The following is a 57671-nucleotide window of genomic DNA, read 5'->3' as shown; positions in this document are numbered from 1 at the left end:
CCTCATTAAAGCATCGACCTCTTGATCGGTTAGCCCTGGTCTTAAGCCAGCAACACAAGTTTCGAATGAGGTAAGAACAATATCATGGAGTTTCCTTAATTCAGGTGCAGGTTCTCCAACAGCAATGACTCTTGAAATATCTGCCCAATAGCCTTGATAATTGGCACCGAAATCAATTGTTATCATTTCCCCTTTTTCAATTACTTTTTCACTTGCACGGCCATGCGGCAATGAGGCACGAAATCCTGAGACTACAATCGGAGAAAAACCCGTGGTTGTACAACCGTGCCTCCTGATAAACAATTCAAGTTCTTCCGCTACATCCAATTCAGATAGTCCGGATCGGACAAAGTTTAAGACATGGAGGAACGCTTTATCAGTAACATCTGCAGCCACCCTTAATTTCTCAATTTCATCTTTTGATTTAATCATTCGGAGTTTTTCAACAACACCGCTTGTAGGAATTAATTCTTTCGAAAGACGGTCTTTATTTCTGCTAAATAATCCAAACGATAAATGTTCTTGTTCAAAACCAAGCTTGCTAATCTTCATTTCTTTTACTTGTACAGCGACTTCTTCGAAGATTTTCCCTTTATGACCTGTATGTCCAGCGTGTAAAACAATATCATAATCCTCAGTTTGGTTTTGGGCCTGCTCAATATAGCGATAATCGGTAATAAGTTTTGCTTCAGTTTCCGAGATGAGAATAACACCATTGCTTCCTGTAAAGCCAGACATGTATAATCTGTTCCATGGATTGATAATCATCATCCCGTCCACACCTAAATCATGAAACCTTTCCCTCAGCTTTCTAATTCGCTCCATTGGTATCCACCTCACATTTTTATTTCAGGCTATATTATGCAATTTTTGTGCCATGAAAAATATCTCACGGTTCAAATTAAATAGAAGGAATTAGGATTTAGGATCGTCTCATTTTGTTATACACTTTCAAAATATTTAGACAACTGTTGTCAAAAAATTTGTACACCAATTTAGTACTGCTTCCTACTCACTTTCAAATATATAATTTTCCAGTCAATTTTAAAAAAGTTCTTTGGATTCCTTATATAACAAAGCTTGGCATACTTCTTGCAAAGTAAATATCTGAATATTTCAAAAAAAGGAGGAATGCAATTGATGAAAAAGAAAGTTGCTTTAGCGATACTGTTTTCTCTTATCATTGCTTTTGGACTGGCAGGCTGTTATGGAAAAAACAAGGATACTTCTCAACCAGCAGCATCAGATGGAAAAGAAAAAGGTCAAACGTCAAATCCTGAATCCCAAACTCTGAATTTATATGCCTCTAATGAAATTCCAACATTAAAAACAAATGGGATCATTGATGGGTTATCGGCAACCATGATGATGAATATTATGGAAGGCCTATATCGAGCTAATCCTGATCAAAAGCTTACCCCTGGAATGGCAATAGACCATGAAGTAAGTAAAGATGGCAAAACTTATACCTTCCATTTGAGAAAAGATGCAAAATGGAGTAATGGAACACCTGTAACTGCGCATGACTTTGTCTTTGCATGGCAAAGAGTACTTCACCCAGATACTCTTTCACCGCACGCATATGAATTAGATAATATAGTAAATGCAACTGAAATCCAGGACAAAGACAATGAACTTTATGGAAAGGTCGATGCCCTAGGTGTAAAAGCCCTTGATGACTACACGCTAGAAGTAAAGCTAAATAATGCCATTCCATATTTCCTTGAAACATTAACAAATGTTGTTTTCTACCCTCAAAATGAAGAGTATATTAAATCACAGAGCGACAAATATGCTTTAGAGCCAGAAAACTTAATTTATAATGGACCTTTTGTACTTGATTCATGGAAACACGAAGAAGGCTGGGTACTTAAGAAAAATTCAACCTATTGGGATGCTCAAAATGTAAAGCTTGAAAAAATTAACTATAAAGTGGTAAAGGATGTTTCTTCAGGTGTAAACCTTTATGATTCCAATGCTGTAGATGTCACAAATTTGTCGTCTGAATTTGTTGATTTATATCATAATCATCCAGACTTCCATACAACGATGAAAAGAGAAATCTATTTTATCCGCTTTAACCTAAAGAATAAGTATTTAAGCAATCCCAATATCCGAAAAGCAATTGATATGGGATGGGACAAGAAGGAAGCCGCTGAGAAAATTCTTAAAAATGGATCACTTCCCGCCTACTTTTTAATTCCTGAGAAAATGGTAACGCCTCCGGACGGAAAAGATTTCAGAAGCAAATACGGCAACTTTAATGCTGAAGGTATTGAAAAAGCTAAAGAATATTGGAAAAAAGGACTACAGGAATTGGGGACTGACAAGATTGAACTTGAATTCTTAAGCTATGATGACGGGCAGCGAAAGTCCGTTGCAGAATATATTAAAAACCAGCTCGAGAAAAACTTACCTGGTCTAACGATTAAAATTAATCAGCAGCCGAACAAACAAAAGCTCGCATTAGAAGGAAAGCAAGAGTATGATATGAGCCATTCCGGATGGCGCAGTGATATTGCCGATCCAAGTGATTTTATGTCTATTCACCTTTCCGACGGACCATATAACTGGCAAAGCTATAAAAATGCTGAATATGATCAGCTAGTAAAAAAAGCTCAAGTTGATTTTTCTGATCTAGCCAGACGTTTTGCCGATTTACAAGAAGCAGAGCGAATTCTAATCGAAAAAGATACGGCAATTTCACCTATGTATCAAGCAAGTGACGCCTACCTTGTCAAGCCATATGTAAAAGGAATTCTTTCACACCCTAATTCAACCTACAGCTATAAATGGACCTATATTGAAGGTAAATAAGAAAAGCGCAAGCGCCCTGGAGCTGGACAATTCTCAAAGTCAAAATTTATAAATTCTTATATTATAAGAAAAGCGAAAGCGCCTGGGGTATAAAAAAATCCCAGGCGCTGTTTATTAGATTGAAGCAATGAGGGTAAAAAGAAACATAATCCCTCCGGAAATTAGCAGAGAGTAAGTGATAGAAAAATGGCTAGTTTTTTTAACCGGAGGTCCTTTCAAGTTGCCAGTCTGCTGGGAAACATACTCTTCCACTTTTGAGATTTTCCTATAAAAAATAGTAAAACTATAGATGATCCCGTTAAACATTCCCCCTTTTAAAACGATTAAGCTGCCACCCAACATAAGAAAAAGAAGCGAGATGAAAAACAAATAATAGATAAATTTTGTCCATGACCCTTGATCTAACATCAAAGAAGCTATTGCAGACAAAGCCATGGAAGAAAGAATCAATTTACTCGTATTGCTAATAATAAGCCTCTCCTCCTTTATCCACTGTAAATCTATATGACTTCCGAATCTTTGTTTTTGAATTTACGATATTCCTGTTCTGTGCATGCCACCCAGTGGCCTTTTTTAACTTCCCGTAGTACAGGTTCTTCTTCCCCATTACGAGAAAGCTTGTCATCAAACTTAATTCGCCTGCGGGTACGTTCTGTATTTGGATCTGGAATTGGAATGGCAGATAAGAGCGATTTTGTGTAAGGATGCAACGGATTTTGATAAAGCTCATCACTTTCAGCCAGTTCAACAATTCTTCCTTTATACATAACACCAATCCGATCACTAATATATTTCACCATTGAAAGGTCATGTGCGATAAATAGATATGTCAGTCCTTTCTCCTTCTGCAGCCTTTTTAGTAAATTGACGACCTGCGCCTGAATGGAGACATCAAGAGCAGAGATTGGTTCATCTGCAATAATAAATTCCGGATTGACCGCTAACGCTCTTGCAATACCTATACGCTGACGCTGTCCCCCACTAAATTCATGAGGATACCGATTAGCGTGTTCCCGGTTTAAGCCAACTGTTTCAAGCAATTCATATACTCTTTCCATTCTTTCCTTTTTATTCGTATAAAGCTCGTGAATATCCATCCCCTCAGCAATAATATCTGCCACGGTCAAACGGGGATTTAACGATGAGTACGGGTCTTGAAAAATCATTTGGATTTTCTGATTAAGTTTTTGTAATTCACTGCCTGGCTTTCTTCCAAAAATACTTTCATTATTGTAGAGAATTTCTCCGTCTGTAGCATTATATATACGGCTAATGGTCCTTCCTGTTGTCGATTTTCCACATCCGGATTCTCCGACAAGGCCAAAGGTTTCTCCTTTATAGATATCAAAGCTTAGCCCATCCACTGCCTTTACGGATTGTTTTTTACCAATCGGAAAATATTGCTTCAAATTTTTTATTTCGAGGAGCTTTTCTTTTTTATCCGTTTTTTTCAATAATCTTTCTCTAGATTTCTCATTAGGCAAAGACTGACCTTGTTTTTTTAAATCTTCCGGAAGGATGACTTTAGGAGCCTTTTCATGCAATAGCCATGTTGCAGCATAATGGGTGTCCGATACTTTAAACATCGGTGGTTCTATACGAAAATCTATTTCCATCGCATATTTGTTCCGCGCCGCAAAGGCATCACCCTTTGGCGGATTCAAAAGGTCTGGAGGGGTTCCTGGTATGGTAATAAGTTCTTCACCACGATAAATTACATTTGGCATCGCGCCAAGAAGGCCCCAAGTATATGGATGTTGCGGGTTATAAAATATTTCATTCACTGTGCCGATTTCAATAATTTTCCCGGCATACATAACCGCTACACGATCCGCAATATTCGCAACCACTCCTAAATCATGAGTAATAAAAATGATCGAGGTCTCCATTTTTTTCTGAAGATTCTTTAATAGCTCTAAAATCTGAGATTGAATTGTCACGTCGAGTGCGGTTGTTGGTTCATCTGCGATTAGTATTTGGGGATTACAAGAAATGGCCATTGCAATGACGACACGCTGCCTCATTCCACCTGAAAACTGGTGTGGATAGTTAGAAATTCTCATTACTGCATTGGGGATTCCGACCATTTCAAGTAGCTCAATGGTTTTTTCTTTTGCTTTTTTCTTTGGCAGTTTTTGATGCTTTATAATACTTTCCATGATTTGCTTCCCAATAGTCATAGTTGGATTTAGGGAAGTCATAGGGTCTTGAAAAATCATCGAAATGTCAGAACCTCGGATATTTTGCATTTGTTTCTCTGTTAATGTGACGAGGTTTTTCCCGTCAAATAGAATTTCTCCACTTGTAATTCGTCCTGGAGGATTAGGTATTAATTTCATTAGACTTTTAGAGGTAACCGATTTTCCTGATCCCGATTCTCCAACAATGGCAAGAGTTTCTCCTTTATTAAGATGGAAAGAAACTCCCCTAACTGCTTTGACTTCCCCGGCATATGTGTCAAAGGACACTTGTAAATTTTTCACATCCAAAATTTTTTCCACAACCTTGCCTCCTATTTGCGCATTTTTGGGTCTAGGGCATCTCTAAGACCATCGCCTACCAAGTTAAAGCTGATCATAATCAAGCTAATAATGATTGCGGAAAAAGCGAGCATATGCGGATAAATCCGTAATAATTTATATCCATCATTTATTAATGTTCCTAAGGAAGCGATGGGCGGCTGAAGCCCAAGACCGATAAAGCTCAAAAATGCCTCAGTAAAAATAGCCGTTGGAATAGTGAACATGGTTGTAATGATAATTGGTCCCATTGAATTTGGGATTAAATGTTTCCAAATCATCCTCGCATTCTTTGCCCCTAGTGTTTTTGAAGCTAGAATATATTCTTGTTCCTTTAGCTTCAGCACTTGCCCACGGACAATTCGTGCCATTCCGACCCATCCAGTTATAACCATCGCTAACGTAATAGAGATGATCCCTGGCTGCAACACCAAGATTAGGAGAATAACAACAATAAGGTGTGGAATTCCTACTAAAACTTCAATAATCCTTTGCATCATATTATCAATACGGCCACCATAGTAAGCTGAAATGCCGCCATAGGCAACACCGACAATTAAATCAATGATCGCTGCTAAAAAAGCGATATATAAAGAAATGCGCGTTCCTTTCCAAATTCGTGTCCATAAATCTCTTCCTAAATTGTCCGTACCAAACCAGTAATAACCTGAAACTTTACTTTCCTTATATTTGTCCACTCCATGAATATCTACACCGTTAAAACCTATCCATGGAAAACTTTCTAAAATTGGTATTTTGGCTGGTAAATTGGCCCGTGATAAATTTTGCTCGTCGTAGCCGTAATGATTTGCATAAGGTCCAAATATGGCTAAAAGTAATATAAGAGTAATGAGGATTAACCCTGTAAATGCGGCTTTATTTTTACGAAAGCGCCTCCAAACATCCTGCCAGTATGTGTTCGCAGGACGTGAAATTTGCTCGGTAGAACTCCTGCTTTTTGCAGGTAGGAACATTTCATCTGTAAGCTCTTTATTTTTAATAATCATTATTTGACCCCTCCTGTTAATCTAATCCTTGGGTCGATAATTCCGTACAGGATGTCAACAATCAAAACAATTCCAATAAATAGGACGCTATAAAACAAGGTAACCCCCATAATCACAGGAAAGTCATTAGTCATAATGGATTTAACGAATTGCTCACCAAGTCCCGGAACACTAAAAATTTTCTCAATCACCAATGTTCCAGTTAGCAACGATACCGTCATTGGTCCCAATATCGTAACAATCGGGATTGCTGCATTACGCAAACTATGTTTTATGATTATGGAAAATCCGTTCAACCCTTTTGCCCGTGCCGTAACAATATAATCTTGTCCTAATACTTCAAGCATTTCGGTACGCATAAATCTAGCTATTGTTGCAATCACAAAAACAGATAACGAAATCGTTGGTAAAATTGAGTATTCAAATCCTTCCCAAAAGGCAACAGGCAGCCATTGCAAACGAACACCTACCCAATATTGCATTAATCCTGCAAACACAAAATTCGGTACCGATATTCCAATAACCGAAATCACCATTGCCCCATAGTCAATCGAGGTATTATGCCTAAGTGCAGCAATAATACCTAGAATAATCCCCAAAATGGTCCCAACTATTAATGATTGTGTCCCTAAGACCGCAGATGCCCCAATCCGTTCGCCGATAATATTTGACACTGACCGTCCATCATATTGAAACGAAACACCAAAATCACCTTTGAAGATATTTTTCATGTAGGTAATGTATTGAAGAGGGACAGGTTCATCCAACCCATATCTTTCATTCAATCTTTCTTTCTGTGATTCTGATAATCTTTCATCATTAAATGGTGACCCAGGCAATGTTTGCATGAGAAAAAAAGTAAAAGTTGCAATTACAAAAAAAGTGACCAGCATGTATCCTACTCTACTGAAAATATATTTTGCCAATTTTTCAACACCCCCATCATTAAAGGATCCCTGATTACTAATAGATTCATGCAAGTTCTGTACCATTTTAAGCTGCCAAATAGTATTATTTTGAATATTGAAATAATTAAAAGCAAACTATCCAATATCCATATTACGATCTTTGATATGGATATTGGATAGTATTCCAAATAATGTAAAAATACCAACAAATTAATACTAAAGCATCGGACAGCTCCTAGATAAAGAGGTTGTTTTGTGCGATTAAATCTTTTAATAGTATGAATTTACTTCCATTCTGTGTTTCTATTAAAAAGGAAAACCTAATCTACTAGGTAATCAGTGATAAAAAAGGAGAGTATAGTGTCGTAAACAGCAATTAGCTTTCCTTTTTTATCACAAAACTGTGCCTCTCGTTTCTAATTTATTTCAGGTTTACCCAAACACTCTTCACTTCAGTATAATTGTCAAGTGCATAGGAGCCCATTTCACGTCCGATGCCAGATTGTTTATAACCACCGAAGGCTGCGGCAGGATCTTCTAGGTTGTAATCATTGATCCAGACTGTACCTGCTTTTAATTTGTTTGATACTTTGAGCGCTGTTTTAATATCTTTTGTCCAAACACCTGCAGCAAGTCCAAATGCAGAGTTATTTGCTCTCTCAATCACTTCTTCAACCGTATCAAACGGCAAGACGACCACAACTGGACCAAATATTTCTTCTTTGGCAATCACCATTTCATCCGTGACATCCGCAAATACCGTAGGCTGTACGTAATACCCCTTATCTAATGCTTTTTCGCCCCCAGCAGCCAGCCTTGCTCCTTCTGCTTTTCCCTTTTCGATGTAATCAAGGACACGTTCTAGTTGTCTTTTCGAAACAAGCGGTCCCATATCGGATTCTTTATCCATTCCTGGACCCAGTTTTACCTTATTTGCTAGCTTTGCTAGTTTTTCAATGACATGTTCATAGTGTTTTCTATGGACGAACACACGGGAGCCTGCACTGCAATTTTGTCCATGGTTATACATAATTCCGTTAAAGGCCCCAATAATGGCTTCTTCAACATCTGCATCCTCTAAAATAATGTTTGGTGACTTCCCGCCTAGTTCTAACGTGATATTTTTAATCGTTTCGGCTGCTTGGCGCATAATATACTTTCCTGTAACCGTAGAACCTGTAAAGGCAACCTTATCAACATCGTGATGGTTAACAATCGCTGCCCCTGCTGTTTGACCGAATCCAGGGACGAAGTTGACAACACCATCAGGGAAGCCGGCCTCCAGAAAAAGCTGTGCTGTATATAATAGAGACAATGGAGTTTGCTCGGCAGGTTTTAGGACAATTGTACAGCCTGTCGCAAGGGCCGCACCCATTTTCCACGAAGCCATGGTCAACGGAAAGTTCCAAGGGATAATTTGACCAACAACACCAACCGGTTCATGCCTTGTATAGTTTAAATAATCTTTTGAAATCGGAACTGTCTGACCTAAAATTTTCGTTGCCCAGCCAGCATAATAGCGGAATTGTTCTACTGTTGCCGGAATATCATCTGCTAGTGCCACTTGGTAGGGCTTTCCGTTATCCAAAGCTTCTAATTGCGCGAGCTCTTCCTTATTTTCCTCAATCAAATCTGCAAGTTTGTAAATTAAGCGTGCTCTTTCGGCCGCGCTAAGTTCAGGCCATCGTCCTTTTTCAAATGCCCGGCGAGCGGCATCTACAGCTAAATGAACGTCTTCTTCTTGCGCTTCACTTACTAAGGCAAGCACTTCTTCCGTTGCCGGATTAATGGTTTCAAACGTTTTTCCACTTACAGCCGGTATAAATTTTCCGTCTATAAAAAGTTCAATTTTTCCCTCTAAAAACGCTTTCACTTTTGGTTTTAATTCAACCTGTGCTGTTAACATCGTTTATTCCTCCTTGCAATTTATACTTTTTATATATGCCGGGGGAACTTTCCCCCAGCACATCATTCCCGTGTTTTTTATGCTCTAGAAACGGCTGTTAAGCTCGCTAAAATGTCTTTTAGTTGTTGATCTTCCGCAGGTGTCAACCCTAAACGAGGATAACGGGAAGGTCCTCCTGCCTGGCCGTTCAGCTCCATCGCACGTTTGACAATTTGTACATATTTCCCTGACCCTTCTAGGAAGGCACAAAGTGGTAAAATGCTATTATTGAGCGCCCATGCCTCTTTTAACTCACCTTTTTGAAAATGTTCAAACATGTCTGTCACGAGCTTTGGTACAATGTTCCCTGCGACAGAAATCCAACCTGTTGACCCGACTAAATAAGACTCCATGACCAATTCTTCTGAACCGCAGAAAACCTCAAAATCCCCTTTTCCAAGTCTCGCCAAATCCCTTGCTTTACGGATATCGCCGCTTGATTCTTTAATGTGAGTGACTCTATCACACTCTTTTCCAATTTTAAGCATCAGCTCTGTGCTCATATCGACACCGGATGTAAACGGATTGTTGTAAAGCATAATCGGCACGTTCACCGCTTTAGATACTTCATTAAAATGGAAGTAAATTTCTTCTTCCTTCGGTTTGCAATAGTAAGGGTTAATGATCAGTGCACAATCAGCACCATGTGCCTCCGCTTGCTTCGAGTACTCAATTGTTTCTTTCGTTGTTTCCGCAGCCGTTCCAACAACAACAGGAATACGGCCATTCACTTCCTTCACGACCAATTCCACAATCTGGAATCTTTCTTCTTTTGATAAACTAACGAATTCTCCGGTACTGCCGTTGATCACAATGCCTGCGACCCCTTGATTTACGAAGTAGTTTACATTATTTTTTACTCCGTCCCAGTCGATCTCCTGTGCCACAGTCATTGGTGTGATCAATACGGGATACGCCCCTCTAATGGTTGTCATGTTCATTTCCTCCTCAAAGTTTTTTCTTTACCAGAATTGCCGCTAAGAAGTTTTTATTGATTCGATTTATTTCGAAAAATTCCTGATTACGTTAATAAAAACCCAGCCGCTAAAGGATCTGTCGGATCTAATACAAATGTTTGTAATCCTGTAATGAAGCCGCGGCTTGTCACCGCAAACTGGTAACCATTCTCCGTTTGTTCAGCTGCTTGTGCGGACAATCTGCTGTTGAAAATACTTTCATTCACAAGTCCCTGCTCCATACGTAATGCTCCTTTTGAGAGTAAACTTGTATAACAAGCTAGTGTCGGTCCAAAGCCGGGCGAACGCACGATAAACTGATCATCACGGAAGGTAACAGATCTAATTCGCTCCTCTCCAAGTGCAGAATCATCCAGTAAAATAGCAACTTTTACGGGGATGTCTGAATCAAGTGCCTGAAACACAGTCCGTCCCCATCTTTTTAATTCAGACAGATCCTCAACACGAATCTCGAAAGGAAAATCGCGCCTCTCAAACACCGCATATAATTGGTCTGCTTGTACTAGCGAAAACTTTGTATTGAATTGTGTATGAGAGAATGGGACATCAGTTTGGATTACTCGACACGGACCACTTTCCAGTTTCACAGAAACCACTTCTTCCTTTTCCATGACGGCGGTAACAGAAATCAAACCGGTGACCGTTTCGATTTTGTATTCACCTGATTTGTTTGATGGCAAATGACCGCATTCTAGTAAAGATGTAATAACGGCAACGATGCCGCCGTAATGAACAGGGACGGTTCCCTCATGGTTGAAAAAGAGAACGGCTACATCCGCTGACGGGCTAATCGGCGGAAGGGCAAGGCAGCCGTTTAGTCCAGCGAATCCACGCGGCTCGTTTAATAAAAGGTTTTTCTCCTCTTCATACATTAGTGGAAACTTTTCATACAGCTGCTCCAAGCTCCGATAATGGATAAATGGCACGTGATGAATAATGCGAAACGCCTCACCGGCTACATGTACATCCGTTGTTGAGTAAACTTTATGAATCTTCAATTCACGTCCTCCGTTTCATGTTCCATCGGGGGAATGAGCAGAAATCCTTCTTTAAGCGGATCTTCCTCATGGTAAAAGAACCGGTGCATGCCCATTAGCCAAGCAGATCCTGCAATTTTTGTCACTACTGCCTCTACGCCTTCCACATTGGTTGTTTCAAGAATGCGTCCTCGAAATAAAGAGCCGACAATGCTTTCATGAATAAATTCTTCGCCAATGGAAATTTCTTGATTGGCATAAAGCACGGCAAGTTTTGCTGACGTACCGGTTCCACATGGTGAACGGTCAATTCCACCTGGAGGAACAATGACTGTATTTTTCACATCCGCCTCTGTATGTGTTGGTTCAGTAAAAAATTCAACATGGGTCAGCCCGCGAATGAATGGATATTTCGGGTGAACAATCTCCGTTTTTTCATTAATCGTGTTTCTAATGGTGATGGCTTTTTCGATAATATGCGATGCATTCTCCGGTGTTAATTCCAGCCCAACCGATTTAGCATCGATGATGGCGTAAAAATTCCCGCCGTACGCAATGTCCGCATCCACTCGTCCAATCCCTTCCACATCAACGGAAACACTTTTTAAGAGAAAAGCAGGCACATTACAAAAGGACACCTCTTTCGCTTTGCCGCCTTCTACAGTAATATCCACTTCTACAAGCCCGGCGGGAGTATCCAATTTTAATGATGTGACTGGCTCTTGAATGGGGATTAGCCCTGATTCCACTAATGCCGTGCATACACCAATTGTGTCATGCCCACACATCGGCAAATAGCCTCCAGTTTCTATGTAAATCACCCCAAAATTCGCTTCCGGATGACAGGGAGCCGTGAGCAGGGCTCCAGACATTACATCATGGCCACGCGGTTCGTTCATTAACAGTTTGCGAATCCAGTCAAACTCCTCTTTCATATAGAACATTTTTTCAGACATCGTTGCTCCCACCAATTCCGGGAGACCGCTAATGACAGTCCTCGTCGGGTTCCCGCCTGTATGTGTATCAATCGTTGTAAATACTTTATGTGCCTTCACTCTGTTATCACCTTTTCTTTAAACCGATCAAAACAAAGTGGTTCAATCGGTATAGAAGTTTCTTTTTCATTGATCAGTTCTTCGATAATTTTCCCCGTGACCGCGGCTAAGCTAATTCCATCCCCTTCATGACCGGCCGCAATGTAATAATTCGGGATTTTCTCAACACGGGAAATGATAGGTAAATGGTCTTCTGTCCACGGCCTTAAGCCCGCATACGAACGGATCACCATCATATCCGCCATTTTCGGATAAAAACGGATGGCGCGATTAGCGATGCATTTAATGACCTCATGGTTTACCTTCGTGTTGAAGCCGACAAATTCCCGACTGCTTCCAATCAAAAAGTTTTGGCTTTCCGTTGGTTCGAAAACAAGGGCCACTCCGTATTTTTCTGTCATTGGGTCAACACGGCGCACCCCGCCGAATTTAGAAATCAAGTAACCGAACTCCATCACTTTGCGACATCCGACATGCTGCTGTCTTGAAGCTACGATAATATGTCCTTTTCTTGGTTCAATCGGGATTGAAAGGTCAAGCATCTCTCCAATTCTTGGTGTCCATACCCCAGCTGCATTGACAACATGATCGGCAGTAAAAACTCCATTTGATGTATCCACGATAAATGTACCATTTTCTTCTTTTTTCACTTGCCTTACTTCTGTTTGCTTCCAAGCCTTTGCTCCTTGTTTTTTCGCTTCCTCTAGCAGTGAAAAAGCAAGGAGATAGGGATTGACTGTAGAATCTGTCGCGCATTCCAATCCCCCTAACAAGTCATCTGCAAAGTAGGGAGATTCCTGGCGGATATCCTGGCGGTCAAGCATTCTGAAAGGAAGGCCAGCAGCTTTCTGGCGGTCGACCCATCTCTTTGCCGCTTCCATCTCTTCCTCTGACTCGCAAACAAGAATACTTCCCGCGGCTCGATACTCAAAAGAGTTTCCTAAGTCTTTGCTCAAATCATCTACTAAACGCTGGCTGAACAAAGACATCTGACTGTCAAAGCCTGGATCTTTATCAATCGCCAAAATATTTCCATCACAACGGGAAGACGTGCCGCTGACAAATTCCCCTTTTTCAATGATGGTTACATCTCTTCCATATTTAGAAGCATAATAGGCAATCGAACAGCCAATAATTCCCCCGCCAATGACTAAAACGTCACAATGCCTCACTTCCCTTTCCTCCCTTCGATTGATTGTCTACTTTCTAATAATGCAAGTAATGTGCCAAACAAAAACTCTCGGGCAGTTATTTCTAAATAGTAAAAATATTTTAAATATTTTATGATCCCGTGTATAATTACTTTTACAGTGTTAATAAATTTTTACACATATGGAGGTTATTATGGCATTTTCATTACCGCCAGTGAAAGTAATAATGAACGGTTGGCAAACATCGAACGAAGAACACATCATTGAACAGAAAAATGGAGAATTCTTTTATCGACTTTCCGAAAAGGCAATAGCCATTCCCTGCAAAGTTATGAAGGAGGATGATTCCTTCGATACCCTGATCCAGTCTTTTAATCGCCATGATGCGGTTGTTATCCTTGATAACAAAGGCCTTCCTGCCGCATGTATAACTGCTCCGCAAATAGTCGAATTCCTTCATAATGCTTTTAAACAATTGGAGGCATTTTATGAAGCAGTCATTCAAACAACGGATGCCTCCATTACGGTCATTGATGAACATGCACGCGTTCGCACATGGACTGAAGGTGCGGAAAAACTTTTCACAGTCAAAAAACAAGAGATCGTCGGTCAACATATTTCCGATTTTTTCGACCCCAATAAACTTGAAATCTTGCAAACACTATATAAAGGAAAAAGGATTACAGGTCAGTACCATCAGCCCCGGTCAGACCTGTTTGTATTAATTAATTCTAACCCCGTTTACTTCAACAACCGCATTATCGGCGCAGTGGTTTCAGAAACAGATGTTACCAATCAGGTCGTACTCAACGAAAAATTATTTAACATGACCACCGAAGTCCACCGTTTAGAGCAAGAAGTAGCAAAATATAAGGACTCTTCCGATCCGTTTAATTCCATCAAAGGAAAAAGTACTTCCATTCAAAGGACGGTTCATCTTGCAAGAAAAGTGTGTTCAGTTAAATCAACGGTACTGATTTTAGGCGAAAGTGGTGTTGGAAAAGAAGTGTTTGCCAAGGCCATTCATGATGGTAGCGAAGAGCCGAACGCTCCGTTTATTTCTATTAATTGCGGGGCGATACCCGCTTCATTATTTGAAAGTGAGTTATTTGGATATGAGCGTGGTGCCTTCTCCGGTGCCGACATAAAAGGAAAAAAGGGAAAAATTGAATTAGCAAAAGGAGGTACTTTGTTTCTTGACGAAGTAGGCGAAATGCCGCTTGAAATGCAGGTAAAGCTGCTGCGTGTGTTACAGGAGCGGAAATATTATCGTGTCGGCGGCGAAAAAGAAATCATTGCTGACTTTCGGGTAATCGCTGCGACGAACCGCGATTTACATGAATTAATGCAAGAAGGCCGGTTTCGTGAAGATTTATATTATCGCTTAAACGTCGTTAGTCTCCACATTCCTCCTTTAAGAGAGCGGCACGAAGATATTATCGAATTGACCCATTTCTTTTTAAATGATTTTTCACAACGCTATCAACGCCCGATTTATGAATTTTCACCAGATGTCATGCAGGAACTGCTCCGTTATCATTGGCCTGGGAATATTCGTGAACTTCGCAATATTACTGAACGGCTCGTTGTCTTTGCGACTGATGGTGTCATTAGAAAAGATTATTTACCGTTTTCCGCAGGTAGCGCGGGCCTTGAAAACAACAACATAATGATTTCATCCAATACCCCTAAAGAAAAGGATGATACCATTTTATCGCTGCAGGAAGAAATGGATCAGTACGAGAAAAAAATAATTGAAAGAGCCTTGCGGATTGTTGATGGGAACAAATTGGAATGCGCGAAACATCTTGGCATAACACGGGCCACTTTATACAACCGATTGAAACGTCTCGGCATAAAATAATCCCTTTTCCCCTCTAAGTTGGTACGATTATTGCATAGTAATTTAATATAAGAAAAATTAGAGGGGGAAAAGGGAATGGCAAAAATGGGGGATATTGTTATTTGCCGTTGTGAAGAAGTTACTTACGGACAACTTCAATCAACAGCAGATAAACATAAATGCACAGCGCGAGAATTAAAACTAAGAACAAGGGCGGGTATGGGCTTTTGCGGCGGTCGTACATGCAGGCCTTCATTGGACAGAATCATAGAAAGTGTTATCCCAAACACAGCTCAGGGTGAAATTCCGTTAAAATACCAGCCCCCGATCCGGCCGGTGACGTTTGGAACGGTGGGTGAAAACCAATGACCAGAATCATAGACCATCCAATCTTAGGGAAACTAGATGACCGAGAAATCATTACCTTTCAGTTTGACGGAAATACATATGAGGCATATGAAAGTGAAACAATTGCAGCCGCTCTTTTAGCAAATGGGATCAAAAAACTGCGTGTTCATGAAGGATCCGGGACACCTCGGGGGATTTATTGCAACATCGGCCACTGCATGGAATGCCGTGTAACGGTCAATGATCAAGCGAACGTAAGAGCCTGCCTAACGGTTGTAAAGAAAAACATGGTTGTTGAAAGCGGCAAGCAGCATCCAAACATTGTCAAAAGGATGGTGGAGCAGCCATGAGTGAGGTGATCGTGATTGGAGGCGGACCGGCAGGATTAGCAGGCGCCATTGCCTGTGCCAGTTTTGGGCTCCATGTAACCGTCCTTGATGAATTTATTAAGCCAGGCGGCAGATTGCTTGGACAGCTTCATCAGGAACCTTCCGGTGAATGGTGGAATGGAATGAAAGAGTCAGAACGCCTTCATCAGGAAGCATGGAGATTATCGGTCGATATCCGTTGCGGTGTTTCTGTTTACAATCTAGAAAAAGAAAATGACCTCTGGCATGTGTACACAAATTCAGGAACATTGACGGCACCATTTGTGTTAGTGGCAACGGGTGCCGCTGAATATCCGATCCCGCTCCCCGGCTGGACTCTTCCCGGTGTGATGTCGATTGGGGCTGCTCAAGTGATGACAAATGTTCACCGCGTCCAAGTCGGTAAAAAAGGAATCATTATCGGGGCGAATATTTTAGCCTTTGCGATTTTAAATGAATTACAACTGGCCGGTATAACTGTCGATCGCATTGTTCTCCCTGAGAAAAACCAGATAAGTCAAAAAGCAGGTGAGCCGGAAGAGGTCCTGAAATCGCTGTTAAATGCGGCCCACCTGGCCCCGTCACCACTTTTACGCTTTGGAAGCCGTTTTATGAAAAAGGACTGGATAAGAAAAATGGGATTAAACTTTTATCCCAAAAATGGGATGAAGGTAAACGGTACGCCGCTCCAAATTCGCAAGGCTGCAGTAGAAATTATCGGTCAGGATTACGTAGAAGGAGTACGAGTTGCTGATATTGACGAAACTGGTCAGATTATTGCCGGTTCCGAAAAAATTTATGAGGCGGATTTTGTTTGTATCGCGGGTGGCTTATATCCACTTGCAGAACTGACCGCTGTCGCCGGATGCCCGTTTCAATACATACCAGAACTTGGCGGCCATGTGCCACACCATTCAGAAACGATGGAAACCCCTCTTGAAGGGCTTTTTGTAGCCGGCAATATCACTGGGATTGAGAGTGGAAAAATTGCCATGGCCCAAGGAACTACCGCAGGCCTTTCCATTGCCAAACACGCCAGAAAAGGAGCGGACACCCTCGACGAACAGCTGCAGCAAGCTGTAAAAAACGTCCGTACCGTCCGGCAGCATGCTGCGATTCAATTCAATCCTGAAATCGACAATGGCAGAAGCAAGATGAACCAGCTTTGGGAAGATCACTATGCCAATAACGGCGAAGTTTCCCGGAAAAGAATCGGGTGAAAGAAAAATCAGCGGCCAGAACGGCCGCCGGTTTTTTTGGTCCATATTCTAAGTTTTTCCCCACACATGTTTATATCATCTCAGTTTTTTTCACCTTTTCATTTCTCATTTATTATCACTTTTATAGTAAAAAAAACACATTCTAAAATACCTAGTAACTGAAAATATTGTCAGAAAATTTTATACTTTCAGATATAAATCTATTAATATATTTCATGAAGATGAACAACTATGATATTGACTCCATAAAACTAAAGACAATGGATTAGGAAGGTCATTATGATTGACGGTTATCTACTAGCTCCCTGTACAGAGCAGTGAAACCTCTTTCTTTTGAAAACCCTTTCATTAAGGAGGTGAGTTAATAACTGTAGATTGTTAAACATTTACCGTAGGAACTGAACTGGTTAAAAAGGTGCAATTTTTTTAAAAAATAACCAAGGGGGATTAAAATGAGAAAACATTCCATGATCGCATTAGGTTTTGTGCTTGTACTGTCACTTTTTTTAAGCGCTTGTTCAAGTAAAACTGGCTCTGGGGATAATGCAAGCGGAGATGAGATTTTAGTAGGGGTCCTCCTGCCTGTAACAGGAAATAATGCTACAGACGGGAAAGACATGTTGAATGCAATGAAAATGGCAGTTGAAAAGATTAATAGTGACGGCGGAGTTTTAAAGAAGAAAATTAAATTAGAAGTAGCAGATGATGGCTGTGACCCGCAAATGGCAACGACTGCGGCAAACAAGCTTGTGTCCAAGAAAGTAGTGGCTATTGTCGGTGGTTATTGCTCGGGGTCGACATTGCCGGCATCAGGTGTTTTTCATAATGCAAACATCCCGATGATTGTAGCCGCAGCCAATTCATCAGAATTACCTAAACAAGGGTATGACACTTTATTTTTAATAAACGGACTAGTCCCTGACCAGGCTCAATCCGGTGCTGATTATTTTAAGGATAAAGGTGCTAAAAATATTGCGATTATCCATGATAACTCTGCCTATGCGAAGGATTTGGCAGATTTCGCAAAAAAATCAGTTGAAGAAAATGGCGGAAAAACCATCGCCTTCGAAGCCATCAATCCCGAAGAAAAAGACTTTGGTTCATTGATGACAAAGTTAAAGTCGCTTAAACCTGACGGAACCTACTTTACAGGGTATTATGCAGCCGGTGGCCTTATGCTAAAGCAATTTAAACAAAAGGGTGTTTCGGGTTCATTTATGGTCGGTGATGGAAGTTACTCACCGGATATTATCCAAATTGCCGGTTCTGAAGCGGCGAATGATCTGTTAGTAACCGCAACACCAACAGCTAATTTCATTCCGGGAGCAGAAGAATTTGTCAATAATTATAAAAGTAAATACAACTTGTCCCCTGGACCGTTTTCTGCCCTTTCCTACAACGGCATGAACCTATTAGTTGATGCCCTAAAAAGAGCGGATTCCACTGACCAGGATAAGTTAAAAAAGGCTTTAAAAGAGACAAAAGCATTTGAAGGAATTGGACAAGTAATTGAATTTAGTGACAAAAATACTTTGAATCAATCAAACTTCCACGTTATGAAGGTAGTTGGTGGAGAATTCACGTTAGAAAAATAGAGTAGATCACTCGTTGGGGCCATTTACATGTTATTTTGTTAAACAGCTCCAACGATATTCATTCTTTTACAAGCAAATACAGCGGAAGAGAGTGATAAAATAATGGATGTTTTTTTACAAATATTCTTTGATGGACTGGTTATGGGTGCTTTTTACAGTTTAATTGCTTTAGGATATACGATGGTATATGGGATTATCAAACTGCTAAACTTTGCACATGGTGATTTTTATATGCTTGGTGCTTTTATAGGCTATGCACTGCTTTCCTTTATTACTGGCGACGGCGGACTAAATGCCGGCTTACTAGGCATTGGGGCTGTTTTTATCATAACCATGATCATTGTTGGCCTCGCCGGAATAGGTGTGGAAAGAATTGCTTATCGTCCCCTGCTCACGGCCCCAAGACTTTCTATCCTTATTACCGCAATCGGAGTTTCTTTATCATTAGAGTATGCTTCCATGATTGGATGGGGAGCTTCTTATAAGGTATACCCGATTAAATTATCTAAGAACGGATTAGAAATTATCGGTGCGCAAATCTCGTTTGCTCAAATCGGATTGATTGTCCTATCTGCCCTTCTGATGCTTGGGCTTCGGCTATTTATTGAAAAAACTATTTATGGGAAGGCGATGCGTGCTATAGCATTGGATCAGTCAGCTTGCAGCTTAATGGGGATCAATGTTTATCGCATTATTTCTCTTACTTTCTTTATCGGAGCATTTTTGGCTGCAGGTGCAGGAATCATGTCGGGAGTTTATTACGGAACCATTAATTTTATGATGGGCTTCATCATTGGATTGAAAGCGTTCACAGCTGCTGTTTTAGGTGGGATTGGAAATATTACCGGTGCCATGATAGGTGGCTTAGTTCTTGGTCTTGTCGAGTCCTATGGTACGTATTACCTAGGTGGTTCTTGGAAGGATGTATTGGCGTTCGGAATTCTCATTTTATTTTTAGTGTTTAAACCTACAGGAATACTTGGTGCAAAAGAAATGGAGCGGATGTAAGTATGAAAAAGTATAAGAAGCATTCTCTTTTGCTGCTAGTCATCGTCATGTTCATTCTTCCACTCCTTCTAGATATTTATTGGCTTGATGTCTTAACACTCGTTCTATTTTATGTCGTCCTTACACAAGGATTAAATATAGTAGTAGGCTATACAGGTCTGCTCGACTTGGGCTATGCCGCATTCTTCGCCGTTGGTGCCTATACGACAGCGATATTAATGACTACTTTCCATTGGTCCTTCTGGTTAACACTTCCTGTCGCTGCACTGTTTGCTGCTGTCGCTGGAATCATTGTTGGCACACCAACACTAAGACTAAGAAGTGATTATTTGGCCATTGTTACCCTTGGCTTCGGTGAAATCGTGCGAATATTAGCGATAAATTTAGATATTACAGGATCATCATCAGGGATTTATGGGATCCCTAGACCAACCATCGGCAGTTACGTACTGTCATCGCAACAGGATTTTTATTATTTGATTCTGATTGTCGCCATCATATCTGTTCTTGTTGTCTATCGATTAGGTCATTCTAGAATTGGTCGTGCATGGGTTTATATCCGTGAAGATGAAGATGCCGCTGAGGCAATGGGAATCAACCGCATTCGCCTTAAATTATTATCCTATGCAACAGGCGCTGTCATTGGCAGTTTAGCCGGATCTATATTTGCGGTAAAAATGAGTGCCATCGCACCATTAAGCTTTAGCTTTCTACAATCGGTTATGATTCTCCTTGCGGTTGTATTAGGTGGACTAGGCAGTATTCCAGGGGTTGTCATTGGTGCTGCATTAGTCATTGTCCTCCCTGAAGTTCTGCGCGGGGCAGAAGATTGGCGTTATTTAATATTCGGTGTAGCCTTAGTCATTATGATGATTTTCCGTCCTCAAGGTATATTACCGAAAAAATATGAAACAGAGGATCGTTCCGATCTTGATGAGAAAGAAGAGACGAATGATAAGGACCATTCTATGTCTGTTTAATTAATTTTACCTAATAACTCCAGATAGGGGGTACTGCATGTCTATTTTAACTGTCAAGAATCTAAAACTTCAATTTGGCGGACTACTAGCGGTGAATGATTTGTCTTTTACTGTTGAAAAAAACACGATTTCCAGTATAATCGGTCCAAATGGCGCTGGAAAAACATCGGTATTTAATATGATTACCGGATTTTATCGACCAACTAGCGGTGAGATTGAATTAGACGGTACTAGTTTAATAAATAATAAACCTAGTCAAATAACAAAATTAGGGATGGCCCGCACATTTCAGAACCTTCGTTTATTTCCTAACCTTTCCGCATTAGATAATGTAAAGTCAGGGATGCATTGCCGAACAAAAGAAGCAGTTTGGGGGGCATTATTCCATACAAAGAGCCAAAAAGAAGAAGAAAGATTAATAGAGGAAGTGGCGCAGGAGTGCATTGATTTTGTTGGGGTACGTAAATATATGAAAAGATCGGCAAAAAATTTGCCTTATGGTGCCCAACGTTATTTGGAAATTGCCCGTGCCTTAGCCACAAAACCGAAAATATTACTTCTGGATGAGCCGGCTGCTGGCTTGAACTTTGAAGAGAAGCAATACTTGATTCAGCTTATTCGGCGTATTCGCGATGAATTCAATATTACCGTGCTAATGATTGAACATGATATGGGATTGATCAAGGAAATCTCTGAAAATATCACTGTCATTGATTATGGCTGTAAAATTGCGGAAGGAACCCCTGATGAGGTGCTGAAAAACGAAAAGGTGATTGAAGCTTACTTAGGAAAGGAGGATGTGATATGAAGTCCTTGTTAAAACTTACGAATGTAAATTCCTACTATGGAAAAATTCGTGCGTTAAATAATCTAAGTTTGGAAATAAACGAGGGAGAAATAGTCGCCTTACTTGGCAGCAACGGAGCGGGCAAAAGTACGACTCTTAAAACGATTTCCGGGCTTGTTAAACCAAAATCTGGCGAAATAGAATGGAACGGGCAAAGTTTGGTCGGTGTTCCCCCACATAAAATTGTGGAATCAGGGATTATTCATGTGCCTGAAGGCCGACGAATCTTTGGGGGACTAACCATCACAGAGAACCTGGAATTAGGTGCCTTTACCTTCAGAAAGAACAAGAAATGGGTGAGAGAAGGAATCGAACGCTCTTTTGATCTGTTCCCTCGATTAAAGGAACGGGCGAAACAGCCAGCCGGTACGCTAAGCGGCGGTGAACAGCAAATGCTTGCCATCAGCCGCGGTCTCATGGGCGACCCGAAGCTTCTCATGCTGGATGAGCCCTCGATGGGACTGGCCCCTATCATTGTTCAAGAGATTATGAGAATTATCAAGGAGATCAACAAACAAGGAACAACCATTTTGTTAATCGAGCAAAATGCAAAGGCTGCACTAAGGTTGGCGAACAGAGGTTATTTAATTGAGATAGGAAATATCATCATGCACGATACAGCCGATGTCTTACGTATGGACGATAAGATTATTAAAGCATATTTAGGTGCCTAACCACGTTTTGGCCGTTTTTGATAAACATTTTATCAAAAGCGGTTTTTTCATTCCATTATTTATAAAATGTTCTCTAGAACATACGCTCTCTTCTTCTCCAAATTTCGCCATTAGAATAGGCCTTTTAGAGCATTTACCTTTTTTTCCAATTTCCACTTGCAAATTTAATTCTATTTCTACTATAATTATAAACAAATTATATTTATAAAATTTAGAAAAATCTGTATTCAAGGAGGTGAGTAAGCAAATATCCTTTTCAACCATCAGCCGCAATCTAGTTTTTTCTTCAGCACATGACCAATCAGCATTGTTTTTTACCACAGATTTAAACAAGGGGTTTTATATGAGAGGGGGAGCTTCCATTGGAGGCACGAAAAACGAAGGTTAGTTCTGAAAGCGATTACAGCTCCATTGTTCAATCTCCATCTTTCCAAGCATTACTCTCTGAAAAGAAAAAATTTATTATCCCGGTCACTATTTTCTTTTTTTGCTTCTATTTTGCATTACCTATTTTAACTTCCTATTCAACCGTGTTAAATCACAAGTTTATCGGCAGTATTACCTGGGCTTGGGTTTTTGCCTTCATGCAGTTTGTTATGACCTGGGGATTGTGCATGCTTTACTCTAAAAAAGCGGCCAAATTTGATGAATTAGCGAACCAGGTTATTCAAGAAGGGGGAAATAGCTGATGAACACTTCTGCTTTTTACATGTTTCTTGGAATCGTTTTTGTAACGTTAATCATTACATACTACGCCTCTAAAAAGACGAAAAATGCAAGTGAATTTTACACAGCTGGCGGCGGGCTGACAGGATGGCAAAATGGACTTGCCATCGCTGGAGATTATATGTCGGCTGCTTCCTTTCTGGGAATTGCCGGCGCGGTTGCCTTAACGGGGTTTGACGGCTTCTTTTACAGCATTGGTTTCCTTGTTGCCTATTTGGTTGTTCTTTATTTAGTAGCTGAGCCGCTAAGGAATCTCGGAAAATATACTTTTGCCGATATGATTGCCTCACGTTTTGATGCCAAGAAGGTACGTGGCTTTGCCGCAATGAATACGGTTACCATCTCGATTTTTTATATGATTGCTCAGCTTGTTGGGGCCGGTGCACTTATTAAATTATTATTAGGCTTGGATTATACGACATCTGTTTTGATTGTTGGCGTTTTGATGACTGTCTACGTAATATTTGGCGGCATGCATGCGACAAGCTGGGTGCAGATTATTAAAGCTGTTCTATTAATGGGTGGTACCTTCTTAATCTCAATTATTGTTTTTGCTAAGTTTAATTGGAGTATTACCGATATGTTTGCGCAAATGAAAACGGCAACACCTTTAAAGGAATCGTTCTTAAATCCAGGGGTTAAATACAAGATTGGTCTTGATACCATCTCGTTAAATATGGGCCTAGTGTTAGGAACTGCCGGGCTACCGCACATTTTGGTCCGATTCTTTACCGTAAAGGATGCGAAAACAGCCCGTTCTTCTGTCGTGTATGCCACATGGGTGATTGGAATTTTTTACGTAATGACGATCTTCCTAGGCTTCGGAGCTGCAGCCTTTGTTGGTAACTCTGCGATTGTAACTGCAAATCCTGCCGGGAATATGGCTGCACCGCTGTTAGCAAAAGCCATTGGCGGCAATATGCTGTTTGCCTTTATTTCAGCGGTCGCCTTTGCAACAATCTTAGCTGTTGTGGCCGGGCTTGTTCTGACTGCAGCTTCTGCGTTTGCCCATGATTTCTATAATGAAATCCTTCACAAAGGGAAAGCCACAGAAAAGCAGCAGGTTAGTATGGCACGCTGGGCCGCTATCGGTGTTTCGGTTATTTCTATTATTCTTGCATTAGGGGCACAATCACTAAATGTTGCCTTCCTTGTATCGCTTGCCTTTGCTGTTGCTGCAAGTGCGAACTTACCAGTTATTATCTACACAATCTACTGGAAACGTTTTAATACAACAGGCGCCGTATGGGCCATGGTGGTTGGGCTCATTTCAGCAATTGGCTTGGTTGTCATCGGCCCAAGTGTAATTAGTCCTGAAGCAGGAAAAGCGATTTTTGTAGGAAATCCAATCTTCCCATATACGACTCCGGGAATTCTTTCCATCCCGCTAGGTTTCCTCGCTGGTTACCTTGGAACCCTCTTCTCCAGTCAAAAAGCTGATGTGAAGAAATACGAGGAAGTACTGGTAAAATCAAATACGGGAATTGGCATGGCAAATAACCGATAAACAAAAGTGGGACTGAATATTTTTTCAGTCCCGCTTTTTTTATCATTTTGGATTACTTCGTTTCGTTTTACCGTTAGATTTACGAGCCTCTCCCAGTTTATTTTTGGGACCTGCTCCAGTTGAAGTTTTGCTTCTTCTTTTATCTGAACCAGCCTTAGTTCCTCGTTTTTGCCCGCTTCTATCCTCAATCGGGTTGGAATGCTTTCGATTCCGAGGCCCGCCTTTTTGTTTTTCCCTCTCTGTACCTCGTTTATCGCTCACACCATTAGGTCGAACCTTTTTGCCACCGCGCGAATTCTCTTGACTCTCCTCTGAATCTCCTGTGTACTGCTTTTCAATGGTAATATGCAGTTCTTTTTCAATCATAGTGAGAAGAGGTATATTTGCTGAGGTATATAATGTTATCGCTATTCCGGTCATACCTGCTCGGCCAGTTCTTCCGATACGGTGAATATAGCTTTCCGCATCCTCTGGAATATCGTAGTTAAACACATGGGTAACCCCTTCAACATCGAGCCCCCTAGCCGCTACATCGGTTGCGACCAATAACTGGGTCTCGGCATCTCTGAAGCGTTTCATCGCCTGTTCTCTTTTAGCCTGTGACAAATCTCCATGCAATTCATCACAGGGAAAACCATGGGCTTTGAGTGCATCATAAAGTTTGCTTACCCTCCGTTTTGTCCGGCAAAAAATAACCGCTAAAAATGGCCGATGCGTTTCAACTAAGTGAATGAGCGCTGCTTGTTTTCCGCGGTCAGTCGTATGAATAGCAGACTGCTTGACATTGTCAGCCGGTCCTTGTGTCTTTTCCACTTGAATATATTCCGGTTCACGCATATGCTTTTTTGCTAATTTGCGAATTTCTGGCGGAATCGTTGCCGAGAACAACATCGTCTGCCGATTCTCAGGAGTTTCTCTGATAATATCCTCCACTTCATTAAGAAAGCCAATATGAAGCATTTGATCCGCTTCATCCAAAACAAGGAAGGAAATTTCTGATAATCGAACCGTCTCTCTCCTTATATGATCTAACAGCCGTCCAGGTGTCCCAACGACAATTTGCGGATTCTTCTTTAATTTTTTTAGCTGTTTAGCAACATCCTGCCCGCCATAGACAGCCAAGACATCAACATCCTCAAAATTAGCGATCAATTTTTCAATTTCTTCTGTAATTTGCAACGCTAGTTCTCTTGTTGGAGTTACGATGAGTGCTTGAACATGTGCTGCATTCCGATTAATTTTTTCAAGAATCGGCAGGATAAACGCAAATGTCTTCCCTGTTCCGGTTTGCGCCTGAGCAATAATATCGTTACCATCCATCACAAATGGAATTGCTTGCTCTTGAATTGGCGTTGGCTTTGCAATACCATAGCCACGTAATTTATCCACTAATGTTTCCGAAATACCCAATGATAAAAAATCTGACAAAAATACCCCTACTTTCTAGATAACCTATCCCACTATATTGATTGTTTATCATTACAATTGCAAATATTCTTTTGATATTTTAGAAACGAACAATACTAAAGTGAATAGACAACTGTCATAAACATTTCAAATTGGTAGGTTTCTTCATTATAAAAAAGTGGTACGCTTATTAAATAAATTCAATTTATCTATTTTACCAATCACTATTAATCGAGTATATGAATATATAAGGAGAAGATTCCTATGGATTTACATCAACTCTACGTTTTTTCAAAGGTGGTCGAGCATAAAAGCTTTTCTAAGGCTGCTGAAGATATCTTCCTAAGTCAATCAACCGTTAGCTCTCACATTCAAGCATTGGAAAAAATGCTGGGCATTAAGCTATTTGATCGTGTTGGTCGGGAAAGCATTCTCACACCATCTGGGGAACGGTTATATCAATGGGCACTTAAACTTCTACTCATGAAGGATCAGGCATTGCTCGACTTAAAGCAGGGGATGACAGAACTTCGGGGAATGATTCGAATTGCAGCAAGTTCTGTACCAGGGCAGTTTATGATACCAAAGATGGTCAATCAATTTAGAAGGCACTATCCTGATGTCATGTTTCATATTAACCAATCTTCATCAAAAGCTGTTGCCGAGAAGGTGCTTAACGGTTCAGTTGATATCGGTATCTTAGGGGAAAAATACGAAGATGATAGACTTCGCTATATTCCCTTATTAAAAGAAAAGTTAGTACTTATTACTTCGAATGAGGTAGATTTATCAGGAACGGTGAGCTTCCAGGATATATTACAGTTCCCTTTTTTGATGCGAACTTCTGATTCAGGAACGAATTCGATGCTTGAAAGATATTTGAAAAAAAATAATATTGCTAAAGACCAATTAAATATTATTTCCTATATAGAGGATGGCCAGAGTTTAATTCAGTTTGTGATGCAGGATATTGGGATTTCAATTATTTCAGAAATAGCAGCAAAGGAATACGTCTGTAAAAAGATGCTAAAAATGCATAATATTGAAGGATTCAATGATGAAAGATATTTCTACCTTGTTTACAACATTAATAAAACGCAATCGATTGTATCAAAATTATTTATTGAAAGTGCTAGTGATTTGATTTAGCTATTCTATGTAATGGCCGCCAATAACCTCTATAATATATCGAAGTTCCCGATCTAATATGTGTAACTATTAGATAATCCCTCGGACTATAACAAAAAAAACAGCCCTATGTTATGGCTGCTTGATTGGATTAATAAAGTTTTCTGATTCAATTACTTGTAAACTACTACCAGTATAGTCGATCTGAAGTGGTCTCACGGTCATTTCTGGAAATGCAGCTTGTAAGTCCTGAGCCAACCTTGTTCCTTTTCCTTTTTCGGTAAAGCAAAGGACGGTTGGTCCAGCACCACTCAAGGCAACTCCGAATGCACCGCTCAATTTAGCCATATTTTCGATTTCCTGATAACCGTGGATCAATGGTTTCCTGTATGGCTGGTGGAAAAGGTCTCGCTCCATCATTTTGCCTGCTACGTCCCAGTTTTCACTTAAAAGGGCCGCAACTAAAAGATTGGCTGTTGCCGATGCTTGAATGGCTTCACTTTTGGAAAAGGCTGTCGGGAGTATATCCCGTGAATCCTTCGTTAGAAGGATTTCCTGCGGAATGACCGCAGTCATTTCAAACGGAAGATTCGTGAATGAAAGCATATCCACCTCGTTTTGAAGATAACAGCCAATTACTAACCCTCCTAAGAGTGAGGCCCCGACATTATCAGGATGACCTTCTATCTCTGTGGCGAGAAGAATCTTCTCTTTTTGTGTTAGACCTAAATTTCCCACCGTATCAGCAAGCTCAATCCCAGCAACAATCGCCGCAGCACTTGACCCTAGCCCGCGGGCTAGCGGAATCTCACTTTCCATTTTCACCTTACAAAGAGGTAAGACTTTTCCATACTTTTCAGCAATTTGTAAGGCAATTTGGCCGATAAAATGGGTTTCATCCGTAGGGAGATGCATTAATTCATCTGTGGTAGAGGAGAATTCCCAGTGGCTGCTCTCCTCAACCTCTAACGTTAAATATAAATTTAAAGCTACTCCCATGGAATCAAAACCAGGTCCAAGATTAGCGGAGCTTGCCGGGACCTTGATAATGAAGCGATTATTTAGAGGCATTAACGACAACCCCTCGAATATGTTCTGTCACTGCTTTTTCATCATTAGGTAAATGGGTCGGCTTTACTAGGCTGCTTTGGATAGCTGTGTCTGGATCCTTCAAACCGTTTCCTGTCAGCACACAGACAATTTTTGTTCCCTTTTTGATTTTTCCATTTTGGATACTTTTATAAACACCAGCGATGGAAGCACAGGAAGCCGGTTCGGCAAACACCCCTTCGGAGGCGGCTAATTTTTTATAGGCAGCGACAATTTCTTCATCGGTGACTTCATCGAACAGCCCTTTTGATTCTTGAACAGCGGAAACAGCTAGGTCCCAACTTGCCGGATTACCAATCCGAATGGCTGTAGCAATTGTTTCTGGATTTTCAAAGACCCGGTTATGAACAAGGGCAGCAGCCCCTGCAGCTTGAAAGCCAAACATGCGCGGTAAGCTCGTGGCCTTCTTCTCAGCAAATTCCTTAAACCCTTTCCAGTAGGCACTAATATTTCCAGCGTTTCCAACTGGGATTGCTAAAATATCAGGGGCATCCCCTAGCTGGTCGCACACCTCAATGGCTGCTGTTTTTTGCCCTTCTAAGCGGAACGGATTCACTGAATTGACTAGCGTAATCGGTTCTACTTCACTAATATTTCGAACCATTTTCAGTGCTTGGTCAAAATTGCCCTCAATCGAGATTATTTCAGCCCCGTACATCATCGCCTGAGCCAGTTTGCCGAGCGCAATTTTCCCTTCAGGAATGACAATGATACATTTTAACCCGGCCCGTGCCGCATAGGCTGCAGCGGAAGCGGAAGTATTGCCTGTTGAGGCACAAATGACCGTTTTACTCCCCTCCTCCACTGCTTTAGCGACAGCCATGACCATTCCCCGATCCTTAAAGGATCCTGTCGGATTCGCTCCTTCCATTTTCACATAAAGCTCAACATCCCATTCTTGAGACAATCGTTCAAGCTTTACTAGCGGGGTATTTCCTTCATTCAGTGTAAGTCTTGGAGTTTGATTGTTGATTGGTAAATACTCTTTATAGGTTTCTAATAATCCTAGCCATCTCATAACGATTTCCTCACCACACGATAGGCACTTTTTACTTCCTTCACCGCATTCAAGTCGTTTAATTCTTGTAAAATTAGATCATAATTTGTTAACGACGCTCGGTGTGTTACTAAAACGATTTCTGACGTTTCATTTTTCTTGATTGGCAGCTGCAGTATTTTTTCAAAGCTAACGCCATGTTTCGCAAAAATAGAGGTAATATCAGCGAAAACACCCACTTCGTCCTGGACATGAATTCTTAGGAAGTATTTAGAATACTTTTCCCCGTTATCCTTTAAACGCTTTTGATATTGAGGTGTCACAGCACTTCGGCCATTTACACCCAATCTTAGATTTTTCATGACGCCGACCAGGTCTGAAACAACTGCTGTTGCAGTCGGCAGACTGCCGGCACCAGGTCCATAGAACATCGTTTCGCCAACTGCTTCTCCGTATACATACACAGCATTGTATTCATTTTGTACAGAGGCAAGCGGATGGTTGTTGGACAAGAAGGTCGGTGCAACACTTACCTCGACTTTTTCTCCTTCACGATGGGCATAGCCGATGAGTTTCATCGTATAGCCTAATTGTTTTCCGTATCGTAAATCTTCTTCGGTAATGTTTGAAATGCCGCTTACCTTCACATCGTCTAAATCAATGTGCATCGAAAATCCTAATGTCGCCAGGATCGTCATTTTGCGGGCAGCATCTAATCCTTCGACATCAGCTGTTGGATCGGCTTCGGCAAACCCGAGTTCTTGCGCTTCTTTAAGAACTCCCTCATAGGATCGGCCTTCATCACTCATTTTGGTTAAAATATAATTCGTTGTTCCATTTACAATCCCCATCATTTGGGTAATTCGATCAGAAGCAAGCCCGTCAACAAGCCCTCTTAAGATGGGAATTCCACCGGCAACACTTGCTTCATAAAATAAGTCGCAGCCATGCTCTGAAGCAACCGTTAACAGCTCGGAACCATGAAGCGCCATCAAATCTTTATTTGCCGTCACTACATGTTTGCCTTGCTGGAGGGCACTAATCAAATAGTCCTTTGTTTCCTGTACTCCGCCCATTACCTCGATCACCACATCTATTTCCTCATCAAAAAGAATCTCGTCGGCGTTTGATGTTAATAGACCTGTTTCCACATCAACTGGTCTATTCTTATGTAAATCTTGAACAAGGATTTTTTTGATTACCACCGGACATCCCACCTGATGCATTAATTTATCCTGATGATTTTTTATGATTTTGACAACACCTGAGCCAACGGTGCCTAAACCTAATAACCCAATTGAGATTGCTTTCACTAGTATCCCCCTCTTGTTAATGTCCGTCACTCAAGGACAAATGTTTTTCTGTTGTAGACATTATATGATTCTCTTTATATTTTTACAATAGATTTATTTTCATAAATTGTAGTGAAATCGCTTACTACCATGTCACACTTGAATTACTATTTTTAGGTAAAATTTTTTAATATATTATGAAAAATTTTTTTCTACTTTATCCCTTTACAATACTGAAGGTATCGTTGTAGAATAGTCCCTATATTTAGTTGCTTTTTGAAATTTCAATCAATTTAAGTTATGCTATAGATGAAAAGTGATGATGAAGACGGCATTAAGAAAATGCTTCAGAGAGCCGGTGGTTGCTGTAAACCGGTGCAAATTCTTAATTAATGCTAATTAGAATTTAGCCAAAAAGATTCTGATTAAAATATTGCCCAGCCCTTCTGAACTGGCTGCTGAAAGCTTTAAGTAGGTTAGCCCGGTTAAAACCGTTACATTGTTGAGGCTGCTGTTTTTTTTCCTGCAGCAAAAGAGGGTGGCACCACGCGTTTATTCACGTCCCTCATAACAGGACCATAAGTCTGTTATGAGGGGCGTTTTCTTTTATATAAAAAGAAGTGACTAATTATAGTCGCTAAATTTGAGAGGATGATTTTGATGTTACTTGATCAGCACTACTTGTTCGCCCCAGGTCCAACGCCGATTCCCGATCGTGTGAAAGCTGCGATGAATCAGCCAATGATTGCCCACCGCAGTCAAGAATTTCCTAAGTTACTAGAAGATGTTTCTACTCGCCTCATGCCCGTTTTTGGTTCAGAAAATCCTGTTACCGTTCTCGCAGGGAGTGGTACCTCTGCCTTAGAAGCAGCTGCAGCTAACGTAATCGAAGCAAATGATCATATCGTTGTCATTGTCGCTGGTGCTTTCGGAGATCGTTTTGCCGCGATTTGCGAGACCTTTGGTGCGAATGTCCACCGCTTGAATATTGAATGGGGGAACACGTGTAAACCCAAGCAGCTGGAGGAATTTTTGCAGTCCATTCCAAACGATATAAAAGCGGTATTTGCTACTTATTGTGAAACTTCTACAGCCATCCTTAATCCGATAAAAGATTTAGGCGCGGTTGTAAAGCGATTAACTAATGCGCTATATATCGTTGACGGAGTAAGCTGCATTGGAGCTGTTCCAGTAGATATGAAGGGATGGAATATCGATATTCTCGTTGCCGGATCACAAAAAGCATTGATGCTGCCTCCCGGATTGGCCTTTGTGGCAATAAGCGACACGGCAAGGGAAGTGATTCGAAACTGTAAGGCACAGCGTTTTTATCTTGATTTAAACCGCTATCTAGCATCCTATGAAACTGAAAAATCGACACCATTTACACCTGCCGTCTCACTCATTTACGGGGCCCAAGAGGTTTGTAATATGTTTGAAGAAGAAGGCTTCGAGAACGTCATTAAGCGGCACCAGCTTTTAAAAACAATGACCCGAGAAGGCTTGAAGGCTATTGAGATTCCGCTGTTAACATCTGATGAAGATGCGTCACCTACTGTAACTGCAGTAAGAACGCTGGATGCACCTTCGAAACAAATGAAGAAAATGTTAAAGGATAAGTTTGCCATAACGGTTGGTGGCGGACAGAAAAAATTAAAGGGTGAAATCTTCCGAATCGGCCATATGGGGTATTGCACGCCGTTTGACATCATAAAAGTATTAGGAAGTATTGAAATGACCTTGAAATTTTTACAAGGAACAAATGTGTTAGGTAAAGCGGTGAAAAGAGCTGAGGAGGTATGGATGGACCATGTATAAAGTACTTGTAACCGACGGAATTAGTAGTACTGGCTTAAAGAGCTTAATGGAGCACCCCCATTTTGTTGTTGAAAGGCAGCCGACGCTTCCTGTTGAGGAGTTAAAAAAAATCATTGGGGATTACGATGCCTTGATTGTGAGAAGTCAAACAAAGGTAACCGCTGAATTACTTCAAGCCGCTGAAAAGTTGAGAGTCATTGCGAGAGCGGGTGTCGGGGTCGATAATATTGATGTGAATGCCGCTACACGAAAAGGGATTATTGTTATTAATGCCCCTGGTGCAAATACAATTGCGGCAACAGAGCATACATTGGCTATGATGTTGTCATTAGCGCGGAAAATTCCGCAGGCCCATCAAAAAACTTCCGCTGGGGAATGGGATCGTAACTCCTTTAAGGGGGTGGAATTGTACAAAAAAACGCTTGGTGTCATCGGCATGGGTAAAATTGGCACAGAAGTAGCCAAACGGGCCAAAAGCTTTGGCATGAACATATTAGGGTTTGACCCCTACTTAACCGAAGACCGCGCGAAAAAATTGGGGATCACGAAAGCAAGCCTTGATTTAATTGCCACGGAATCCGATTTTATTACCATTCATACCCCGCTGACCAATGATACACGTGGACTTGTGAATGATGATTATTTACGAAAAACAAAAAAAGGGGTTCGCTTTGTTAATTGTGCTCGCGGCGGTGTTATTGACGAAAAAGCATTAGTGAGGGCAATTCAAGCCGGGCATGTAGCTGGTGCTGCTCTTGATGTTTTTGAAAAAGAGCCAGTTTCTGACCCTGATTTGCTGCAAAACCCCAATATCATTGTGACCCCGCATCTTGGTGCTTCAACGGTAGAAGCACAGGAAAAGGTGGCACAGGAGGTAAGTGCGGAAATCATTGAGATTTTTGAAACACAGTCGATTCAAAATGCGGTCAATATGCCGCAAATGTCTGGGGAAACGCAGGCTAAGCTGCAGCCATATTTACTGCTCGGTGATCAAATGGGACAGGTGGTGATTCAATTATTAAACAAGCAGGCACCTACGAAAATCGAAATTAATTATTATGGAGATTTAATTGATGAGGACACAGAATTATTAACAAGGACGCTGTTGAAAGGCGTATTATCCTATCATTTAAGTGATTCAGTCAATCTTATTAATGCGCTTCATCTTTTGAAGGAGCAAGGGGTTTCCTATAATGTAGTGAAAAATGCCACTAATAAAGGCTTTGCCAATTACATGGAGCTCAGCGTGTCTCAGGGCTCTGAAGAGGCTCGCATTGGGGCAACGGTCCTAAACGGTTACGGTGCAAGAATTTTAAAAATTAACCAATACCGGATTGATGTGAAACCAGAAAAATATCTTTTATATATCAAGCACCGCGACGTACCTGGAATGATTGGCAAGGTTGGATCTCTGTTGGGCGATCATAACATCAATATTGGGACAATGCAGGTTGGGCGGACAGAGGTCGGCGGTGAAGCCATTATGGTATTAACCCTTGATAAGACACTAAGTGCTAATGTCATTCAAGTATTAACAGGAATTGATGGATTAGAAGAAGCACAACTACTAGAGCTGTCAAATGTGGATGTTTTTGAACCAGGACAACTTGAGTTGGAAAAAGTGGAAAGCATTTAGACACAGGAAAGAGGGATTGCCGTACGCACTCCCTCCTTTCATGCTCTGTAATGATAAGATGTTGTGATTTCCTTGATTAGCTGATAAAATGCTCAGATTTGCTGATAAACTATAAGATTCGCTGATATAACTATATGATTCGCTGATATAAGGATATTTATCGCTGATATAACAATAAGATTGGCTGATATACTATGCTTTTCTGTTTATTAATTGCAAATTCCACAAATAGATAACTCTCAAGGGGGCGTAAAGTACAAAAACTGCCTTTTTTTATAAAATACCTTTCAAATCAAGCACAGAATCAAGAATATAATCCGCTTTATGCTGTTCAAATTCACTTCTTGCATCTTTTCCAGATAATCCCGTTAAGACAGCAGCAAATCGACAGCCCATTTGCCTTGCAGCCAGAAGATCCGCCAACGAATCTCCAACAATAAGAACCGTTTCGCCATTTTCAATTGGCAATGCCATTTCTATGCATTCCTTGACAGGAGTTCCTTTCCCTTTTAATCCCATTATGTAGGTATACGGGTGCGGCTTCGATAAAGATTTCCATTCTGGAAGTTCCTGTTCCGCCACTAACACTTCATCAGCCGTCACAATTCGATCCACTTCAAAGTATTTCAACCACTCTAAATGCTGAAAAGGTTGAATCGTTTCAAGTGCCGGCCGGCCTGTTCCAATTCCAATCTCAAATCCAGTGGTGGTTAGGAATTGAAAAAGCTCATCAATTTCTTCTCTTGGTGCTAATGTTGCCTCATTTGCTAAGAAGCCTTTTTTGCCTGTTTGCACAGATGGTCTCCCGGTAGAAGCAAGAACATTCTCATCGCCAACATACCATTCCTGAGAAATATGCTCACATATGGACCACAGCTCACCTTTCTTAAAAATGGAAGTTTCCACCCCAAGTTTTTCAAGAGCCAGCACATTCAAGTATCCCAACAATTCCTGTTTCATTACCAGTGACCCACTGAAATCCTCTACAAACAAATTAAAATCCGTCACCACAGGATAATGACTTAACAATCCGCCAATCTCGAATAACGTTTCACGATTAATTGGTGCCTGACACCATTTGTTAATTTTTTCAAATTCCATATCTTTTATTTGCGATAGGAGGTGAATTAGTTGATGGCAAAATGTTAGGTAGATCATGTCCCAGTTGGCATTAAGGCCGCGGGATTTCATAAACTTAAGGACCTTATCATTTTCAAATAGCATCTCTCTTATTTCCTTAGTTTCAGCCTCGCTATAGTCCGTTTTAAATTTTTCAGGAGCCAGTGCTAAATAATTGCCACTTATCAACATCTCCCAAACAGTTAGGGCAGATGCATCAAAATAATGCTCCTCACTTAAAAGAACCCCATCTACATCAAACAAAATCGTTTTAATCATTTTCTCCACCTCTTTCCCTGAATTGCTTTTATACTCTATCGTAACACAGCGGATTATAGTATTTAAATAAAAATGGGGAACGAGACTAACAATATTTTGGATTGTCTCTCCCTGCAACATGTCTGTTGATTTGCGCTCCAGGCGCTTCGCTTTCCGCGGGCGTGCCGGGGAGCCTCCTCGGCGCATGCGCCTGTGGGGTCTCCCCTCCCCCGTACTCCCGCAGGAGTCTTCGCGCCTTCCGCTCCAATCAACAGGTGCAAATTCAATAATGTCCTCACACAACCAAAAAAATAAGTGGTAAAATCTATGTTTAAACCAAGAGAATCTTCCCAAAGTGAATATGAATTTGTGTCTATTGATGAATTCGTTCCTGATGACCACCTCCTTCGTTTGATTGATAAATATATTGATTTTTCGTTTCTTCTTGAAAAAGTTCGCCCTAATTATAGTGATGATAATGGCCGCCCATCTGATCGCCTAATTTTGTTTAAAATGATCTTTATTGGTTATCTTTACGGTATAGGTAAGGTTAAATCGCTTATCTAAACCGGGAAAATTGCTTTATAAATTTTTGAAAGGAAAAAATGGAGCGAAGCTTCGCAGACTCAAAAGAGCTGCATGGGCTTCGCTACTGCCGGTTACGGGGATTAAAGAATGCAAGTGAACAGGCTCTTCTTACAGCAGCCGTCCAAAATATAAAAAAGATTGCGACACACTTAGCCAGGTTAGAAAAAGTGTGTTGCAATTATTTAGGTTGATTTGCCACCCTGTTGATTGGAGCGGAGGGCACTCTACTCCTGCGGGATAGAGAGGTCACGGGAGACCCCACAGGCTCCAAAAGAGCCGAGGAGGCTCCCGGACCTCCCCTCGGAAAGCGAGTGCCCGGAGCGGAAATCAACAGACCAGTTAGCAGGGCCAATCCATTATAAAATAATTGCCGAGAAATATACCCTTTCTCGACAATCTGACAAGCCGTGTACGGTTGTTCTTATTTTTACTAGGTACTAGAGTATTCATATTGACTATACAAGTCTTTCACCGCAGCTATTAGAGCATTAACCGCTTTCCCACGATAGCCCTCTCTTATTGCCTCTAGGATATCGTCAATTCCATCCTTTAAGCTATGTCCTCGGATAATCTGTTGAACATAGGCTCTTCCATGTTCCGTCGCCAGTGTACAGGAGGATTCAATAATGACGCCGTATTTCTTGTCTACCTCAACAGTAATCGTTAACGAGTCAAATACACTTTGGGCCGCCATGCCTTGAGGAAGCCGGGAATGACCGGCAAGAAAATATGTTTTCATTTTTTCACCTACCTTTTTATCCCGTATTAACAGTCAGTGCCCCCCCTACTTCAAGTCATTGCGAGAACTTAACATGTATAAATTGGGGGCAACTGCCCGTAAATGCCTGATTGGTCAAGCTAACATCAGTGAGGGATGAAAGAATCCCCCACTGATGGAAATTTCACCTTATCGCAACCTCTTCAAATGGCCAGGCTGGGAGCACCTTTCTTAGCGGTTTGTCCTGGCGATAGTCAAGCGCATACTCTGCCTGCATAATCGTATGGATTTCTCTTGTTCCTTCATAAATGACAGGAGCCTTGGCATTTCTTAAATAACGTTCGACAGGGAATTCATTGGAAAATCCATAAGCACCGTGAATTTGTACGGCATCGTTCGCAGCTTCAAAAGCGGCATCACAGGAAATCCATTTTGCCAATGACGTTTCCTGTGTGTTGCGCTTCCCGTTATTTTTTAACCAACCGGCTTTATGAACTAAGAGACGAGAAATTTCGAGATTTGCGGACATTTTCGCAATCATTTGCTGGACAAGCTGATGCTTTCCGATTTCTTTACCAAAGGTTTTTCGTTCCTCACAATATTTGACGCTTGCTTCAAGTGACGCCAAAATCGTACCACAGGCGCCTGCCGCTACGGTAAACCGGCCATTATCAAGGGCGGACATCGCTATTTTAAAGCCCTCTCCTTCATATCCTAGCAAATTATCTGCTGGAACTCTGACACTATCTAAAAATACTTCCCCGGTATTTCCGGCGCGGATTCCTAACTTCCCTTTAATCGCTCTGCTGGAAACTCCTGCAAGGGTCCGTTCAACAATGAAGCAGGAAATACCATGATGCCCGGCTTTTGTGTCCGTTTTAGCAAATATTAAGAAATGGTCTGCAACATCGCATAAAGAAATCCATGTTTTCGTCCCATTTAGAATATAACAATCCCCGTCTTTTACGGCCGTTGTTTCCATCGCTGCTACATCGGACCCCGCATTCGGTTCTGTCAGTCCAAAGGCACCAATTTTTTCTCCCTTTGCCTGTGGGACAAGATACTTTTGTTTCTGTTCCTCTGTTGCCCATTGCAGTAGAGTCATACTGTTTAATCCGGTATGGACGGAAACAGCAGTACGGAAGGCGGTATCTCCTCGTTCTAACTCCTCACAAACGATAGCCAGCGTATTATAATCCATGCCAACACCGCCATATTCTTCAGGGATACAAACTCCCATCAATTGCAGGTCAGCTAAGCGTTTTAGGATACCTTTTTCAAAATGGCCCTTTTCATCCCATTCCTTAATATAAGGAATAATCTCTTTATCTACGAACGCCCTTACTACCTTTCTTACGCTTTTTTGTTCTTCCGTATATGAAAAATTCATATTCTTTTCCCTCCTATAAAATTAGCTCTTTTTTCATTTTGGTAATTTCAGCTTTTGGGTAGCCGAGTTTTTGGAGAATTTCCTCGGTGTGTTCACCGTGCAATGGTGGATGCTTATCCATTTTTACCGGTGTTTTTGAAAATTTTAATGGCGAGCCGACTAGTTTTAAATTTTGAATATTGGGATGGGATACATTTACAACCATATTTCTTGAAAGAGCGTGGTTCGATTCCAATGCTTCCTTCACGGTGTAAATTGGGCCATTCGGGATACCCTTTTCGTCAAGCAGCTTTTTCCATTCAGCTCTCGATCTCGTTTTTATCCTAGTGGCGATCATATTTACAAGGTCATTCTTATGTTTCAGGCGGCCTGAATTGGTTTCATATTTTTCCGAAAGTAGCGCTTCATCGTCAAGCAGGATGGCGAGCTTCCGATATTGCCGATCATTCCCAACGGCGATAATAAAATCTCCATCACTTGCAGTGAACACCTGATAAGGCACAATATTAGGATGGGCGTTGCCAAGGCGTTCAGGAATCTCACCTGAACAAAGGTAATTACTGGCAACATTCACTAAAGCAGCCAGCTGGGAGTCAAATAAGGAGATGTCGACTTCCTGCCCCTCGCCCGTCCTGTTACGGTGCTGGATTGCTCCTAAAATTCCAATACATGTATAGAGACCGGTAAGGACATCAGCAATCGCAACACCAACCTTGGCAGGCTGGGCCTCCTTTTCACCGGTAATGCTCATTAAGCCCGACATGGCTTGAATAATATAATCGTAGCCTGGGAGAGGGGCATAAGCACCTGTGGCGCCAAAGCCGCTGATAGAGGCCAAGATAATTCCTTCATTGACCTTTTTCATTTCCTCATATCCAAACCCTAATCTTTCAAGCGTTCCCGGTTTAAAATTTTGGACAACCACATCGGCATCCGATACTAGTTTTTGTAAAATCTCCATGCCTTTTGGCGACTTCAGGTTTAACGTCATTCCCTGTTTATTTCGGTTAGCACATAAGTAGTAGGCACTCTCGCCTTCAACAAATGGTGGCCCCCACCCTCTAGTTTCATCTCCCGTGTCGACACTTTCGACTTTAATTACTTCTGCTCCCATATCACCTAAGATCATCGTGCAATAGGGGCCTGCTAATACGCGTGATAAATCGATAACTTTTATTCCCTGCAGTGATCCAGACACTAAAGCTTCCTCCTTTCCTCGTAATTTGCAGCAGCTATTGATGGATTGCTAATCTATTGAAACCTTTATTTCTCCTTTAAAAAGATTTCAAAAAAAAACCAGTGAACACAATCAATGACAAATAAAGACACTGAAAGTCTCACTGGCTCTTATTCGTGAATTTTCCTCTGGCAAGAGGATAAAACGAATTTGGCAGCTACATCTTCAAAAATAAGATAGAAAACGCATATATCGTTACCTGATACTTTTTTGCTTAAGCTTGCGATTAAATGATTCCGCGGATTTTGTGGTTATTTCCGCCAAACTTTGCATGGATTCCGACGAGTTCACCATTAATTCCGCGAAGTTCAAATTTTGTTCGGTTCACAACCCAAAACAGAGGCATTTTTTTAAAAATCCAACCCTATCGAGATATATTTCACTTCTAGAAACTCCTCGATTCCAAAATGACCACCTTCCCGGCCAAGACCACTCTCTTTATAGCCACCAAATGGAACTTGAACAGCTGAAGGTAAAGCATCATTAAGGCCAACAATTCCGTACTCGAGCTGTTCTGAGATTCTAAAGGAGCGACTCAAATTTTCCGTGAAAACATAGGCAGCCAGCCCATAACGGGAATTATTTGCCCGCTCAATCACTTCTTCCTCTGTTTTGAAAATTGAAATTGGAGCAAGCGGTCCAAAGATCTCGTCCTTCATGCATTCCATCTCATCATCGATATCGGTCAAAATCGTCGGAGCATAGAAATAGCCGTTCCCTTCAGCAGGTTTGAGCCCACTATAAGTAACCTTTCCACCCCTTTTTACTGCATCATGGACAAGGCCTTCTACTTTTTTATAAGCAGCTTTATCGATTAAAGGTCCAATATCGACTCCGTCCTCAAGTCCGTTGCCAACCTTAAGCTTTTCTAATTCCGCTTGAAAAAGCTTTGTGAATTCAGCAGCAATACCTTCTTGGACATAAACACGGTTCGTACAAATACAGGTTTGGCCGGCATTACGGAATTTTGATTGAACAAGTCCGACAGCTGCTTTGGCTAGATTCGCATCATCCATAACAATAAATGGAGCATTGCCACCCAGCTCAAGCGACACCTTTTTAACATTTTCTGCGGCACCGCGCATCAGTGTTTTTCCCACCTCAGTCGACCCTGTAAAAGTTATTTTTGTCACGCGCGGGTCCTTCAGCCAAGTTTCACCAATCTCAGAGGATCTGCCGGTAATGATATTTAACACACCGCTTGGGATCCCTGCTTCATGGGCAAGCTCTGCCATTTTTAAAGCGGTTAGCGGTGTCTGATTCGCTGGTTTTACGACACAAGTACACCCAGCTGCTAATGCAGGCGCGACTTTACGTGTAATCATTGCCGCCGGAAAATTCCAAGGAGTAATTGCCGCTACCACACCTACTGGTTCCTTCCGTACTAATATCCTTTTATTGGGATGGGATGCAGGAATCGTTTCACCATAAACCCGTTTTCCCTCTTCGGCATACCAGGAAATGAAACCATTAGCATACTGAACCTCCCCCAGTGCCTCCTTTAACGGTTTGCCTTGTTCCATTGTCATGATTTTAGCGATCTCATGTTTGTTTTCATCAATTAACTGATACCATTTCATTAGGAGTTGAAAGCGCTCGTCTGCTGTCTTTTTCGACCAAGTTTTGAAGGCCCTATGAGCAGCATCGACAGCCTGCTCCGCTTCATAGGCACCGCCAGTCGGTATCGCACCTAATACTTCCTTTGTTGCCGGATTGATAATTTCAGTTAAAACCTCATAATCATTTCCAACCCATTTTCCATCTAAATACATTGGATAGATTTGATACTTTTGTTTTATAACATCCACTTTATTTCCCCCCAACTGACATGGCAGAATCATTCAAGTATACTGCTTCCATGGCTTCCTCGAGGATTTGCAATCCTTCTTCAAGCTGATCATCGGTTATCGTCAATGGCATAAGCAAACGAATAACGTTTGAATAAAGACCGGCACTTAATAAAAGAAGCCCCCGCTCGCCTGCTGCTTTAACAATTTTTCCAACCGCTTCTTTATCAGGAGTTTTCAATTGCCTATCCTTCACAATTTCCATTGCGCACATTGCTCCAAGGCCGCGGACATCCCCAATAGAATCGAAACGGCCTGCGAGGAGCTGCATCTTTTCTATTACTCTAGCGCCGATCTTTCCCGCCCGTTCATTTAAGTTTTCTGTTTCGATAATATCCAAAACCGTCAGCGCGGCCCGACAGCCAAGCGGGCTTCCAGAATAGGTGCCGCCGATTTCGCCAACTTCTGGGGCTGTCATAATTTCCGCTCTGCCAATCACGCCGCTGATTGGGACACCAGCCCCCATTGATTTCGATATCGTAATTAAATCAGGAACGACACCAAAATGATCAATCGCGAAATATTTCCCTGTCCTGGCAAACCCCGTTTGAATTTCATCGGCAATAAACAAAATTCCGTACTGTGTACAGATTTCGCGAACTCTGTGAACAAAGGCGGTGTCAGGCACGATAAAACCGCCCTCCCCCTGTACTGGTTCCATCACAACCGCGGCAATGGTTTCGGGTGCGACCTCCGCAAGCAGGAACTGCTCAAATTGCTCAATGATCATTTTACTGTATTGCTGCTCACTCATTCCCTCCGGACGCCGGTAGACATATGGGTACGGCGCCTTGTAAACCTCCGGTGCGAAAGGGCCAAAGCCGAATTTGTATGGTTTAACCTTACTGGTCATCGTCATCGTCATTAACGTCCTGCCATGGAAGCCCCTAGTAAACGAGATAATTCCTTGCCGTTTCGTATATTTTCTGGCGATTTTCACTGCGTTTTCAACGGCTTCTGCACCGCTGTTAAATAAGGCAACCTGTTTAGGAAAGTCACCCGGAGCAAGCATGCAAAGCCTCTCGGCAAGATCGATATACGATTCATACATCATCACATTAAAGCCGGTGTGGATAAATTGACTGGCTTGTTCCTGAAGGGCCCTTACCACTCTCGGGTGTGAATGTCCAACGTTTACCGTTCCAATAGCACCAGCAAAATCAATATAAATATTACCGTCTACATCTTCGACTAGGGATCCCTTCGCTTTTTTAACAAAGGAATGGCAATTGTTGCTGATCCCCTTTATGACATATTGATTTCTTCGTTCCAACATTTTCTTCGATTCTGGCCCGGGTATCTCTGTCTGGAGCATTACATATTTCTTTTCCAATTTTTCCGCTCCCCCCTTTATAAATGCATACTGGAAAAATTAACTATTTATTCTTGTACCAGTTCTAAAACCTGTTTAAAGGTGTTGACCACCTTATCTACTTCTTCATAACTAATTGTCAGTGCCGGCTCGATTCGGATTGTTTTAGAATTAATGAGGGTTCCTGCTACAAGAACACCTCGATCAAACATTCCTTTTGATACTTCATATCCAATTTCATCCTGATGGAATTCGATCCCAATCATCAGCCCTTGGCCGCGAATCTCAACAACCTTATCCTCATGGCCTGCCGCCGCTTCCTTCAACTGCTTAAGGAAATATTCACCAACCACTGCCGCTCTTTCTGGTAAATTTTCTTCTATTAATACACCAATTGTGGCAATCGCCGCGGCACATGCTAAAGGATTGCCGCCGAAGGTTGTCGTATGCATGAACGGATTCGGGAACCAGCTCTTAAATACTTCTTCTCTTGCAACAATCGCTCCCGCCGGCATCACACCGCCACCAAATGCTTTGGCGAGACAGATAATATCTGGAACGACGTCATACAATTCTGCAGCAAACATTTTACCCGTACGTCCCATCCCTGTTTGCACTTCGTCAAAAATCAGCAGGGAACCGTATTGGTCACAAAGCTCACGAACCTGTTTTAAGTAATTTTCTGGTGGAAGTATAATTCCACCTTCACCTTGAATTGGCTCAAGAATGACAGCAGCCACATCTTCTCCTACTGAAGCGCATACTTCAAAGGTTTTTTTCATCATGTCGATATCACCAAATGGGACATGACGGAACCCTGGAATCAATGGTAGGAATGGCTTACGGAACATTCCTTTGGCCGTTCCGGACAATGATCCTAAGCTTTTTCCGTGGAACGCACGTGTTGTGGAAATAAACGTTGTTCGCTCGCTGTACATTTTCGCAAGCTTAAGCGCCGCCTCGACACTTTCTGTTCCACTGTTTGTAAAAAAGGCATATTTCAAATCACCAGGGGTAATATCAGCTAAGATTTTTGCCAGCATTGCCCGTAGCGGATCGAGTAGGTCTTGACTATGAAGGGCCTGGCGTTTTAATTGGTCCGTTACTGCTTTAACCACTTTTGGATTGCGGTGGCCCACATTATAAATACCGAAGCCGCCAAGGCAATCAATATACTCTTTACCATTGACATCCTTGAAGCAGGAACCATTATCCGACCATTCCACGGCAGCAAATTGGCCATCCTTTGTTACCGTTTTTCGATAAGCAAGAAATCCTGGGTTAACATGCTCACGGAAGCCATCGACGGTTTCTTTCGTAATCCAGGCAGCATCTTCTGCCGTTACTTGCTCTTTTTCTACTAAACTTAAAACCTTATTTATATATTCGCTTACATTTTGATTATGCTTACTCTTCAATTCTTGATTTATATCGATACTCATTATTTCGTTCCTCCTCGTCATGTATTAGTTTGAAAACCAACCTACCGGCTCCACCTGTAAATTGATATTAATCTGTTTAATCTCTTGGAACTCATCAAGACCAAACGTTCCAAGGCTGCGGCCAATACCACTTTGCTTATAGCCGCCCCATGGCGCTTCATTATACGTAGGATGATAGGCATTCACCCAGGTAATCCCTGCACGCAGTTTTTTAATCACCCGTAATCCTTTTGCGCCATCTTTCGTAAACACAGCTCCAGCCAGACCATAAACAGTTCCGTTAGCAAGCTTTAATGCTTCCTCTTCATCCTTAAACTTCTGGATAACGACAACTGGACCGAATATTTCCTCTTGAACGATTCTCATCTCTTGCTTCACATCAACAAAAACAGTTGGTTCAACAAAATATCCTTTTTCTAAGCCCGCACGAACAATACGGTTACCGCCGCTGGCAATCGTCGCCCCTTCCTGTTTGCCAAGCTCAATGTAATGGAGAACTTTTTCCAAATGTTGCTGGCTTACAAGTGGCCCCATCTCAGTAGCAGGGTCAACACCAGGTCCAACTTGAATTTTCCTGGCCCTTTCAACAAAATGCACGACGAATTGATCATAAATACTTTCTTCAACAAGAATTCTTGAACCAGCTGAACACACTTGGCCGGAGCCTGCATAAATACCGAATAAAGCATAATCGACTGCAGTTTCTAAATCGGCATCAGCAAAAATAATATTTGGTGATTTTCCACCTAACTCTAATGAAACCTTTTTCATCGTATCAGCCGCCGTCTTCATGATATGCTTCCCTGTTTTCGTTCCACCGGTAAACGAAACCATATCCACTTCCGGATGGGAAGCGATTTCATTTCCGACCACAGGACCAGCACCCATTACCATATTGGCGACTCCTTTTGGTAAGCCCACTTCTTCAAAAATTTCAAACAGCTTTTTCGGGGTAACAGGTGTCACCTCAGAAGGCTTAAATACAATTGTGTTTCCTGCCGCTAACGCAGGCGCGATTTTCCAAACACTCATTAACAGCGGATAATTCCAAGGTACAATTAGACCGCATACACCAACAGGCTCACGGACAACCATCGCCTGCATCGGATCGGCAACATGGTAGGTCTGGCCATCAGGCTTCGTAATTAATCCCGCATAGTAGCGGAAGCAAGCGGCCGCATCCCCGACATCATATCCAGCTTCTCTTAATGGTTTACCGTTATCCAGTGTTTCAAGCTGGGTTAACTCATCGGCATATTCATCAATTTTGTCTGCAATTTTCAATAAATAGGAGGCTCTTTCCTGAGCGGAAATACCGGACCAAACATCCTCTTCGAAAGCTCTCCGGGCTGCATAAATTGCCGAACGGGCATCCTCGACGGCCCCTTCAGGAGCATAGGCAATCACTTCTCCATTTGCCGGATTAATAACCGGGCGTGTTTCTTGTGTTTCAGCAGCCTTCCACTCGCCATCAATATACATTTTAAGGTTGATTACTCGACTTTTTACTTCGACCATTCTTCCATTCCTCCTTTTATATCCCCTCACTAACAAGTGATGCAAGAATCATGCCAATTACATAATATTGCTAGCTCAATATTTCTTTATGTATTTTTAAAAAAACTATTCATCTTTGCATAAGTCTATTTCTATATGCATATTGCACTTCAAAAAAAACTTTTCACAGAAAAAAACAAGATAACCACGTGTATATTACACTGGTTATCCTCATGAAGTGGAATGCTCACTTAGAAAACAATTGATAGTAAACCGATAAAAAACTATCATGAGCCTCAACTCCCAACCCCACCATGGAAATAAATTTAGAGAACAAGCCGTAGTCACCTAATAAAGGCGGTGAGAGCAGAGCTAGACTTCACATCTTTCGTCTAGTGAAATGGGTATTTCACTTTAACTGGTTAAAGTGATTCATTTTTGCGGCGCTCCGCCCCTTTTCCACAGAAAATGACATAAACCATTCTAATGGCTTATGTCATTTTTTACTTATTTCCGACTATCGGCTGATCGATTAAATCCGAATCTAGAACATTCGTTCCGCTAAATACGGTATTTGTAACGATAATTCCACCTGTGTTACTTCCACCAGAACCTTCAAACGTCTTGAAACTTTCTTTTGGTGACAAAAAGAGGGAATCTCCAAACTGGGCAACACCTCCACTCACGTTAACGATTTGGACTGGTCCTATAATCGCTGGCAATAAACACATCCCCTTCTATTAAGATATAAGATAATATATGTGTTTAGTCCTTTTCATGTTCATGGATAATATTCGGCAGAAGCTAACGTACGGGCTTCATCCTTACCTCTTTAACCTGTAGAATTGACGATGAGGAAACCACTAGCTAAGTGGGATTTACTCTTAAACTAAGAAAGCTACTTCAGATATCGAAATCTGAAGTAGCCTATCGTTAAGTAGTTGACCTATTCTCCAATTTCATATTTTTCTCAGTTACTATTTTTTGATATTTTCTGCTGACAGAGGATTGGCTGATTCCTAGTGCTTTGGCGGCTTTGGTGGTCGTTTTGTACTGATTCATCGCCATCAAAATCAGCTGTTCTTCCACATGATCAATGGCATCCTGCAATGGAATCACCCTTGTAATCACTGGCTTCATTTTTTTATGTTCATAGCCTAATGATAAAAATTGACTGACAAATTCGGCGTCAATCGCTGAATGGTCGGCGGTTACCACTAATCGTTCAATTATGTTTTGCAGTTCCCTTACATTTCCTGGCCATGAATAAAATTCGAGTACATTAACAGCATCGGGTGTTAAATGATAATTTCGTTCATATTTTTCATTCAGCTGTTGTAGGAAATGAAACGCCAGTAAGGAAATATCCTCTGTCCGTTCCCTAAGCGGTGGGATGTGAATGGGAATAACATGTAAGCGATAATATAAATCTTCGCGAAATTTTCCTTCTTCCACCATTTTTTCCAACCTTTTATTTGTAGCCGCGATAATTTGAACATTTATCCTAAATGTTGTTGTACTGCCGACAGGAATGACCTCCTGTTCCTGAAGGACACGGAGCAGTTTTACCTGCAGATGGGACGGCAGCTCACCGATTTCGTCTAAAAACAAAATTCCACCATCTGCCTGCTTGAAATATCCGATTTTTCCATTTTTATCAGCACCAGTAAATGCGCCCTTCGCATAGCCAAAAAGTTCACTTTCCAATAAATTCTCGGGAATCGCGCCACAATTTAATTTAAGAAACGGCCTATGTGAGCGCTTACCTAACTGGTGAATCGCTTGGGCAATCACCTCTTTTCCCACCCCTGATTCCCCATGGAGAAGAACCGTAGAGGAAAAGTCCGCAATTTTTTTTACCTGATTCATGATTTTTTCCATTTTTGGACTGCAGTATATCAGCTTTTTCAAAAAGCGGTCCTTACTTTTAAAATCATCTAATTCCTTTTTATATTGTTCGGATATTTTTCTCATTTCCTGCAGTTCGCTTTTTAACCTTGTGGTTTCGGTAATATCACGGGAGGCAATGATAATCCGGTCCAGTTCATTTTTTTCATTAAAAACAGGATTCCCAACGGCAAGGATTTTCCTTCCCGATCTCGTCTCTTGAACAACAGAAACCTTTTTCCTTTTTTCTAAAACAAGTCTTGTAACTGAGGGTGTAAAAAGCCCCTGGTCCTCAAGCTTTAGAATATTTTTTCCAATTAGCTCTTTTAAGTCCATCTTCCAAAAATCTTGAATAATATTGTCACTATACCTAATTAACTCCCCTTTCGCATTGACGACAAGAATTTCATCATAAATACTTGATAAAATCGCATTTAAATCCTTATTCAGGTCTTTTATATTTTCAATTTCCATTGCCATTTCTTCGACCATTGGCAAGTCCTGGGCTACGATGATAATTCCATCTACTTCACTATTATAATTTAGGATCGGACTGTAATCGACGAGGACTCCCATTTCGTTAGTTATTTCAAGATTATTTAGAAGCGTCTTTCCGGTTGCAAACACCTTGTCAATACGCTGGCCGCTAAAAATATTGCCAGCTGGAAAATTCAATACCTTTTCTGCAGTAGATCGAATCATTTTCAAACCAGCTTCATTGCAATTAATAATGCGTTTTTCCTTGTCCAATACAAAAATCCCCATGGGAATTGATGTAAGTAGGATTTTTAGCAAATCAACACTTTTATTCTCTTGCTTAAAAAGCTCAGCAAGGACGTCTTCTCTTCGTATGTATCCTGACGGGTTCCCCTCTTCATCTCTTATAATCGCAAAAGGTTCTCCGATAATTTGGAATAAGACGGGAAGGGAAATGTTCTGACCGAGATGACAAATGCTTTCAATCGGTTTAGCGTATTTTAGCAAAGCATCTTTTGCAAAATTTTCTTTCTCTAGTCTTTCTAGTAATTGACTATTTACCGCAATATAAGCAAATAATTGATTTTGTTTTTCTAAGAAAATAAAGGGTTCTTTCCATTTGTTAATAGTCGGCTTTAAAATTTCAGCATCCATTATGACCGATACAATTGGTTTTACTTTTTCGTTTGCAACAGAAAACATCGTTTCATCCCCCTAAATTCTTCCTATCCTAATACTATCACTTTATTTTGAATTTTATAAATAAAATGTCATTAAAAAAAGAAGATGTGGTGGGTCCATCTTCTTTTTCTACATATTTAAATGAAATACTTCCGCCATTACGTAGGTTTTGTAACAAGTGAATACCCGATACCTGGATAGGTGCTAATAATACTCGCAATATTCGTGCATCCTGTATCCTTGAGTTTTTTCCGAATTCGCGCAATGGCAACGCGTAGATACTCCACTTCATTTCTGTACTCTGCGCCCCAAACCGAAACAAGTATCTGTTCGTGGCTGACGACTTTATCTGCATAGAGAGCCAGCTGTTCTAAAATCAAATATTCCGTGTTTGTAAAGTGCATTTCCTTTTCTCCTACAAATACTCTTTTTTGGGCAAGATTAATGTCAATGTTCCCTACAGAAACCTTCTTATTTTCATATATGGTTTGATCTAAATGAGCTGTTCTACGTAAAACTGCCTTTACTCTGGCAAATAATTCATCAAGTGAAAATGGTTTTGTTAAATAGTCATCAGCCCCAAGCTCAAAGCCTTCAATTAAATCATTCGAATTGCTCCGGGCAGTAAGAATAATCACGGGAACGTTGGAAAATTTCCTCAATCTCTCTAAAACTGTAAACCCATCCATGTTTGGCATCATGATATCCAACAGGACTAAATCAAGCTCATGGAGATCAAAATTATTAAGAAATTGTTCACCATCTGAGAATGTAACAATTTTATACCCTAAAGAGAGTAAATTTGCCTTAATAAACCTGACAATTTTTGGCTCATCGTCTATGATTGCTATTCTATGACTCATCTTGATCACCATGACCTTTCGAAACAATTGGAAGCTTCAATGTGAAAATGCTTCCCTTTCCGGGTTCACTTTCGACTAATATGTCTCCATCATGCTCTCGCATTAATCCAATGCAAATGGATAGTCCGAGACCTGTCCCGCCTGTTTTCCGTTGCGGAGAATTGTCGACCCTAAAAAAACGGTCAAATATTTTTTTACTATCTTTCGTTGAAATACCAATTCCATTATCTTTAACATGAATATAAACATATTGGTAATCGAAAGTTACAGTAATGATCACTTTTTTCTCCGGTGAGTCATTGTGAACAATTCCATTCATTATTAAGTTAAGGAGCACTTGTTGAAGACGTTTCCTATCTCCATAAAGTAAGGGTATTTCTTCAGCATTATTTTCTACATAGTGGACTTTATTACTTTCTATGATTTCTTGAGGGAGTTGATCCAGCGCGTTAGCAATTAACTGAAACACTGGAAAGAATCCTTTATTTAGAGACATTGTACCCACTTCAATTTTCTTTATATCAAACCAAACTGAAAGTAAATCCTGCAAATGCAAAATATCTTCATGAATCCCCTGTAATAGCTCTTGCTTAAAATTCTCATCCCAATTCGCATCTTGCCGCATTAATGTTTCAACACTGCCGCGAATACTCGTTATCGGTGTCTTAAATTCATGGCTTGCGATCGTAATTAAATTAGTCTTCAGTTGATCAATCTCTGCTTCTTTCGTAATATCACGCAGCAAATATCCATTACCAATAAAATCTGTTTCCGTGCAAACGCTAAACTTGTTTAACGTGAAATATTTTATCCGGTTGCTCTGCTTAATACTAAACTTTATATCAATTTCTTCTGAATTAATAAGCTCATCAACATTGTCTATCGGAGGATCAGTCACCTGTTGTAAGAATTGGATTAAATCACATTCAGTTTTCAGATTGACTTTTCTATTTTCATTAAAAAGACGATTATTAAAAAATTCATTTTGATATACTATTTGCTTATTATTATCAACCAAAATAATACCCTCTGACATACTTTTTAATACTGCATTAAGTTGAGCATGTCTGTTTTTATATTTCTCATAATAGATTTTATTTTTTAGACTACCTTCAATATCAGAATATTCCATTATTTTTATCCTTCCTCCCATTTTGAATTTGGAAGTCCTATACTAGTGCAATTATAGCATTTTTTTAACAAGGAATAGAACAAAGCCCCTATATGCTTGCTACATATAGGGGCGTATATTTGGGTATTAGGGAAGGATTTTACTACTCATTACAACAGTTACACATAAATCTATTCTAACTATCTGTTAATCTTAACTGTTTTTGTTGTTTCTACTGTTACTTTTCCACTCTTAATCACAAACAATCTTATTGGAAGATCGATGACTGCATTCGTAACTGATTCTGTATCAAGCAAGACTAAATTAGCTTTTTTGCCAACTTCAATTCCGTAATCATCTAAACCAAGGGCTTTTGCCGGATTAGTCGTAATCATTGGCAATACCGTTGGAAGGTCTGCTGCACCGCCAAGATGTGCTGCTGGAATGGCAAGCATTGCTGTTTGAATAACGTCACCAGTACCATACGGAGTGAACGGGTTACGAATATTATTCGTAGCAATACACATATTTACTCCACCATCACGTAAAGCACGAACAGGTGTTAAAGTACGGCGAACATTGTATTCATCATGACGACCGCCTAAGTGAAGGTCAGTTGCCGGTAAGCTCATGACATTGATTTGTGCTTCTGCCATCTTTTTAATAATTGGTTCTAAACGTTCCTTTGGTAATGCACCCAGTGCAGTTAAATGGCCGACCGATACTCGTCCGACAAAGCCTTCTGCAATCGTTTTATCGCAAACATATTCAATCGTGATTCCATCTGCATCATCTTTAAAGTCTTGATGAAAGTCAATTGGTTTGTTGTATTTTTTCGCGATTTCGAATACTAGATCAATATGCTTGTCCCAAGGTGTATCATTATAAGGGATACCACCAACTACGTCGGCACCCATCTCCATTGCTTTATACATCATTTCTTCTGTACCAGGAGCTTTTAGAATACCTTCTTGTGGGAATGCAACGACTTGCATATCAACAAGATCTTTATATTTTTCTTTTAAACCCATAACCACTTCAAATCCAGTCATTCCTTGTGAAGGGTCAAATTCTGAATGTGTACGAATGTTTGTAACACCATTCATAATGAGCATTTCTAGTGTACGCTCAGCACGGTCAATAATATCTTCTCTTGTAAAAGTCGGTTTTAATTGAGCAGTAACAGAAAGTGCTTCTTGCAATGTGCCTGACTTGTTTGGAAGTCTGTCAGCGATAAGTGCTTTATCTAAATGGATGTGGCTTTCAATAAGACCTGGGATTAAAACCTTTCCATTTGCCTCAATGACACGAGCTGCATCAGACTCAATGTTATTTTCAATCGCAACAATTTTACCGTCTTTAATTGCGATATCCTTTAATTCTTGTCCTTCTTGAAGCTTCGCTTTTTTAATTAAAATATCCATTCTGTTAAACCTCCAAAAAGATTTTTTTAAAGTGAACTCGCAACTGACATGCCCTAAGGCCCTATTAGTTGCGAGTCCACATATCCACTAGCTTGTATGAATTAAGCTACTTTTCCAAAAAAGAATGAGATAACAAGCAGAATAACCATTGCTCCGCCAACCCATTTTGCATTACCTTTAACAACTTGGATAATTGGAATTTGGAATCCTGCAGATAATGCTTGCATCGTAATGTTTACAAAGCTTAGTTGGCTTCCTAGCCCAACGCCCATCGCTACGAATCCAAAGGCAACTGGTGAAAATCCGAGTGAAACAGCCACTGGTAATACTAGACCAAGAATCGATCCAACGTAAGCACCTGCTGGAATCCCAACAAGAATCCCTGCTAAAACAGCTGCAGGAACAACGATAGCAGAAGGTGCACTTTGTGCGATTCCTGCAATTACTTTAAAGGCTCCAGTGTCGCCAATGATATTGATAAATGATAGGAAAATACCTACTGCAAATAAACTTTTTAAAATATAAGTAGAGCCATCAACCATTGCCTCAACGGATTGATTGACATTAAATTTCGTACAAACAAAGATTAAAACAAGTGTAATGACTGTATAAACTAAAGGAGTAATAATTGGTGATCCTACTGCTTTGTTAATAAAAGGTCCAATAATAACAGCTGATAATAGGAAAATTACAGGAATCGTAACTTTAAAAATTTGAGCATTTGTCATGCCAGCGAATTCTGCGCTTTCTTCGCCCTTAAAGATAACTTTACGTTTCTTCGCACCATAAAAACCGATGGCAATCGCTAGAAGGACAAAGCCAAGCCAAAATAATCTCATTTCCGAAACATACTGGTCAACTGGAATTCCGGAAAGTTTCGACACAATTCCCGATTCAAGTGATGCAGGAGATGTTGTAAAAGAAACTGCTGCTGCAATGGACATAGCAGCAATTAATTCAGGAATCGCTCCCACTGCTGCGAAAGCTAGTGGTGCAATAACCATGGCACTACCGCCACCGATACCGGACATATATGTTGCTGCAGCTTGTAAAATAACAATAAATACAGCGAAATATTCAACCTTGCCTTTAATTGCTCGACGAACTAATGTCAGTGCTGCCGTATAACCACCTGATTTAAAAACAGCCATCGCAATTGCGGAGTTAATAATTGGTACAGTAATGGAGAGCATAGTTGGAATTGTTTTAATGAACTGTTCATTAGCTTGTGCTAGGCCAACTCCACCAATGATCATCGCCAAGGCGCCACCTACAAACCCTGCTGCTACCATGTCCACTTTCATAAATAAAAGCGCAAGTATTACAATTAATGGAATAATAACTACAAAAGCGTAGAATCCGTGAGGAGTTTTCACTTCTGAAAGTTGATCTGCTGCAAATACTTGAGCACCTGAAATAAGCATGAATAATAAGGATGCTATCATTGCAAATATATTTCTCTTTTTCATGTCTTGTCTCCTTTAGACATATTTTCTGGGGATTGGTTTATAAAACTACTCGTGTACCTGTTTTGCCTAATAGTGCATCTTGAAGCTTGTCAATCGATGTAATAATGACGTTTTTTCCGCCTTTATTTAAAAACATAATGGCTGCTTCTATTTTTGGACCCATGCTGCCTTTTGGAAAATGTCCTTCTTCCATATAACGAAGTGCATCATCGACTGACATTTCTAAAAGATTTTGTTGATTTGGCGTTCCAAAATGAATGGCAACCTGTTCAACACCGGTCAAGATAAATAAATAATCTGCATTGATTTCAGCAGCCAAGAGAGCGCTAGCAAAATCCTTATCAATGACTGCTTCTACACCCACAAGCATTCCGTTTTCTTCTACAACAGGGATTCCTCCCCCACCAGCTGTAATAACGGTAATGTCTTTTTCAAGTAATGCTTCAATGGCCTCTTTTTCAACAATTTTGATTGGCTTTGGAGATGCCACAACACGTCTGTATCCTCTACCACTGTCTTCAACAAAAGTAAGGTTTTCCACTTTAAGGATTTCTTCCATTTCTTCTTTTGAATAAAATGGTCCAATTGGCTTAGTAAGCGTTTCAAAGGCAGGATCGTCTTTTGAAACTATTGACTGTGTAACAACTGTTGCTACAGTTTTTTCAATTTTACGTTCTACCATTTTATTTCTAAATGCTTGTTGAATTAAATATCCCAAGTTCCCTTGAGTTTCTGCGTCACAAACATCTAAAGGATAAGCCGGAACCACTGTTTCAGCCAGTTTGGATTTAATTAATGTATTACCCACTTGTGGACCATTTCCATGAGTGATGACAACAGTGTTCCCCTGTTCGATTAATCCAAGTACAGGTTCACAACTTTCATAAATATTTTGTTGCTGTTCCTCAATGGTACCCTTTTGTCCTTCTTTGATGATTGCATTTCCTCCGATAGCAAGGACAATTTTACTCACAATAACACCTCATTGTTTCATATATATTAGATAGACTATCTACTTATAGTTTAGGGATAGAAAACACTATTATCAAATTAACAAACCGTAAAAAAATAATGCGTTTTCATAAAAAAAGATTAAAAAAACATAACAAAATACTTTTAGGTCATGTCGAAGCATCGTAAAAACCTTATTATTTCGCGATTTCTCTTAATCACGTAACATTAAAGAAATCAATTAAGAAATGTCAAAAAAATTTCATATCCTTTATTTCGGGTGCCGAATAATTCTTCACTGCGACTTGGAGAGCTTGTTTATTATTCAAAAAATTGGTTATATGCTAACATTCCTACAAGAATTCCAAATAATGTATCCAAACCAGAACTATGCCCCACCCCAAGTAATCGATCGAATGCAGCTTCGGAAAGCCAAGGCTTATTAGAGCCGATTGAATTTATTACGTCAGTAACTGTCGAACTAAACTCATTCTTCAGTGCATATCGCAAATATTCCTTACTCACGTCAGTTGTAATCGGTTCCTTTTCAACCAATTTGGATAATTCCTCATAAAAAGCAACTGAAATAAAATTTGTGATAGAAGCAAATGCAAGTAACCCAACCATTAGATCATCACCTGAAGGGGTTAGTCCTTTCCCTCTCCCAAGAAAAAAGCGGAGTGTCTTCTCTATAAGAGAGTGGTCGTTCGTCAAAACAACATCCATCAGCCCTAGTATATATTGTTCTCCTTCTGACCAATTTTCATCGGAAACCCTATCATACTTGCTTAAAAATTCATTGATATAAATATCCAACCCAGTCGGCTGACCATTTGTGATTAACAATTCTTTAAGATTAGTTAATTTATCTTTATAGAAAACATTTTTAGAAACAGGAAATATATCATTTTTAAATCTGCTGCCTTTTTCCAAGCTTAATGACATTTCTGAGAATATTAGTGATGCTGTATCCTTATCCCAGAAAACGCTTTCATTGCTTTTAATAAGCATTACAGCTCTCGATGTATCAATAGGAGTGAGATGGATCCCAAATGGAAGCAAGCCGTTCTTCTTATTACCAATAAAAATTAAGGAGTCCCCCATTTTAATATTAAAGCCATTTGCAAAAATACTATGAACTTGTCCAATGTTTTTTTCACAAAGAAGAAGGGGAATAAGATAACTATATTCCCCTCCAAAAAGTGTATATTTAATCATTTACAATGCCTCAATGAGACCAAGCTTTACTGCATAAGCTTCAATTGCCTTTTCAAAGCATGCTAATGGTGCACGAACAGTACCAGCACCGATTTGACCTACACCTGCTTCTTTGTGAGCAATTCCTGTGTTAATCACTGGTTCAATTCCTGTTTCAACAACCTTCCTTGCATCAATACCAAGGCATGCACCTTGGAAATCCCAAGTCGGAATCGTAAAGTTAGGGTTTTGGTCGATACAAATTTCCATCATATCATTGCTTGTTCTTAGGGCGTCGTCAAAGCCACCCGCACCAACAAAACGTGTTACACCTGGGGCAGCAACCATTGCAAATCCGCCTACTCCAAAGGTTTCTGTAATCGCACTGTCTCCCATGTCTGGACTAGCCATTTCTTGAGTGTAGCCAGTGAAGAATAAGCCTTGCGGTGTATTTACTGGTGCGGTAAACCATTGGTCACCCATACCACTAATCCGGATTCCAAATTCATATCCATTCCGGCACATAGCTGTTACAACGGTACCGTGTTGGATCGTTCTAGATGCGTCCATAACAGCCTTACTAGTAGCCATCGCAATATTTAAGAAAAATTGATCTGTATCAGCAAGGAATTTAACAACCTCTTGCTTATCCTTTTCAGATACATCTGTTTGTAAAATAAACGGTGCAATTTCTTTTAAGAAAATTAGGGACGCAGCGATGTTACGTTGGTGGAATTCGTCACCCATTGTAATCGCTTTGGCAATCATAACGTTGATGTTTAGTCCATCACCTTTTACTTTAAGTGCCTTAGAGATAGTAGGGGCGAGAACATCTCTCATCCATGCAAGGCGATTTGTCACCTCTTCAGAATAAGCACCGAAACGTAGGACCTTACCAATACCTTCATTCATTGTACAATAAGCAGTGTTGCTCTGTTCACGGTTTTCAACAACAACAACAGGCATACTACCTGAAGTGATACCACCCATTGGTCCAACTGCATTTACATGGTGACATGGAATAAATTCCACCTCGCCATTTTTAAGCATGACAGTTGCCTCATCAGCGTTTGCTGCCCATCCTTCAAAAAGAACAGCTCCAATACATGAACCCTGCATAGGGCTAGGCATGTTATCCCACTTAATTGGTGGACCTGCATGGAGCAGGACTTTCCCGTTTAATTCCTCAATAACTGATTTAGCTGGAACAACATCTACTAAAAAAGGGGCACCGGCAACAATTTTATCGATTACCGCTCTATTTGCTTCATCAATTGTATTATAAGTTCCGTACATTTTGCTTTCCTCCAGATTTTATTTTCTTTGTTAAAATCGCCAGCTTGAATTATCTTTCACAAAGTTTAACGAAGCACAGCTAAGATTTTACGCATTCTTTCATTTCCACCTGCAACTGGACGCCAGTCGAACTGAACAACCGTACCGCCATTTTCAGTAATGGCATTCGTAAATTTCTTCAAACCAACGTTAATAACACTTGGTTTTTCGTTTAATAATTTTTCGATTGCAGGAGAAACTGTGAGATCTTGTTTTTCATAGACTTTGCTAGCAGGTTTCATTTCTTTATCTGCTTCTTTTAAATCAATACCGAGCATTGCAAGTGCTGTACGAACAGCTTGGTTGTTGCTATCTCGTAGGATGACACCAGCTTTTGCAAGCTTATTTTTTTGATCTTGGTAACCTTGTGGATCTTGCTCTGTTCCACAAACCGTTCCAACAAAGTAAATATTTCTGCCGTTTTTCTTTGATTCGTTTTGGATCTTTTCAATAGCTGGGATTAATTCACTAGCCATATCATCATGAGATCCATAACCAAGAACAACATCAAAAAGGATAATAGCAGTCTTTTCATCCTGCGCAGCTGTTTCAAAATATTGAACCCTTGTTTCAGGGTCAATCATTGGATGCGGTTTTCCTTGTGTGTAAATATCATCGCCAAGGTCAGCAACTTCAAAGCCGTTAACTTTTAGTAAGTAGCCCTCTTCTGCATGTTCGGACTTTCCTAGACCGAAAGCTCTACTGATAAGAGTAGCTGCTTCATACCCAAGTGTACCGCCTGAATAGAGACCTTTGATCGTTGTTTGCTCTGGTTTCAAGTCTGCAGCTGGCACATCGGAAGTAAGAATATTATAGTTTGCTTTAATAGGATTGCCCTTTGCAAGATCAACAGCAATAGCAGCTGTTTCTTCAAGCGTATTTGCATAGTGGACATTTCCTTCATGTGAATGTGGAGCTTCTCCTAGGAAAATAGCAACTACTGGTTTTGATAAACCTTGAAGTAAGTTAACAACTTGGTCACGTACATCTTTTGCTGGTGGCTTAGAA

At 40.7% G+C, this 57671-nt stretch carries 49 protein-coding genes and 1 pseudogene (2 of these 50 cut by a window edge); 17 read left to right on the top strand and 33 right to left on the bottom strand.

The genetic code is table 11. The annotated features are described in order from the left end of the window. On the bottom strand, window positions 1-825 hold the 5' portion of the coding sequence (locus M5A78_RS10660; RefSeq protein ID WP_248735250.1) for a M24 family metallopeptidase. The gene continues 255 nt to the left of window position 1, outside the view; only the first 825 of its 1080 coding nucleotides appear in the window; it begins with the start codon at window positions 823-825; its stop codon lies beyond the left edge, outside the window. 315 nt (window positions 826-1140) lie between these two features. Between M5A78_RS10660 and M5A78_RS10655 the strand changes: the two genes are divergently transcribed. Then, window positions 1141-2817, top strand: coding sequence for a peptide ABC transporter substrate-binding protein (locus M5A78_RS10655; RefSeq protein WP_248735264.1), 1677 nt, complete (start codon window positions 1141-1143; stop codon window positions 2815-2817). 114 nt (window positions 2818-2931) lie between these two features. Here M5A78_RS10655 and M5A78_RS24920 read toward each other — a convergent pair whose 3' ends face one another. From M5A78_RS24920 to M5A78_RS10610, 9 genes are all read right to left on the bottom strand, one after another. After that, window positions 2932-3225: a DUF3899 domain-containing protein gene (locus tag M5A78_RS24920; protein WP_406603687.1), complete on the bottom strand. Its 294-nt coding sequence runs from the start codon at window positions 3223-3225 to the stop codon at window positions 2932-2934. Window positions 3226-3317: 92 nt separating this feature from the next. Continuing rightward, the gene (locus M5A78_RS24800) at window positions 3318-5318 is read right to left on the bottom strand and encodes an ABC transporter ATP-binding protein (RefSeq protein ID WP_319942280.1); all 2001 of its coding nucleotides are present in this window, start codon (window positions 5316-5318) and stop codon (window positions 3318-3320) included. An 11-nt stretch (window positions 5319-5329) separates the two neighbouring features. Beyond that, entirely contained in the window at window positions 5330-6343 is a 1014-nt protein-coding gene (gene opp3C, locus M5A78_RS10640; protein ID WP_248735249.1) for an oligopeptide ABC transporter permease, read from the bottom strand. Then, window positions 6343-7269: an oligopeptide ABC transporter permease gene (gene opp3b, locus M5A78_RS10635; protein ID WP_264760452.1), complete on the bottom strand. Its 927-nt coding sequence runs from the start codon at window positions 7267-7269 to the stop codon at window positions 6343-6345. The genes opp3C and opp3b overlap by 1 nt, the downstream gene beginning before the upstream one ends. A 403-nt stretch (window positions 7270-7672) precedes the next feature. Next, window positions 7673-9157, bottom strand: a complete 1485-nt coding sequence (locus M5A78_RS10630) for an aldehyde dehydrogenase family protein (RefSeq protein WP_248735248.1) — start codon at window positions 9155-9157, stop codon at window positions 7673-7675. 77 nt (window positions 9158-9234) lie between these two features. After that, the gene (gene dapA, locus M5A78_RS10625; RefSeq protein ID WP_248735247.1) at window positions 9235-10131 is read right to left on the bottom strand and encodes a 4-hydroxy-tetrahydrodipicolinate synthase; all 897 of its coding nucleotides are present in this window, start codon (window positions 10129-10131) and stop codon (window positions 9235-9237) included. An 86-nt stretch (window positions 10132-10217) separates the two neighbouring features. Then, window positions 10218-11171 (bottom strand): proline racemase family protein, encoded by a 954-nt coding sequence (locus tag M5A78_RS10620; protein WP_248735246.1) that lies wholly within the window; start codon window positions 11169-11171, stop codon window positions 10218-10220. Further along, window positions 11168-12205 carry a proline racemase family protein gene (locus M5A78_RS10615; RefSeq protein WP_248735245.1) on the bottom strand — a complete coding sequence of 346 codons (1038 nt, stop codon included), beginning with the start codon at window positions 12203-12205 and terminating at the stop codon, window positions 11168-11170. Before M5A78_RS10615 ends, M5A78_RS10620 begins: the two co-directional genes overlap by 4 nt. Beyond that, window positions 12202-13377, bottom strand: coding sequence for an NAD(P)/FAD-dependent oxidoreductase (locus M5A78_RS10610; RefSeq protein WP_248735244.1), 1176 nt, complete (start codon window positions 13375-13377; stop codon window positions 12202-12204). Before M5A78_RS10610 ends, M5A78_RS10615 begins: the two co-directional genes overlap by 4 nt. Before the next feature lie 205 nt (window positions 13378-13582). On the opposite strand from M5A78_RS10610, the gene M5A78_RS10605 reads away from it, so the two are divergent. The 9 genes from M5A78_RS10605 to M5A78_RS10565 all read left to right on the top strand — a co-directional run bounded on the left by M5A78_RS10605 (window position 13583) and on the right by M5A78_RS10565 (window position 22239). Beyond that, window positions 13583-15220: a sigma-54 interaction domain-containing protein gene (locus tag M5A78_RS10605; RefSeq protein ID WP_454786404.1), complete on the top strand. Its 1638-nt coding sequence runs from the start codon at window positions 13583-13585 to the stop codon at window positions 15218-15220. 75 nt (window positions 15221-15295) lie between these two features. Beyond that, on the top strand, window positions 15296-15568 hold the full coding sequence (locus M5A78_RS10600; protein ID WP_248735242.1) for a (2Fe-2S)-binding protein: 273 nt from the start codon (window positions 15296-15298) through the stop codon (window positions 15566-15568). Next, window positions 15565-15897 (top strand): (2Fe-2S)-binding protein, encoded by a 333-nt coding sequence (locus M5A78_RS10595; RefSeq protein WP_248735241.1) that lies wholly within the window; start codon window positions 15565-15567, stop codon window positions 15895-15897. Before M5A78_RS10600 ends, M5A78_RS10595 begins: the two co-directional genes overlap by 4 nt. Then, window positions 15894-17135, top strand: coding sequence for an NAD(P)/FAD-dependent oxidoreductase (locus tag M5A78_RS10590; protein ID WP_248735240.1), 1242 nt, complete (start codon window positions 15894-15896; stop codon window positions 17133-17135). Before M5A78_RS10595 ends, M5A78_RS10590 begins: the two co-directional genes overlap by 4 nt. 452 nt (window positions 17136-17587) lie before the next feature. After that, entirely contained in the window at window positions 17588-18730 is a 1143-nt protein-coding gene (locus tag M5A78_RS10585; protein WP_248735239.1) for a branched-chain amino acid ABC transporter substrate-binding protein, read from the top strand. 102 nt (window positions 18731-18832) lie between these two features. After that, entirely contained in the window at window positions 18833-19738 is a 906-nt protein-coding gene (locus M5A78_RS10580) for a branched-chain amino acid ABC transporter permease (protein WP_248735238.1), read from the top strand. 2 nt (window positions 19739-19740) lie between these two features. Then, window positions 19741-20718, top strand: coding sequence for a branched-chain amino acid ABC transporter permease (locus tag M5A78_RS10575; RefSeq protein WP_248735237.1), 978 nt, complete (start codon window positions 19741-19743; stop codon window positions 20716-20718). A gap of 37 nt (window positions 20719-20755) precedes the next feature. Then, window positions 20756-21526, top strand: a complete 771-nt coding sequence (locus M5A78_RS10570; protein WP_248735236.1) for an ABC transporter ATP-binding protein — start codon at window positions 20756-20758, stop codon at window positions 21524-21526. Beyond that, window positions 21523-22239 (top strand): ABC transporter ATP-binding protein, encoded by a 717-nt coding sequence (locus M5A78_RS10565; protein ID WP_248735235.1) that lies wholly within the window; start codon window positions 21523-21525, stop codon window positions 22237-22239. Before M5A78_RS10570 ends, M5A78_RS10565 begins: the two co-directional genes overlap by 4 nt. On the opposite strand, the gene M5A78_RS10560 is transcribed toward M5A78_RS10565, so the two are convergent. Next, window positions 22228-22503 (bottom strand): hypothetical protein, encoded by a 276-nt coding sequence (locus tag M5A78_RS10560; protein ID WP_248735234.1) that lies wholly within the window; start codon window positions 22501-22503, stop codon window positions 22228-22230. The genes M5A78_RS10565 and M5A78_RS10560 overlap by 12 nt on opposite strands. A gap of 98 nt (window positions 22504-22601) precedes the next feature. On the opposite strand from M5A78_RS10560, the gene M5A78_RS10555 reads away from it, so the two are divergent. Further along, window positions 22602-22928 (top strand): DUF485 domain-containing protein, encoded by a 327-nt coding sequence (locus M5A78_RS10555; protein WP_248735233.1) that lies wholly within the window; start codon window positions 22602-22604, stop codon window positions 22926-22928. Continuing rightward, window positions 22928-24472 carry a solute symporter family protein gene (locus M5A78_RS10550; protein ID WP_248735232.1) on the top strand — a complete coding sequence of 515 codons (1545 nt, stop codon included), beginning with the start codon at window positions 22928-22930 and terminating at the stop codon, window positions 24470-24472. Before M5A78_RS10555 ends, M5A78_RS10550 begins: the two co-directional genes overlap by 1 nt. Window positions 24473-24514: 42 nt before the next feature. On the opposite strand, the gene M5A78_RS10545 is transcribed toward M5A78_RS10550, so the two are convergent. Next, window positions 24515-25900: a DEAD/DEAH box helicase gene (locus M5A78_RS10545; protein ID WP_248735231.1), complete on the bottom strand. Its 1386-nt coding sequence runs from the start codon at window positions 25898-25900 to the stop codon at window positions 24515-24517. A gap of 243 nt (window positions 25901-26143) precedes the next feature. Between M5A78_RS10545 and M5A78_RS10540 the strand changes: the two genes are divergently transcribed. Continuing rightward, complete coding sequence (locus M5A78_RS10540; protein WP_248735230.1) at window positions 26144-27028, top strand: selenium metabolism-associated LysR family transcriptional regulator; 885 nt, start codon at window positions 26144-26146, stop codon at window positions 27026-27028. A gap of 111 nt (window positions 27029-27139) precedes the next feature. On the opposite strand, the gene thrB is transcribed toward M5A78_RS10540, so the two are convergent. The 3 genes from thrB to M5A78_RS10525 are packed head-to-tail and all read right to left on the bottom strand — an operon-like array spanning window position 27140 to window position 30427. After that, window positions 27140-28078, bottom strand: coding sequence for a homoserine kinase (gene thrB, locus M5A78_RS10535; protein ID WP_248735229.1), 939 nt, complete (start codon window positions 28076-28078; stop codon window positions 27140-27142). Next, the gene (thrC, locus tag M5A78_RS10530) at window positions 28065-29135 is read right to left on the bottom strand and encodes a threonine synthase (protein WP_248735228.1); all 1071 of its coding nucleotides are present in this window, start codon (window positions 29133-29135) and stop codon (window positions 28065-28067) included. Before thrC ends, thrB begins: the two co-directional genes overlap by 14 nt. Then, a complete protein-coding gene (locus tag M5A78_RS10525; RefSeq protein ID WP_248735227.1) occupies window positions 29132-30427 on the bottom strand; it encodes a homoserine dehydrogenase in 1296 nt (431 codons plus the stop codon). The genes thrC and M5A78_RS10525 overlap by 4 nt, the downstream gene beginning before the upstream one ends. Before the next feature lie 639 nt (window positions 30428-31066). On the opposite strand from M5A78_RS10525, the gene M5A78_RS10520 reads away from it, so the two are divergent. Both M5A78_RS10520 and serA read left to right on the top strand, forming a co-directional pair. Beyond that, window positions 31067-32224: a pyridoxal-phosphate-dependent aminotransferase family protein gene (locus M5A78_RS10520; protein ID WP_248735226.1), complete on the top strand. Its 1158-nt coding sequence runs from the start codon at window positions 31067-31069 to the stop codon at window positions 32222-32224. Continuing rightward, window positions 32217-33860, top strand: a complete 1644-nt coding sequence (gene serA / locus M5A78_RS10515; protein WP_248735225.1) for a phosphoglycerate dehydrogenase — start codon at window positions 32217-32219, stop codon at window positions 33858-33860. Before M5A78_RS10520 ends, serA begins: the two co-directional genes overlap by 8 nt. Window positions 33861-34133: 273 nt before the next feature. Here the strand turns inward: serA and M5A78_RS10510 are convergent, their stop codons facing one another. Next, entirely contained in the window at window positions 34134-35258 is a 1125-nt protein-coding gene (locus M5A78_RS10510) for an HAD family hydrolase (RefSeq protein ID WP_248735224.1), read from the bottom strand. 306 nt (window positions 35259-35564) lie between these two features. Here M5A78_RS10510 and M5A78_RS10505 point away from each other — a divergent pair, with 306 nt between their 5' ends. Both M5A78_RS10505 and M5A78_RS10500 read left to right on the top strand, forming a co-directional pair. After that, entirely contained in the window at window positions 35565-35804 is a 240-nt protein-coding gene (locus tag M5A78_RS10505; RefSeq protein ID WP_406603686.1) for a hypothetical protein, read from the top strand. A 29-nt stretch (window positions 35805-35833) separates the two neighbouring features. After that, window positions 35834-36016, top strand: a pseudogene (locus M5A78_RS10500) (transposase); the annotation flags it as partial. Between the two features lie 239 nt (window positions 36017-36255). On the opposite strand, the gene M5A78_RS10495 reads toward M5A78_RS10500, so the two are convergent. The 17 genes from M5A78_RS10495 to fdrA form a co-directional block, all read right to left on the bottom strand. After that, a complete protein-coding gene (locus tag M5A78_RS10495) occupies window positions 36256-36564 on the bottom strand; it encodes a DUF3870 domain-containing protein (RefSeq protein WP_248735222.1) in 309 nt (102 codons plus the stop codon). A 163-nt stretch (window positions 36565-36727) separates the two neighbouring features. Further along, window positions 36728-37933 (bottom strand): acyl-CoA dehydrogenase family protein, encoded by a 1206-nt coding sequence (locus M5A78_RS10490; protein ID WP_248735221.1) that lies wholly within the window; start codon window positions 37931-37933, stop codon window positions 36728-36730. A 13-nt stretch (window positions 37934-37946) separates the two neighbouring features. After that, window positions 37947-39131 (bottom strand): CaiB/BaiF CoA transferase family protein, encoded by a 1185-nt coding sequence (locus tag M5A78_RS10485; protein ID WP_248735220.1) that lies wholly within the window; start codon window positions 39129-39131, stop codon window positions 37947-37949. A gap of 389 nt (window positions 39132-39520) precedes the next feature. Beyond that, on the bottom strand, window positions 39521-40942 hold the full coding sequence (locus tag M5A78_RS10480; RefSeq protein WP_248735261.1) for an NAD-dependent succinate-semialdehyde dehydrogenase: 1422 nt from the start codon (window positions 40940-40942) through the stop codon (window positions 39521-39523). Between the two features lie 37 nt (window positions 40943-40979). Further along, on the bottom strand, window positions 40980-42332 hold the full coding sequence (gene gabT / locus M5A78_RS10475) for a 4-aminobutyrate--2-oxoglutarate transaminase (RefSeq protein WP_248735260.1): 1353 nt from the start codon (window positions 42330-42332) through the stop codon (window positions 40980-40982). Window positions 42333-42397: 65 nt separating this feature from the next. After that, the gene (locus M5A78_RS10470) at window positions 42398-43771 is read right to left on the bottom strand and encodes a putrescine aminotransferase (RefSeq protein ID WP_248735219.1); all 1374 of its coding nucleotides are present in this window, start codon (window positions 43769-43771) and stop codon (window positions 42398-42400) included. A gap of 24 nt (window positions 43772-43795) precedes the next feature. Then, a complete protein-coding gene (locus tag M5A78_RS10465) occupies window positions 43796-45289 on the bottom strand; it encodes an aldehyde dehydrogenase family protein (protein WP_248735218.1) in 1494 nt (497 codons plus the stop codon). Between the two features lie 482 nt (window positions 45290-45771). Then, window positions 45772-45990 (bottom strand): spore germination protein, encoded by a 219-nt coding sequence (locus tag M5A78_RS10460; RefSeq protein ID WP_248735217.1) that lies wholly within the window; start codon window positions 45988-45990, stop codon window positions 45772-45774. A 211-nt stretch (window positions 45991-46201) separates the two neighbouring features. Beyond that, window positions 46202-48334: a sigma 54-interacting transcriptional regulator gene (locus M5A78_RS10455; protein WP_248735216.1), complete on the bottom strand. Its 2133-nt coding sequence runs from the start codon at window positions 48332-48334 to the stop codon at window positions 46202-46204. A gap of 137 nt (window positions 48335-48471) precedes the next feature. Next, window positions 48472-49176 (bottom strand): response regulator transcription factor, encoded by a 705-nt coding sequence (locus M5A78_RS10450; RefSeq protein WP_248735215.1) that lies wholly within the window; start codon window positions 49174-49176, stop codon window positions 48472-48474. After that, window positions 49166-50308 carry a sensor histidine kinase gene (locus M5A78_RS10445; RefSeq protein WP_248735214.1) on the bottom strand — a complete coding sequence of 381 codons (1143 nt, stop codon included), beginning with the start codon at window positions 50306-50308 and terminating at the stop codon, window positions 49166-49168. The genes M5A78_RS10450 and M5A78_RS10445 overlap by 11 nt, the downstream gene beginning before the upstream one ends. Before the next feature lie 179 nt (window positions 50309-50487). Then, entirely contained in the window at window positions 50488-51711 is a 1224-nt protein-coding gene (locus tag M5A78_RS10440) for an amidohydrolase family protein (RefSeq protein WP_248735213.1), read from the bottom strand. 101 nt (window positions 51712-51812) lie between these two features. Further along, complete coding sequence (locus M5A78_RS10435) at window positions 51813-53180, bottom strand: citrate transporter (RefSeq protein ID WP_248735212.1); 1368 nt, start codon at window positions 53178-53180, stop codon at window positions 51813-51815. Between the two features lie 37 nt (window positions 53181-53217). Continuing rightward, the gene (arcC, locus tag M5A78_RS10430; RefSeq protein ID WP_319942279.1) at window positions 53218-54153 is read right to left on the bottom strand and encodes a carbamate kinase; all 936 of its coding nucleotides are present in this window, start codon (window positions 54151-54153) and stop codon (window positions 53218-53220) included. A gap of 299 nt (window positions 54154-54452) precedes the next feature. Beyond that, the gene (locus tag M5A78_RS10425) at window positions 54453-55349 is read right to left on the bottom strand and encodes a DUF2877 domain-containing protein (RefSeq protein WP_248735211.1); all 897 of its coding nucleotides are present in this window, start codon (window positions 55347-55349) and stop codon (window positions 54453-54455) included. Continuing rightward, window positions 55350-56624, bottom strand: coding sequence for a YlbE family protein (locus M5A78_RS10420; protein ID WP_248735210.1), 1275 nt, complete (start codon window positions 56622-56624; stop codon window positions 55350-55352). It abuts the gene before it with no gap. A gap of 65 nt (window positions 56625-56689) precedes the next feature. Then, a protein-coding gene (gene fdrA / locus M5A78_RS10415; protein ID WP_248735209.1) for an acyl-CoA synthetase FdrA crosses the window boundary here: on the bottom strand, window positions 56690-57671 show its 3' portion. The gene runs 767 nt beyond the window's last position; the window shows 982 of its 1749 coding nt (coding positions 768-1749); the start codon falls outside the window, past its right edge; the stop codon is at window positions 56690-56692.

This window comes from Neobacillus rhizosphaerae, from assembly GCF_937468385.1.
Taxonomy (GTDB): Bacteria; Bacillota; Bacilli; order Bacillales; family Cytobacillaceae; genus Neobacillus; species Neobacillus rhizosphaerae.
The sequence above is the reverse complement of the archived record's forward strand: the minus strand, read 5'-3'. Positions and strand labels throughout refer to the sequence as shown.

Excerpts from the sequence above, each read along its gene's own strand:
- M5A78_RS10570 (WP_248735236.1), top strand. The coding sequence starts at position 20,756 with ATGTCTATTTTAACTGTCAAGAATCTAAAACTTCAATTTGGCGGACTA.
- M5A78_RS10655 (WP_248735264.1), top strand. The coding sequence starts at position 1,141 with ATGAAAAAGAAAGTTGCTTTAGCGATACTGTTTTCTCTTATCATTGCT.
- gabT (WP_248735260.1), bottom strand. The coding sequence starts at position 42,332 with ATGCTCCAGACAGAGATACCCGGGCCAGAATCGAAGAAAATGTTGGAA.
- M5A78_RS10425 (WP_248735211.1), bottom strand. The coding sequence starts at position 55,349 with ATGATTAAATATACACTTTTTGGAGGGGAATATAGTTATCTTATTCCC.
- M5A78_RS10550 (WP_248735232.1), top strand. The coding sequence starts at position 22,928 with ATGAACACTTCTGCTTTTTACATGTTTCTTGGAATCGTTTTTGTAACG.
- M5A78_RS10595 (WP_248735241.1), top strand. The coding sequence starts at position 15,565 with ATGACCAGAATCATAGACCATCCAATCTTAGGGAAACTAGATGACCGA.
- M5A78_RS10630 (WP_248735248.1), bottom strand. The coding sequence starts at position 9,157 with ATGTTAACAGCACAGGTTGAATTAAAACCAAAAGTGAAAGCGTTTTTA.
- M5A78_RS10565 (WP_248735235.1), top strand. The coding sequence starts at position 21,523 with ATGAAGTCCTTGTTAAAACTTACGAATGTAAATTCCTACTATGGAAAA.
- M5A78_RS24920 (WP_406603687.1), bottom strand. The coding sequence starts at position 3,225 with ATGTTAGATCAAGGGTCATGGACAAAATTTATCTATTATTTGTTTTTC.
- thrC (WP_248735228.1), bottom strand. The coding sequence starts at position 29,135 with ATGAGATGGCTAGGATTATTAGAAACCTATAAAGAGTATTTACCAATC.
- M5A78_RS10465 (WP_248735218.1), bottom strand. The coding sequence starts at position 45,289 with ATGGTCGAAGTAAAAAGTCGAGTAATCAACCTTAAAATGTATATTGAT.
- M5A78_RS10520 (WP_248735226.1), top strand. The coding sequence starts at position 31,067 with ATGTTACTTGATCAGCACTACTTGTTCGCCCCAGGTCCAACGCCGATT.
- M5A78_RS10490 (WP_248735221.1), bottom strand. The coding sequence starts at position 37,933 with ATGAATTTTTCATATACGGAAGAACAAAAAAGCGTAAGAAAGGTAGTA.
- M5A78_RS10600 (WP_248735242.1), top strand. The coding sequence starts at position 15,296 with ATGGCAAAAATGGGGGATATTGTTATTTGCCGTTGTGAAGAAGTTACT.
- dapA (WP_248735247.1), bottom strand. The coding sequence starts at position 10,131 with ATGACAACCATTAGAGGGGCGTATCCCGTATTGATCACACCAATGACT.
- thrB (WP_248735229.1), bottom strand. The coding sequence starts at position 28,078 with ATGCCTCTAAATAATCGCTTCATTATCAAGGTCCCGGCAAGCTCCGCT.
- M5A78_RS10435 (WP_248735212.1), bottom strand. The coding sequence starts at position 53,180 with ATGAAAAAGAGAAATATATTTGCAATGATAGCATCCTTATTATTCATG.
- M5A78_RS10420 (WP_248735210.1), bottom strand. The coding sequence starts at position 56,624 with ATGTACGGAACTTATAATACAATTGATGAAGCAAATAGAGCGGTAATC.
- M5A78_RS10445 (WP_248735214.1), bottom strand. The coding sequence starts at position 50,308 with ATGGAATATTCTGATATTGAAGGTAGTCTAAAAAATAAAATCTATTAT.
- M5A78_RS10575 (WP_248735237.1), top strand. The coding sequence starts at position 19,741 with ATGAAAAAGTATAAGAAGCATTCTCTTTTGCTGCTAGTCATCGTCATG.
- opp3C (WP_248735249.1), bottom strand. The coding sequence starts at position 6,343 with ATGATTATTAAAAATAAAGAGCTTACAGATGAAATGTTCCTACCTGCA.
- M5A78_RS10540 (WP_248735230.1), top strand. The coding sequence starts at position 26,144 with ATGGATTTACATCAACTCTACGTTTTTTCAAAGGTGGTCGAGCATAAA.
- M5A78_RS10560 (WP_248735234.1), bottom strand. The coding sequence starts at position 22,503 with ATGGTTGAAAAGGATATTTGCTTACTCACCTCCTTGAATACAGATTTT.
- M5A78_RS10480 (WP_248735261.1), bottom strand. The coding sequence starts at position 40,942 with ATGTATTTAGATGGAAAATGGGTTGGAAATGATTATGAGGTTTTAACT.
- M5A78_RS10585 (WP_248735239.1), top strand. The coding sequence starts at position 17,588 with ATGAGAAAACATTCCATGATCGCATTAGGTTTTGTGCTTGTACTGTCA.
- M5A78_RS10440 (WP_248735213.1), bottom strand. The coding sequence starts at position 51,711 with ATGGATATTTTAATTAAAAAAGCGAAGCTTCAAGAAGGACAAGAATTA.
- M5A78_RS10470 (WP_248735219.1), bottom strand. The coding sequence starts at position 43,771 with ATGAGTATCGATATAAATCAAGAATTGAAGAGTAAGCATAATCAAAAT.
- M5A78_RS10590 (WP_248735240.1), top strand. The coding sequence starts at position 15,894 with ATGAGTGAGGTGATCGTGATTGGAGGCGGACCGGCAGGATTAGCAGGC.
- serA (WP_248735225.1), top strand. The coding sequence starts at position 32,217 with ATGTATAAAGTACTTGTAACCGACGGAATTAGTAGTACTGGCTTAAAG.
- M5A78_RS10455 (WP_248735216.1), bottom strand. The coding sequence starts at position 48,334 with ATGTTTTCTGTTGCAAACGAAAAAGTAAAACCAATTGTATCGGTCATA.
- M5A78_RS10510 (WP_248735224.1), bottom strand. The coding sequence starts at position 35,258 with ATGATTAAAACGATTTTGTTTGATGTAGATGGGGTTCTTTTAAGTGAG.
- M5A78_RS10505 (WP_406603686.1), top strand. The coding sequence starts at position 35,565 with ATGTTTAAACCAAGAGAATCTTCCCAAAGTGAATATGAATTTGTGTCT.
- M5A78_RS10450 (WP_248735215.1), bottom strand. The coding sequence starts at position 49,176 with ATGAGTCATAGAATAGCAATCATAGACGATGAGCCAAAAATTGTCAGG.
- M5A78_RS10495 (WP_248735222.1), bottom strand. The coding sequence starts at position 36,564 with ATGAAAACATATTTTCTTGCCGGTCATTCCCGGCTTCCTCAAGGCATG.
- M5A78_RS10580 (WP_248735238.1), top strand. The coding sequence starts at position 18,833 with ATGGATGTTTTTTTACAAATATTCTTTGATGGACTGGTTATGGGTGCT.
- M5A78_RS10605 (WP_454786404.1), top strand. The coding sequence starts at position 13,583 with ATGAACGGTTGGCAAACATCGAACGAAGAACACATCATTGAACAGAAA.